This is a genomic window from Streptomyces sp. NPDC003247 (genome assembly GCF_042888135.1).
In the GTDB taxonomy this organism is placed as follows: domain Bacteria; phylum Actinomycetota; class Actinomycetes; order Streptomycetales; family Streptomycetaceae; genus Streptomyces.
Map to the genome: position 1 here is coordinate 104,198 of NZ_JBIAPF010000013.1, position 56,622 is coordinate 160,819.

The window sequence follows — 56,622 nt, forward strand, 5'->3', positions numbered from 1 at the left end:
GGGCCCGGGGCGGGGGGGGGGGCCGGGGGCCGGGGCCCGGGGGGGGGGGGGGGGGGGTTGGGGGGGGGGGGGGGGGGGGGGGGGGGGGGGGGGGGGGGGTTTCTTCGCCCCCGCCGCCCCTTCCCGTCCCGTCCCCAGGGGGCTCCGCCCCCTGGAACCCCCGATCGGCCCTGAACGGGCCTCGTCCTCAAACGCCGGACGGGCTGGGGTGATGCCCCGGACGCGTGGAGCCGGCGCCGAGGAGCCCCCGTGGCTCTTCGGCGCCGGCTCTCCCGTCGCGGCGGCGGGGGCCTAGTCGGTCGCGATCGCGTTCAGGACGTTCATGCGGCCTGCCCGGAAGGCGGGGATCAGGGCCGCGAAGAGGCCCACGAAGGCCGAGGCGACGAACACGCCGGTGATCGTCGGCCAGGGGATGTCGAGGACGGTCAGGCCCTCCAGGGCGAGGAGTTGCTGGGCGGTGGCGCCCCAGCCCATGCCCAGGCCGAGGCCGAGGAGGGCACCGAAGAGGGCGATGACGACCGACTCCATGCGGATCATCCTGCGCAGCTGCCGCCTCGACAGGCCGATCGCCCGCATCAGACCGATCTCCCGGGTGCGTTCCACCACCGACAGGGCCAGGGTGTTCACCACTCCGAGGACGGCCACGATGATCGCCAGGGCCAGCAGGCCGTAGATCAGGTTCAGCATCTGGCCGATCTGGTCCTTCAGCGCCTCCTTGTAGTCGGTCTGGTCGCGGACGGTGTACTGCGGGTAGTCGTGCAGCGCGGACTTCAGGGACGCGTACGCAGCGTCCTGGCGCCCTTCCTCCGCCGTGGCGAAGACCAGCGCGTCGAGCGGCATCCGGTCGGCGGGGACGTACTCGGCGACCGTCGCGACGGAGGCGTACATGGCGCCCTTGTCGATGACGACCTCGTCGCTGGTGATCGCGCGGACCGTCAGCGTCGCCGTCGTCCCGTCCTCGAAGTCGACCTTCACGGGGGAGCCGAGCGTCAGGCCGTGTTCCTCGGCGAAGCCCTCGAAGACGGACATCGAGTCGGGCCGGTAGGCGTCGGCGAGGTCGCCGGCCACCGTCTCGGTGCGCACGTCCTGTGCGTAGGACGGGTCCGCGGCGTTGATCGTCTGTCCCTTGGACGTCCTGCCGTCGGGGGTGGTCAGATCGGCGTCGAGGAGCTTGTACTCGGTGACCCGCTCCAGGCCCGGCGTGGACTTCACGGCCCGGACCGCCTGCGGGGTGATCAGCTGGCCGCTGTCGCTCTGCACGATGAAGTCGGTGCCGACGGACTTGTCGAGCTGGTCGGTGGCCGAGGCGACCATGGAGGAGCCGACCACCGACAGGCAGGCGACCAGTGCGAGACCGATCATCAGGGCGGCGCCGGTGGCGCCGGTGCGGCGCGGGTTGCGCAGGGCGTTGCGTTCCGCCATCCGGCCGACGGGGCCGAAGGCGCGCAGCAGGACGGCTCCCAGGACGCGGACCACGCCACCGGCGAGCAGCGGGCCGATCACCACGAAGCCGATCAGGGTCAGCACCACGCCCAGCCCCAGCCAGAGGGAGCCCTCGCCCGCCTTTTCGGCAGCGGTGGCCAGGTACAGGCCGTAGACACCGGCGCCGGTGAGCAGCACGCCGAGGACGGCGCGTACGACGCCGGCCTTGGCGTCGGCCGGGGCGCCCGCGTCGCGCAGGGCGGCCATCGGGGAGACCTTGCCGGCGCGGCGGGCGGGCAGGTAGGCGGCGAGGACGGTGACGACCACACCGAGGACCATGCCGATCACCGGGGTCGTCCAGGCCACCGTCAGGTCGTCGGTGGACAGGTTCATGCCGGTCATGCCCATGAGCTTCATCAGGCCGACGGCGATGCCGACGCCCGCGCCGACGCCGAGGACCGAGCCGACGACTCCGAGCAGCAGCGCCTCGGCGAGCACCGAGCGGTTGACCTGCCGGCGGCTGGAGCCGATGGCCCGCATCAGGCCGATCTCGCGGGTGCGCTGCGCGACCAGCATCGAGAAGGTGTTGATGATCAGGAAGATGCCGACGAGGAAGGCGATCCCGGCGAAGCCGAGCATCGCGTACTTCATCACGTTCAGGAAGTCGCCGACGTTCTGCTGGTTGGCGTCGGCAACCTCCTCGGCGGTCTGCACCTTGTAGGCGCCGCCGAGGGCGGCCGTGACGTTCTTCTTCAGCTGCGCGTCGCTCACCCCGGCCGCGGCCGTGACGTTGATGTTCGTGTAGACGTCCGACGCGCCGACCAGGGTCTTCTGCGCGGTCTCGGTGTCCAGGTAGAACATCGCCGCGCCGGGGTTGGTGACCTGGAAGGCGGCGATGCCGGAGATGTGCGCGGTGTGCGTGCCGACCGCGCTGATCACGGCGATCTCGTCGCCGAGCTTCAGGCCGTGCTTATCGGCGGTGTCCGCGTCGACCATGATCTGGTCGGCCGTCGTGGGCGCCGCGCCGTCGGTGATCTCCATGGTGCGGGCGTCGTTGCCGTTCCAGCTGCCGACGATGGTGGGGCCGCCGCTGGTGGGCGACAGGCTGTCCTTGCCAGCGTCGACGACGGTCACGGAGGTCGAGAAGACGGTCCCCTCCGCGGACTTCACGCCCTCGGCCGCGCGGACCTCGCCGAGCACGCCGGACGGTACGACCGGCGGCCTGCCGTTGCCGGAGGTGGTCTCACCGGTGTCCGAGGCGTTCTTCGCGCTGACCGTGACGTCGGAGGAGGTGGCCGCGAACAGCTTGTCGAAGGTGGTGTTCATCGTGTCGGTGAAGACCAGCGTCCCGCAGACGAAGGCCACCGACAGCAGGACCGCCACGGCCGACAGGGCCATGCGTCCCTTGTGCGCGAGGAAGTTGCGCATCGACGTCTTCAGGACGGTCATGAGGTACGCCCCCGCGCGTCGAAGTCCTTCATGCGGTCCAGGACCTGGTCGGCGGTCGGCTGGTGCATCTCGTCGACGATCCGGCCGTCGGCCAGGTACAGCACGCGGTCGGCGTACGAGGCCGCCACCGGGTCGTGGGTGACCATCACGATGGTCTGGCCCAGCTCGTCGACGGAGCGGCGCAGGAAGCCCAGGACCTCGGCGCCCGCGCGCGAGTCGAGGTTCCCGGTGGGCTCGTCACCGAAGATGATCTCGGGGCGGGCGGCGAGGGCGCGCGCCACGGCCACACGCTGCTGCTGGCCGCCGGAGAGCTGGGTGGGGCGGTGCTTGAGCCGGCCGGCGAGCCCGACGGTCTCCACGACCCGGTCCAGCCAGGCCCGGTCGGGCTTGCGTCCGGCGATGTCCATCGGAAGGGTGATGTTCTCTATCGCGTTCAGCGTCGGCAGCAGGTTGAACGCCTGGAAGATGAAGCCGATCCGGTCCCGGCGCAGCCGGGTGAGCTTCTTGTCCTTCAGGCCGGTGATCTCGGTCTCGTCCAGGTAGATCTGACCTGCCGTCACGGTGTCGAGTCCGGCGAGGCAGTGCATCAGCGTGGACTTGCCGGACCCCGAGGGGCCCATGATCGCGGTGAAGCGGCCGCGGGCGATGTCCACGTCGACGTGGTCCAGTGCGACGACCCGGGTCTCCCCGGAGCCGTACGCCTTGACGACCTGCCGCGCCCGCGCGGCAACGGCCGTACGCTCTCCAGTACCCCCGTGCCTGGGAATGGTCACAGCCGATGTCACGGTATGTCTCCTATGTCGGTCATGTTTCGGGATGCACCGGTGCCTTGGCCGTACGGTCCTGCCGGTGCGGTCCTGCCGGTGCGGCCCCGCTGGTGGGTCCTGCCGGTGCGGCCCCACTGACGGGTCCTGCCGGTGCGGTTCTGCTGATGCGGTCCTGCTGGGTACGTCACTGAGTCTGTCGGTGCGGACGGGCCCGGCGCGCTGGTGCTCGGGCCCGTCTTCCCGGGGGGTTAACCCCACCCCGACAGCTGAGGACGGCCGCCCCCGCGGCGTGAGACCAGGTTAGGGACGGGCAGTGCCTCTTCTCGTCCTCCGGCGGAACGACCGCTCCCCGAGCCCTTGTACGGAGGTACCCCTAGGGGGACTCCACCGCCGGACGGACTCCCCCTCCGGGTCGGCTCCCCCCTTCGGGCCCACCCGAGGTTCCACCCTCCCGCCGCGTCAGGGTCAAGTGGGAAGCTGTGGCGGACGGATGGCTGCAAGGGACACGGACGTCCGGCGGGGGCCCGCGCGCCACGGCCGGGTCCCGACGGGACGCACAGGGAGGGCATTTCCGGTGGGCGACACGAGACCCGCGACACGGCACACGGCCCAGGGCACGGCCACCGGACGACGAGGAGCGGTCGTCGCCGCGCTCATGCTCTCCATGGCGCTCGCCGCCCTCGACTCGACCGTCGTCTCCACGGCGGTCCCGCAGATCGTCGGCGACCTCGGCGGGTTCTCCGTCTTCTCCTGGCTGTTCTCCGGCTATCTGCTCGCCGTCACGGTCACGCTGCCCGTCTACGGCAAGCTCTCCGACACCTTCGGCCGCAAGCCGGTCCTGGTGGCCGGCACCGTACTGTTCCTGCTGGGCTCACTGCTGTGCGCGCTCGCCTGGAACATGGGCGCGCTGATCGCGTTCCGTGTCGTGCAGGGTCTGGGCGGCGGAGCGCTCCAGGGCACCGTGCAGACGCTCGCCGCCGACCTGTACCCGCTGGAGGAACGCCCGAAGATCCAGTCCAAGCTGTCGACGGTGTGGGCGGTGTCCGCGGTCGCCGGGCCGGGTGTGGGCGGTCTGCTGGCGGCGTACGCCGACTGGCGATGGATCTTCCTGGTCAACCTGCCCGTCGGCGCGGTGGCCTTGTGGCTGATCGTGCGTCACCTCCACGAGCCCCGACGGGAGTCCCCCGCACGCGCGCGTGCCGACGCAGGTCCGGAAGGGACGTCTCGCGCGCGTGCCGACGCCGGTCCGGAAGGAACGTCTCGCACGCGTGCCGACGCCGGTTCAGGAGGGACGCCTCGCGCGCGTGCCGACGTCGACTGGGCGGGCGCGCTGACGGTGTTCGCGTGCGGGGGCGTGCTGCTGACCGCGCTGGTGCAGGGCGGGGTGGCCTGGCCGTGGCTGTCGGCGCCGTCCCTCGCCCTGTTCGCCGCGGGCCTCGCCCTGGCCGGGCTCGTCGTGGTCGTCGAACGCCGTGCCGCGCAGCCGATCATCCCCGGCTGGGTCTGGCGCCGCCGTACGATCGCGGCGGTCAACCTCGCGCTGGGCGCGCTGGGTCTGCTGATGGTGGCGCCCACGGTGTTCCTGCCGACGTACGCCCAGTCGGTGCTGGAGCTGGATCCGGTGTCCGCCGGGTTCGTGCTGTCGGTGTGGACGCTGAGCTGGCCGGTGTCGGCCGCGCTGAGCCAGCACGTGTACCGGCGCATCGGCTTCCGCGACACCGCCCTGCTCGGCATCGGCGCGGCCGCGCTGGTGCTGCTGGCGTTCCCCTTCCTGCCGTATCCGGGCGAGGCCTGGCAGCCGACGGTGCTGATGCTGCTGCTGGGCGCCGCGCTGGGCCTGTTCCAGCTGCCGTTGATCGTCGGGGTGCAGTCGACGGTCGGCTGGTCGGAGCGGGGCACGACGACGGCGTCGGTGCTGTTCTGCCGCCAGACGGGCCAGACGGTCGGCGCGGCCGTGTTCGGCGCCGTCGCCAACGGCGTCCTGGCGACCCGTCTGGGCGGCGCGGGCGACCTGGACTCCGTCACGGGCGCCCTGGCCTCCGGACCGGCGCAGGAAGCCACCCGGCGCGCCGTCGCGGACGCCGTGCACGCCGTCTACCTGGGCGCCTCCTGCGCCGCCGCGCTCGCCTTCGCCGTCCTGCTGCTGGTGGCACCGCGCCGCTTCCCGGTGCTCACCCATCAGGGCGACTGAGAGCGCACGGGCGGCACGGACGCGCGGGCCGGGGAGCGGCGGCGCGGGCCGGGGAGCGGCGGCGCGGGCCGGGGAGCGGCGGCGCGGGTAGGGGGAGCGGCGGCGCGGGCCGGGGAGCGGCGGCGCGGGCCGGGGAGCGGCGGCGCGGGCGGGGCAGCACCCCAGCTCAGTAACGGTGGGACACAGCAAGCGCATACCGACCGCTCAGTTTGCCGAAACCCTCGCACAGACGCGTACTCCCGGGTAACGTGCGTGCCCCCTCACCTCCCTGCGGTCCGCCGCCGCCCCGGACCCGAGCCACGCAAGGAGACACGGGATGACCCACGACGCATCCCCGCCGCCTCACCTGACGTACCCCTGGCAGCCACCACCGCCCGCCCCCGAACCCGCCCGCCGGCCCCCCGTCCGCCACACACCGCTCGGCCACCACAGCGACCTGCGGAAACTGCGCACCGCCTACCGCCGGCAGCGGCGTATCGCCACCCTCACCGCGCTCGGCTACTTCGTCCCCTTCCTCTTCCTGTCCGCCTTCGCGCCCTCCCTGACGACCACCAGGGTCGCCGGCCTCCCCGCCGGTCTGCTGCTCGCCCTCCTCCAGCTCCCCGTCACCTGGCTGGCGATCGCCGTGTACGAGCACACCGCCCGCCGCCGCGTCGACCCGCTCGCCGACCGCATCCGCAAGCAGTCCGAGCTCGACGCCAAGCGCGCGGCCCGGCACGAGAGGGCGACAGGATGACCCGGGGCGACGGGGTCCGGTCCGCCGCCGGCACCTTCGCCGAACTCGGCGGCGACACCCAGGCCATGTCCCTCGTGGCGTTCACCGCGGTCGTCACCGTCACGCTGCTGCTGTGCGTGCTGACGGGCCCCGACCGGGACGACCTCGACGAGTTCTACACCGGCTACCGCTCCCTGTCCCCCCTGCGCAACGGCCTGGCCGTCGCCGGCGACTACATCTCCGCCGCCACCGTCCTCGGCACCGGCGGCGTGATCGCCCTGTACGGCTACGACGGCGTCGTCCTCGCACTGAGCACGGCCCTGTCGCTGATGCTGCTGATGTTCCTGCTCGCCGAACCCCTGCGCAACGCGGGCCGGTTCACCATGGGGGACGCCCTCGCCCGGCGCCTGCCGGGCCGCGCGGTACGCATCACGGCGTGCGCGGTGACGATCGTCGCGCTCCTGCCGATGATGCTGGTGCAGCTCGCGGGCACCGGCCAGCTCCTCGCGTTCCTCCTCGGCTTCTCCGGCGACTCGCTGAAGACGGCCTGCATGATCGTCATGGGCGTGCTGATGATCAGCTACGCGGCGATCGGCGGGATGAAGGGCACCGCCCTCATCCAGATCATGAAGATCGTCATGCTGCTCGGCTCCGGCGCCGTAGTCGCCGTCCTGGTCCTGCACCGCTTCGACTGGAACCCCGGCGCCCTCGTCGACGCGGCCGCCGCGGGCAGCGGGATCGGCGACGCGTTCCTCCGCTCGGGCCCGCAGTTCTCCTCCGGCCCGCAGCCCGGCCTCGACATGATCAGCTCCCAGCTCGCGGTGGTGCTCGGCGGCGCGTGCCTGCCGCACGTCACCATGCGCATGTACACCGCCTCCTCCGCGCGCCAGGTGCGCCGCTCGATGTCCTGGGCGGTGTCCGGCGTGGCCCTGTTCGTGCTGGTCATCACGGTCGTCGGGTTCGGTGCGACGGCCCTGGTGGGCCGCGCGGCGATCGCCCAGGCGGACCCGCAGGGCAACACCGCCTATCTGCTGGGCTCCCGGGCCGCCTTCGGACAGGCGCCGTCCACGGCGGAAACACTGCTGTTCACCACCGTGACCACGGCGATCTTCCTCACCGTCCTCGCCTCGGTCGCCGGCATGATCCTCGCCTGCGCCAACTCCCTCGCCCACGACGTCCTCGCGGCACGCGCGCGGGAGACGTCCCCGCGCCGCGAGATGCTGCTGGCCCGCCTGTCCGCCCTGGCCGTCGGCGGCCCGACGATCCTGCTGGCCGCCCAGGTCCAGCACCGCAGTCTGCAACCGCTGGTCACCCTGTCGTTCTGCCTCGGCGCCTCGGCCCTGGCCCCCGCCCTGGTCTACAGCCTCTTCTGGCGCCGCTACACCCGGACGGGCCTGCTGAGCACCCTCATCGGGGGCACCCTGTCGGTCCTGCTGATCATGCCCGGCACCAACCTGGTCTCCGGCTCCCCGGCCGCCGCCTTCCCGGACGCCGACTTCAACTGGTTCCCGTTCACCACCACCGGCCTCGTCACCATCCCCCTCGGCTTCGCCCTCGGCTGGCTGGGGACGGTCGCCTCGGGCCGCCGCAAGGCGGAGGAGCAGCGGCGCCGGTACGAGGCGGTGGAGGGGTGGATCCTGGCGGGGGCGGTGCGGAGGGAGGGCTGAGGGGAGAGCGAGCCGGGAGCCGGACCTGAGCCGAAAGCCGAAAGCCGGAGGCCGGGAAGCGAAAGCCGGGAACCGGGAACCGGAGGCCAGGAACCGAAAGCCGGGAACCGGGAGCCGGAAGCCAGGAACCGGGAGCCGGGAACCGGAAACCGGAATCCAGGAGGGAGCGGCCCGGCTACTCGACCACGCGCCCCGTGAGCGCGCTCAGGTTGTTGCGCACCGAGTCCATGTGCGCCTGCACGTGGTCCCACCGCTCGCCGTGCTCGCGCAGCACCCGTTCCGTCTCGCGCGCGATGCGGTCCTTGCGCACACGCGCCTCGGCGAGGATCTCGGCGGCACGCACGCGTGCCTCCTCCTGGCGCCGCCGGGACGCCTCCTCCGCCTCGGCGAACTCCCGCTCCGCCTCGGCCAGGGCCTCCTCGGCCCGGGCCACCGACCGGGCGTGCTGCGCGTCGAAGGCGGCGGCCCGTTCGGCCTCCTCACGCTCCAGCGCCTCCAGCCGCTCGGCGTGCGCCAACTTCGGCTCGACGAGCAGACCCGCGGTGCGCTGCCGCACATCGCGCAGCCCCGTGAGCGCCTCGCCACGGAACTCCTTCACCTTCTTCCGGGCGGCGACCCGGATGCCGTGCGCCTCGGCGCGCGCGGCGATCAGCCGCAGACGGGCCTGCTCCTTGGCCTCCGTGCGGAGCTCCTCCGCCTCCTCCCGCGCCGAGCTGCGCACGGCAGCGGCGCGCGCCTCGGCCTGCGCGACCTGCTCGGCGGTTTCACGCCGGGCCTGTTCCCGCACGCCCGACGCCTCCTCCTGCACGAGCTGGAAGAGGCGCCGGGCGCGCTCCCCGAGGCTGTCGTACGTCTGCGGCGCGAGCTGCGGCACGGTCTCGCGCAGCCGCTCGACCTCCACCGTCATCTCCTTGACGAGGACGGTGAGCCGGGCGACCCGCTCCCAGGCGGCATCGCGTTCGGCGGAGAGCGCGGCGGTGTACGTGTCGACCTCTTTGGGCCGGTAGCCGCGCCCGAGAACAGTCACGAACCCGGGCGTTGACACTTTGGCGCTGCTCATCCTGTAGCCCCTCTCCACCAAAAAGACGCGAAATGATGATTTCCCGCATATCTTGATGTATCGGACTTAAGTGTTCATAACGCGACACTCCGGGCGCGGGCTACGGGCGGCACCGGACGCGAAAGGGCCGGGCCCGGTCGTACGACCGGGCCCGGCCCTCCTCCTGCACACGTCAGCGGGGCGTACGCCTCACAGCAGCCCGTCCCACATCTGCTCCAGCAGCACCGACCACCAGCTCTCCGGCGAACCGAGCGCCGCCGGGTCCAGCGCGGCCAGCTGGGCCTGGAAGTCGACGGTCCAACGGCCCGCCTGCTCCTGGTTCAGACCGAACCGCAGCCGCCACATCCGCCCGAGCAGCGCGAGGCAGCGCGCGAACTCCGGCAGCCCCGTGTTCACGAACTGCGGCGGCACCGGCGCCCCGCCCGGCCCCGCCTCCACCGGCACGGCGACGATGTTCGCCGTCCCGTACTGCACACAGATCGCCTTGCCGAAGTCACTGCCCATGACGAGGTACGAACCCGCGTCCGACGCGGGCTGCACCCCCCGCTCCGCCGCCAGCTCCGCCAGCGTCGGCACCGGCCGCCCCGGCTGGGCCTGCGCCCAGAAGAACGGACCCATGTCCAACGGCAGCCCCGCCACCACCAGCGTGTGCGCCACGACCGGCGGCACCCCCTGCCGGGACACCGCCGCCTGCTCGAACCGGAACAGCCCCGGCCCGAACGCCGCCCCCAGCTCCTGCGCCACCGCCTCCGGCGGAATCGGCGGCGCCGGCTGCACCGGCGGCAACGGCGCCCGCACCGGCGCGGGGCGCGCGGGACCGTCGGCCACCTGGTGCAGCTCGCCCTGATGGGCCAGCAACTGCTGCATCCCCTGCTGCCGGCTCGCGTGATCCGCCCCGTAGGGGGCGATGCTCGTGATGCGCGCCTGCGGCCACTGTTCCCGGATCATCCGCGCGCAGTACGCCCCCGGCAGCTCACAGGACTCCAGCTCGGTGTGCAGCTCCAGCACCTGGTCCGGCGGCACGTTCATCGACCGCAGCTCGTGGAAGATCTGCCACTCCGGGTGCGGCGTCCCCGGCGCCGAACGCCGGATCAGCTGCTGCTCCGACCCGTCCTGCGCGCGGTAGCGCAGCACGGCCTGGTAACCGGGGCCGACCGTCGGCTGCCCCTGCTGCGGATACCCGTACGCCGCCGGCTGCCCCGGCACCGGCACACCCGGCGGAGGCATCGCGCCGGGCGGAGGCACGGCACCCGGAGGCGGCACGGCACCCGGAGGCATCGGCTGCGGGGCGCCCGGAGGCATCCCAGGGGCGCCCGGCGCACCCGGAACGCCGGGGGCGAACGGAGCAGGCGGCGGCGGGGGCACGCCCGGCCCGCCCGACGGGGGCGCGGCCAACATCGTCTCCGCATGGTGAACGGCACCCCGCGCGCCCCCCGAGGAGCCGGGCCCACCCGGGGCAGCAGGCATACCGGGGACGCCCGCAGCACCCTGGACGCCAGGCGCGTGCGGTCCGCCCGGAGTCCCCGGTGCACCCGGAGCGCCGGGAGCCCCCGGTGCACCAGGAGCGCCCGGGGGCTGCGCGACCCCACCCGGACCCATCCGACCGGGATCGGCCAGCATCGTGGCGGCATGGTGGACACCGACCGGCGGCGTGCCGCCGGGAGCGTTCGGCGGAGTCGGCGGGGCCGGCGGGCCGGACTGTCCCGGCCCACCGGGCGGGTTGGGCGGGTTGGGCGGACCGGGCGGGTTGGACCCGCCCGGGGCACCCGGAACACCCGGTCCCCCCGGCCCGTCGGGGCCGAGTTCCGACATGAGCTGCGTCGGCACATAGCCGCCCGCCGGAGCACCAGGCACACCAGGCACACCCGGCACACCAGCGCCGGAGGAGGGCGGAGAAGGAGGCGGGGGCGGCGTGGCGCCCGGCCGCGCACCCGGCGTCCCCGGCACTCCCGGCGGGGGCGGCGGGGTCGCCCCACCACCACGCCCACGGCGCGGAGGCGCCGCCTTGCTGGTCGCGGCGTCGGCGATGTCACCGGCGTGCGGCGCCAGCGGCCGCGGCGGGGCGCCCGCGGCACCCGGAGCGCCCGGTGCACCCGGAGCGCCGGGCCCCTGCGGCGCACCCGGAGCCTGCGGGTAGCCGTACGACTGCGCACCCGGTGGAGGCGTGCCCTGCGCACCACCCGGAGGCGGAGTCCCGGGACTTCCCGGAGGCGGAGTCGGGGGAACCCCCGGAGCACCGGGCCCCTGCGGATAGCCGTACGACTGCGCACCGGACGGAGGCGGGGGAGGCGGCGGAGTGCCACCCGGCACACCACCACTCGGCGTACCCGCGCCAGGCACAGGCGCAGGCGGCGTGGGGGGCGCGCCCGGCGCGCCCTGCGCACCACCCGGCGCGTTCGGATTGCCGAGCGCCGGCGCCACCGCCGTCGGCGGGAGCTGGCTGCCGCCGGAGATCAGCGCCGTCTTGGCGTCGGGCTGGGACGAGGGCGGCCGCACCTCGTCGTCGGAACCGCTCAACGGCGGCGCGAAGACCGTCGCGGGAAGGGGAACGGAACGGTCGTCCCCCGCATCGGCGTTGGTGTCCGTACCCGTCCAGGGCGTGGCCCCGACCGGCACGGCGGGCGCCCCCGGAACAGAAGGCACCGACACACCAGCACCCGAACCGACACCAGCCCCCGAGCCCGAGCCCGAGCTCACCCCGGCACCAGCACCGGCCCCCGCATCCACAGGCACCCCGGCCTGCGTCTGAGGCAGCGCCGGATCAGGCGTCACGGCCCCACCGGCTCCACCAGCTCCACCGGACCCACCGGACCCACCGACCCCCTGCCCCTCCGCAGCCCCCTGCCCCCGCCCCTGCCCCTGCTCCCGCTCCCGCTCCCCGATCCCCAGCCGGTCCGCCGCCTCCTGCAACCACTCCGGCGGCGACAACAGGAACGACGTCTGATTCAGGTCCACCCGAGCCGCCGGCGCCGGCACCGCGTCGGCGACCTCACCCTCCGGACGCCCGTACTCCTCCTCGTACCGCCGGATCACCTCGCCCACCGGCAGCGACGGCCACAACGAGACCTCACCGCTGTCCCGGGCCAGCACCAACCGCTGCCCACCCCCGTCCGACCGCGGCCCGTCCGCACGGTCCTCGGCCCACACCACGAACCCGAGCCCGAACTCCCGCACCCGCACCTCACGGTGCTGGTACGCCGGAACGTCCCCGTTGACCCACTCTTCCCCGCGCTCCTGCGCCTGCGCGAACGTCACCATCGCCGAATCACTCCCCCGCGCCCACGGACGACACCGGCACGACCCGCGCGAACCCACCGTCCACCATCAGGTTCGCCACCGTCTCCAACTCCGGCGGCCGACCCGCCAGACGCGACAGGAACACGTCGAAATCCTCACCGCACGGCAGCAACAACCGCTCCACCCGCTCCGCCGGCGACCACGCCGGATCCACGTCCCGCGCGTCGTCGTACGCGCAGAACCACACCGAACCGACCCGCTCGCCCTTCACCTTCACGGCCAGCAGACCACCCTGCACGAACCCGACACCCAGATAGTCCTTCGTCAGATGGTCCCGCAGGCACTTGTTCACATACACCAGGTCGTTGACCGCCGCCTCGTCCCGCACCGTGAAGAACGGCTGGTCCACCAGCAGCCCCAACTCCGCGTCCAGCGCCACCCCCACCGGCGCACACCCACCCGCCGCCTTCAGGAACGACCGGTAAGCACCCGGCAGCCGGTACCCCAGATCCTCCTCCACCCCCTGCACCTGCGACTCCGACACCGCCACACCCGACTTCGGCAGCCCGAAATGCGCCGGACGCGTCTCCTGCAACGGACGCGTCCCCCGCTTCCCCTGATCCACCACCGCCGTCGCCACACCACCGTGATGCCGCAACAACGCCTTCACCTCGACCGGCACCAGCTCAAGACGCCGCGAACCCACCACGTGATGCCACGTCCAGCCGTGCGGCGTCGCCACACTCGCCACCGTGTCCCACAACTCGTGCCCCGACGCCGCCAGCGCCGCGTTCGCCGACACATAGTCCGTCAGCCGCAACTCATCGACCCCGAACCCCTCCGGAGGCTCCGCGATCTCCGCCGCCGCCCGCGCGTACGAGGAGAAGTCGGGGTAACCCCGCTCATCGACCCGTACCCCCCTCGGGTGACGCGCGGCACGCACCGGATCCGGGAAATGCACGACCTGCCCCGCATAAGCCGCGTTCGGCGGCACGGCGTGTCCCCCGGCCTGGCGGCTGGGCGGTGCCCCCAGCCCGAGCCGACCTGTCGTCATCGCGGTTGCCCCCTGCGGCACTCGGTACGGACCACAGCGACCGGTTCCGCTTCCGGTACCGGCCACCGCATCCCGTATTGCGGCTGTCTCCAACGGTCTCCCCGCGCGTCAACCGCGCGCCGGGCGGTGCCGACAGCCTATGCGGTACGACGACACCGGTCACCGGCCCTCCACTTCCGTGACCAGCCGTCACCCCGCCGTGACAGCCCGCCCCCGCACGGGCGTGTCGCACCGCCCCAGCTTCCACACACGCCACGCCATTTGGCACCCTGTGTCCTCCGGGGGGATGCAAGGGAGGGGAAAGACGATCATGAACGCCACACAAACGGGACCGCACACCAGCCACTCCGGCGACCCCCGCATCGGCTGGAGCCACGACGAGACCCCCCACGCCCCCACCCTCCGCCACCGCCGCGACGGCATACTCCCCGCCATCGCCGCCGCCCTCTCCGTCCGCGGCGCCACCCTCACCGGCACCGCCGCCCGAGGCGACCACCCCCCGGCACTCCACCCCCTCGTCCAGGACTTCCTCGACACCCTCACCAGCAGCCAACGCGACCGCTTCACCGGCCGCTGCGCCGAGGCACTCCTCATCTCCCGCCACATCACCGCCGCCGACTCCGCCCGCAGCAAACGCGCGGCCCGCAGACCCATGACCAACGGCGAAGCCCGCAAAACACTCAAACACGCCAAACTCACCGCACGACGCATCCGCGAGGACGGCGACCCCCTCCACGGCAGCTTCGCCACCCCCTGCCGCGCCTGCACCGCCCTCAGCGCCCACTTCGGCGTACGCATCATCGACCCCACCGCAGCCGACGCCTGACCCCCACCCCACACACCCACACACCCCACACACCCCCATCACGGCGGCCCCCACGACCCCGACCCCAACCCCGACCCACGACAGGCCCATGCACCCCGACCGCACCTCCACCACCCGCTTCCCCGTCCCCGTCGACGCAGCCCTCCGCACCGCCGGCTGGCAACCCGGACGCTGGGACATCAAACAAGCCGAGATCTGGGCCGACACCCTCCGCGACCACGCCTCCCCCGCCGGCCACCGCCACGCCGTCTTCCCCGCCGCCGTCGAAGCCTGGGCCGAATTCGGCGGCCTCCACATCACCCCCACCGGCCCCGGCCGCCAGATCGCCCCCGTCAACCTCGACCTCGACCCCCTCCACGGCCTCCACCTCGCCCGCACCCTCGGCGACCTCGGCCGCGCCCTCCACACCGACATCAGCCCCCTCGGCACCGAAACCGACAGCCAGGCCCTCCTCGCCATCGACGCCCAAGGCCGCGTCTACGCCCTCGACCACACCGGCGACTGGTACCTCGGCCCCGACATCGACCAAGCCCTCGGCACCCTCGTCTCCGGCATCGAACCCGTCCGCCTCACCGCCGGCTGACCACCCCACCCCGCCGCTCCACGCCGCTCCACGCCGCTCCACGCTGCTCTACGCCGCCGGAATCACCGCCGACACCCGAAAACCCCCCGCCTCCGTCGGCCCCGACACGAACACCCCACCCAACCCCACCACCCGCTCCCTCATCCCCACCAACCCGTTCCCCCCCGACGGCAACCCCGCCGACGACGCCGACCCCACCTCCGACGGCGGCTCGTTCTCCACCTGCATCGCGATCTCCGCCACCCGATGCGCCAACCTCACATGCGTCTTCGCCCCCGCCGCATGCTTGTGCACATTCGTCAACGCCTCCTGCACCACCCGGAACGCCGTCTGCTCCACCTCCGGCGCATACGCCCGCACCTCACCCTCCACCGACAACTCCACCACCATCCCCGCAGCCGCCGACTGCCCCACCAACTCCTCCAACTCCGACAGACACGGCCCCTCACCCTCCTCCCCACCCCGCGACACCACCGGCGCCACCACCGCCACCGGCGCCGCCACCCGCCGCACCCCCTCACCGCTGCGCAACACCCCCAGCATCTCCCGCAACTCCGTCAACGCCTGCCGCCCCATGTCCCCCACCAACGCGGCATTGCGCACCGCCTTCTCCGGATCCTTCCGCGCCACCGCCTGCAACGCCGCCGCATGCACCACCATCAGGCTCACCCGGTGCGCCACCACGTCATGCATCTCCCGAGCGATCCGCGTCCGCTCCTCACTCCGCGCCCACTCGGCCCGCTCCTCCGCCCGCTCGGCCAGCAGCTGCAACTCCCGCTCCAGGCTGTCCGCCCGCTCCCGCAGACTCTCCATCAGCCGCCGCCGCGCCCCCACGTACAACCCCAGCAGCACCGGCGGCGCCGTCAGCCCCAACGACGTCGTGATCGAGGCGAACGGCACGAACCAGTCCCCCAGATCCAGATCCCCCCGCACCATGTCCTGCCGCACCCGCACGAACGTCACGATCAACGTCCCCACCAGCTGCATCCCCGCCAGCGACCCGATGATCCGCCGCGGCAGCTCCGACGCGGCCAGCGTGTACAGCCCCACGATCCCCATCAGGAAGCCCATCTGGGCAGGGGTGATCGCGATCGCCACCAGCACCACCGCGATGGGCCACTGCCTGCGCACCAGCAACACGGACCCCGCGAGCAGCCCGAAGACCACCCCCGCCGCCACCGGGATCCCCGCGTCCCGCGCGAACGGAATCCCCTCCACCGCACACTCCGCGGCCGACACCGCCGCGAGACCGCAGTCGAACACCGCACTACGGCGCCTGGCCCACCACCACGGCCCTCCCCGAGCCGCCGTGCCCTCTTCCCCCGTCGTGGTCATGCCCCCAGCCTACGGGCGCCGGCCCCGGCTTTTCCGGCGACTTTCCACGACCGGCCCACACCACGCCCCACAACCGAACAACCCCGAAACCCACCGGTATCCCTCGAACTGCTGAACCACGACCGTTCGACCCCGGAACCCTCCATTCCGCCCGGACGGTATGCCCATGGCACATTTCAGCGGCAAGTACGCGGACTTCGAGGGGCTACGGGAACGGGCGGTCGCCCTGCGACGGGCCGGGCTCAGCCGACGGCAGATCCGCGACCGACTCCACGTCGACAACAACGACATCCTCAACCGGCTCCTGGAGGGCGAGCCGGCCCCCGAGTGGACGAAGCGGCCGAACGCGAAGGACGACCTCCGCGACAGGGCGAGGGAGCTACGACTCCAGGGCTGGACGTACGACCAGATCCAGGTGGAGCTGGGCTGCTCGAAGAGCTCGATCTCGCTGTGGGTCAGGGATCTACCGAAGCCCGAGCGGCGGGACTCAGCGGAACAAGCAAGGCTCGCGTCTCGAATGAGGTGGGAACATGAGCTAGCGGTGCGCGACGAGCAGCGACGTCGCACCAAGGCAATCGCAGCGGAGCAGATCGGCGCGATGTCGGATCGCGACTTGTTCATGGCCGGTGTCGCCCTCTACTGGGCCGAGGGAGCTAAGGACAAACCGTATGCGCGGCGGGAGAATGTGCAGTTCGTCAACAGCGACCCCGGTGTTATCCGGATCTACCTGGCCTGGCTGAACCTGCTGGGCGTGGAGCGTGAACGCCTACGCTGGCGAGTGATGATCCACATGACAGCTGACGTCGAAGGCGCCAATCGCTACTGGGCCGACCTCGTCGGTGTGGACGTCTCCATGTTCCAGCCGACGACCATCAAGAAGCACAATCCCAAGACCGTCCGCAAAAACGTGGGCGAGCACTACCGGGGATGTCTCGTGATCAGTGTCCTGCAGGGGGCCGAACTGTACCGCCGCATCGAGGGGTGGTGGTCAGGGATGGTGGTGGCAGCCAACCAGCGAACCCCGTAGGCTGACCCCGGCATTCCCGGGTTGCTCTGTCGGTAGGGGCGACTGGACTTTGAATCCAGGTAAGACGCAGGTTCGACTCCTGCCCCGGGAGCCGGTACGTGGGCCCTGACAGCAACGTCAGGGCCCACTCACATGTCCCCCAAGAAACGCCCCGGTATCCTTCGGATGTCTCCACCCCTACACAGCCGAAGGGCAACTCCGTGAGCGCCATTCGCCCGGCAGCCGTCGTCGTTCTCGCAGCGGGTGAGGGCACCCGCATGAAGTCGGCCACACCCAAGGTCCTGCACGAGATCTGTGGCCGTAGCCTCGTGGGTCATGTGCTGGCGGCCGCCCGTGAGTTGAAGCCGGAGAACCTGGTCGTCGTGGTCGGGCACGCGCGGGAGCAGGTCACCGAGCACCTCACCGGGATCGACCCCAAGGTGCGGACCGCGATCCAGGCGGAGCAGCACGGTACGGGGCACGCCGTCCGGATGGGGCTGGAGCAGCTCGGCGGGAGCGTCGAGGGGACGGTCGTGGTCGTCTGCGGTGACACTCCGCTGCTGACGGGTGCGACGCTGGCGGAGCTGGCGGCGACGCACGAGGCGGACGGCAATGCCGTGACGGTGCTGACGGCGGAGGTGCCGGACGCGACGGGGTACGGGCGGATCGTGCGGGACGAGGTGTCCGGTGCGGTGACCGCGATCGTGGAGCACAAGGACGCGACCGCGGTGCAGCGGGCGATCCGTGAGATCAATTCGGGTGTGTTCGCGTTCGACGGTGTGCTGCTGGCGGAGGCGCTGAAGCAGGTGCGGACGGACAACAGTCAGGGTGAGGAGTACCTGACGGACGTGCTGTCGATTCTGCGTGAGGCGGGTCATCGGGTGGGTGCGTCGCTGGCGGGTGATCACCGTGAGATCGCGGGGATCAACAACCGGGTGCAGTTGGCGGAGGCGCGGCGGGCTCTCAACGACCGTCTGTTGACGGCGGCGATGTTGGCCGGTGTGACGGTGGTGGATCCGGCGTCGACGTGGGTGGATGTGACGGTGACGTTCGAGCAGGACGCGGTGGTGCATCCGGGGACGCAGTTGCTGGGGTCGACGCATGTCGGTGAGGGTGCCGAGGTGGGTCCGAACAGTCGTTTGAAGGACACGTCGGTGGGTGCCGGGGCGCGGGTGGACAACACGGTGGCCGATGGTGCGCGGGTGGGGGCGCAGGCGTCGGTGGGTCCGTACGCGTATCTGCGTCCGGGGACGCGTCTGGGGTTGAAGGCGAAGGTGGGGACGTACGTCGAGACGAAGAACGCGTCGATCGGTGAGGGGACGAAGGTTCCGCACCTGTCGTACGTCGGTGACGCGACGATCGGTGAGTACACGAACATCGGTGCGGCGAGTGTGTTCGTGAATTATGACGGGCAGGACAAGCACCACACGACGGTGGGGTCGCACTGCCGTACGGGTTCGGACAACATGTTTGTGGCTCCTGTCACGGTCGGGGACGGCGCGTACACCGCTGCGGGGTCCGTGATCACGAAGGATGTGCCGCCCGGTTCGCTGGCTGTGGCCCGTGGTCAGCAGCGGAATATCGAGGGTTGGGTGGCTCGTAAGCGTCCGGGCAGTGCGGCGGCGAAGGCGGCCGAGGCGGTGTCCGGGCAGGGTGGTGGCGAGGACTGAGGGGAAACGGTCGCGCCGATCTCGGCGTACCGTGATAGGTGCAACCCGCACCCCACCAGCCGAGACGGCCGCGTCGCGCCCAGTGGCGAGGTCTCTCGACAGCCGGCTGAGAAACCTCTGAGGAGACTGTGCTGTGACCGGGATCAAGACGACCGGCGAGAAGAAGTTGATGTTCTTCTCCGGCCGCGCCCACCCCGAGCTTGCCGAGGAGGTCGCCCACCAGCTGGGTGTCGGGGTCGTCCCGACGAAGGCCTTCGATTTCGCCAATGGTGAGATCTACGTTCGTTATCAGGAGTCCGCTCGTGGTGCGGACTGTTTCCTGATCCAGAGCCACACGGCTCCGATCAATAAGTGGATCATGGAACAGTTGATCATGATCGACGCCCTGAAGCGTGCGTCGGCGCGTTCGATCACGGTGATCGTGCCGTTCTACGGTTATGCGCGGCAGGACAAGAAGCACCGTGGTCGTGAGCCGATCTCGGCGCGTCTGGTCGCGGACATGATGAAGACGGCGGGTGCGGACCGGATCCTCACCGTCGATCTGCACACGGACCAGATCCAGGGCTTCTTCGACGGTCCGGTGGATCACCTGTTCGCGCTGCCGCTGCTGGCGGACTACGTGGGCAGCAAGGTGGACAAGACGAAGCTGACGGTGGTCTCGCCGGACGCCGGCCGTGTGCGGGTGGCGGACCGCTGGTGCGACCGTCTGGGGGCGCCGCTGGCGATCGTGCACAAGCGGCGTGACAAGGACGTGGCGAACCAGGTGACGGTCCACGAGGTCGTGGGCGAGGTCAAGGGTCGTGTGTGTGTCCTGGTGGACGACATGATCGACACGGGTGGCACGATCTGTGCGGCCGCGGACGCGTTGTTCGCGCACGGTGCGGAGGACGTGATCGTGACGGCGACGCACGGTGTGCTGTCGGGTCCGGCGGCCGATCGTCTGAAGAACTCGAAGGTGAGTGAGTTCGTGTTCACGAACACGCTGCCGACGCCGGGTGAGCTGGAGCTGGACAAGATCACGGTGCTGTCGATCGCGCCGACGATCGCGAGTGCGGTGCGTGAGGTGTTCGAGGACGGTTCGGTGACGAGCCTGTTCGACGAGCAGTGAGCTGCCGAACGTTGCGCATGATCGATTCTGCTGACGGTTCCCGCTGATCGCTGGACCGATGGATCGATGGATCGATCGACTGATCGGTTGACCGACTGATCGATGGATCGATTTCTCTGCGGCCTTCCGCGCCGAGTAGACTGTTCCAGTTGCTCGGCGAGGGAGGCCGTACGTCGTCTTCGGACGGTGGTACGGCGGTCCGTTATCGACGCGCTCTTCGTAGCAGGCCGTTCGTGGCCGGGTGACCACGTCCGTTCCTGACTTCTACGAGGAGTGATCCATATGTCCGAGGTGAAGCTCGCCGCCGAGACGCGCACCGAGTTCGGCAAGGGTGCCGCGCGTCGTATCCGCCGCGACAACAAGGTCCCCGGTGTTCTCTACGGTCACGGCTCCCAGCCGCTGCACCTGACGCTGCCGGGCCACGACCTGCTGCTGGCGCTGCGTACGCCGAACGTCCTGATCTCCCTGGACATCGACGGCAAGTCCAACGAGCTGGCGATCCCGAAGGCCGTGCAGCGCGACCCGCTGAAGGGCTTCCTGGAGCACGTCGACCTGCTGCTGGTCAAGCGGGGCGAGAAGGTCACGGTCGAGATCCCGGTCCAGACCGAGGGTGAGCTGGCCGCGGGCGGCAACCTGCTCGAGCACGTGCTGAACGCGCTGCCGGTCGAGGCCGAGGCCACGCACATCCCGGAGGCCGTCACCGTGTCCGTGGAGGGTCTGGCGGCCGGTGCCTCGGTCCACGCCAAGGACATCAAGCTGCCGAACGGTGTGACGCTGGCGGTCGACGAGGACGCGGTCGTCCTCCAGGTGCTGGCCGCGCAGGCCGAGGAGGCCGCGGAGGGCGAGGCGGCCGAGGGCGCCGAGGTCGCCGAGGCCTGATCCTCACCTTCGTCGTTCTTTCGTCAGCCGCTGTTCCTGTGCGTCGTGTACGGGGGCAGCGGCTGGCGCGTATCAAGGAGACATGGACGTGACGAGCGACCCCAACGCCCCCTGGCTGATCGTGGGGCTGGGCAATCCGGGGCCGGAGTACGCGATGAACCGGCACAACGTGGGGTTCATGGTGGCCGATCTGCTGGCCGAGCGGGTCGGGGGGAGGTTCAAGCGGGCGAGCAAGGCGCAGGCGCAGGTCGTCGAGGGGCGGATCGGTCCGCCGGGGCCGGCGAACCGGCGGGTGATCCTGGCGAAGCCGATGTCGTACATGAATCTCTCCGGTGGTCCGGTGAACGCGCTGCGGGACTTCTACAAGGTGCCGGTGGCGAACGTGGTGGCGGTCCATGACGAGCTGGACATCGACTACGGGACGCTGCGGCTGAAGCTGGGGGGCGGGGACAACGGGCACAACGGTCTGAAGTCGATGACGAAGGCGTTCGGTGCGGACTACCACCGGGTGCGGTTCGGGATCGGGCGGCCGCCGGGGCGGATGCAGGTGGCGGATTTCGTGCTGAAGGACTTCGCGTCGGCGGAGCGCAAGGAGCTGGACTGGTTCGTGGACCGGGCGGCGGACGCGGTGGAGTGTCTGGTGATCGAGGGGTTGGAGCGGGCGCAGGGCACGTACAACTCCTGAGGCGATCCTGGAGGCCGGTTCGTACGGCGGAGGTTGACGGGCCGTTCAGGCATGGCCAATGATCCTCGCCATGCCTGTCACAGCCGCATCGTCCCGTCGGGCGCGGTCGCGCCGGGGCTCGTCGTCCAAGGGCCGGGCGCCGTCCCGTAAGGGCCCGGGGTCCGCCCGTACGGCGTCCCGTCCGGCGTCCCGTCCGGTCTCGCGTCCTGCTTCGCTCGTCGCGCTGCGGTTCGGCCGGCTGGCGGCGATGGGTGCGGTCGCGGTGCTGATTCTGGTCGCGGGGGTGTGGGGGTCGTGGGGGACGGCGCAGTACGTGATGCTGACGAAGGGGCGGGAGCAGGGCACGATCGTGGTGGCCCGGTGTGGTGAGGAGTCGTGTTCGGGGCCGTACACGCCGTTGTCGGCGGGGTCGACGGCGCGGGCGCGGGTGGTGATCGAGAAGTCGGTGGCCGTGCGGAAGGGCCGGACGTACACGGTGGTGATCAAGCCGGACGGTGACGAGGTGGTGCGGTCGGGTCCGGCGGGGGTGCTGTACGCGTGGGTGCCGCTGGGGGGTGCGCTGCTGCTGGCGTCGGTGGTGGTGGCGGGCGGGCTGGGGCGTTCGCGGGTGGGGTGGGTGCTGGCGGGGTCGGGGGTGGCGTTGTTGTCGGCGGCGTTCCTGACGGTCTGAGCGCGCGGCGGGCGCGGGGGCGTCCGGGGTGTGGGCATCCGGGGTGTGGGGGGTGCGGGTGCGGCGAAGGGCGCCTCCGGGGTCGTACGGCCTCGGGGGCGCCCTTCGTGCGGGTGGTGCGGGTCAGCCGGTGTTGCGCAGGCCGGCGGCGACGCCGTTGACGGTGAGGAGGAGGGCGCGGGCGAGGAGGGGGTCGGGTTCCTCGCCGGCGGTGGCGGCGTCGCGCTGGCGCTTGAGCAGGGCGACCTGGAGGTAGGAGATGGGGTCGAGGTAGGCGTCGCGGATGGCGAAGGTCTGCTGGAGGACGGGCTGGGCGTCCAGCAGTTCCTGTTCGCCGGTGATCTTCATGACCTCGGCGACGGTGAGCTCGTGTTCGGCCTGGATGGTGTCGAAGACGTGCTTGAGCTCGTCGGGGACGAGGGTGTCGACGTAGTGGCGGGCGATGCGCAGGTCGGTCTTGGCGAGGGTCATCTCGACGTTGGAGATGAAGTTGCGGAAGAAGTGCCACTGTTCGTGCATCTCGTCGAGCACGGTGTCCAGGCCGGCCTCGCGCAGGGCCTTGAGGCCGGAGCCGACGCCGAACCAGCCGGGGACGATCTGCCGTGACTGGGTCCAGCCGAAGACCCAGGGGATGGCGCGCAGGCCGTCGAGCGAGACGCCGGAGCCGGGGCGGCGGGAGGGCCGGGAGCCCAGGTGCAGGTCGGCGAGCTGGTCCACCGGCGTCGACGCGAGGAAGTACGTCGGCAGGTCCGGGTCCTCGACGAGCCTGCGGTAGGCGGCGTGGGCGGCGTCGCTGGCGACGTCCATGGCGGCGTCCCAGCGGGCGAGGGCCTCGTCGGACTGGCGGGGGGCGGTGTGCAGGGCGGAGGCCTGGAGGGTGGCCGCGACGGTCAGTTCCAGGTTTTCCCTGGCCAGGGACGGAATGAGGTACTTGTCGGAGATGACCTCGCCCTGTTCGGTGACCTTGATCTCGCCTTCGAGGGTGCCCCAGGGCTGGGCGAGGATGGCGTCGTGGGAGGGGCCGCCGCCGCGGCCGACGGTGCCGCCGCGGCCGTGGAAGAGGCGGAGGCGGACGCCGTAGCGGTGGGCGACGTCGCGCAGGCGGCGCTGGGCGCGGTGGATCTCCCACTGGCTGGTGGTGATGCCGCCGAACTTGGAGGAGTCGGAGTAGCCGAGCATGACCTCCTGGACGTCGCCGCGCAGCGCCACGAGGCGGCGGTACGACGGGTCGGAGAGCATGTCCTCCAGGATGGTGTCGGCGGCCTTGAGTTCGTCGGTGGTCTCCAGGAGCGGGACGATGCCGATCTTGGCCCAGCCGGCGTGCAGGTCGATCAGGCCGGCCTCGCGGGCGAGGACGGCGGCGGCGAAGACGTCGTCGGCGCCCTGGCACATGGAGATGATGTAGGACTCGATGACCTCGGGTCCGAAGACCTCCAGGGCGCGCTTGACGGTGAGGAAGACGCCGAGGGTCTTCTCGCCGGCGGCGTCGACGGGGGCCGGGGTGCCGGCCAGCGGGCGCCGGGAGCGGAGTTCCTTGGCGAGGAGCTTGGTGCGGTATTCGCGGGGCATGTCCGCGTACCGCCAGGATTCTTCGCCGAGGCGGTCGAAGAGCTGGCCGAGGGCGTGGTGGTGGGCGTCGGCGTGTTCGCGGACGTCCATCGTGGCGAGCTGGAGGCCGAAGGCGGCGAGGGTGCGGATGGTGCGGTTCATGCGGCCGTCGGCGAAGAGGGCGCCGCGGTGCTCGCGCAGGGAGCTCTGGACGAGGGTGAGGTCCGCGAGGAGTTCGCTGGTGCCGAGGTAGTCGTGGCCGGGCTCGTGGGGGGTGCCGGTGGCGAGGCGCTGCTTGGTGTTCTCGAGCTTCTGCCGGATGCAGGTGGCCTTGAGGCGGTAGGGCTCTTCGGCGTTGAGGCGCTTGTAGCGGGGGCTGATCTCGGGCAGGCGTTCGAGGTCGGCCTTCAGTGACTCCAGGAGTTCCTCCGTCGCGCCGGTGTAGCGGATGGAGTTGGAGAGGAAGCCGCGGAGTTCGTCGATCATCTCCAGGGCGTCGTTGATGCCGTGTTCGTGCTGGAGGATGAGGACGTCCCAGGTGACCTGGGGGGTGACGTTGGGGTTGCCGTCGCGGTCGCCGCCGATCCAGGTGCCGAACGTCAGCGGGCGGGTGTCGTCCGGGAGGGTGACGCCGACGCGTTCGAGTTCGGCGGTGAGGTCCTCCAGGACGTCGCCGACGGCGCCCGCGTGGAGTTCGTCGAGGTAGTAGATGGCGTTGCGGGCCTCGTCGGCGGGTTCGGGGCGGACGACGCGCAGTTCGTCGGTCTGCCAGACGAGGTCGATGTTCTCGGCCAGCCGGGTGTCGTGGCGGCGGCGGTCGGATTCGATGACCGGGGTCTCCAGGAGCGCGGCGATGCGCCGGAGCTTGTTGAGCACCGACCGGCGGGCGGCCTCGGTGGGGTGGGCCGTGAAGACGGGGCGGACGTTGAGGTGGCGGACCGTCTCGCGGATGTGCTCGGGGTCGGCGTCCTTGAGGCGGTCGGCGGTGCGGGCGAGCAGGCCGCCCTCGGCGGCGCGCTTGGCGCGCAGTTCGCGGCCGCGGTGGACCTGTTCGGTGACGTTGGCCAGGTGGAAGTAGGTGGAGAAGGCGCGGACCAGCTTGGCCGCGGTCTCCAGTTCGGTGCCGCGCAGCAGCTCGGCGGCGGCCTCGCCGTCCTCTCGGGTGAGGCGGCGGACCTTCTCTACCAGCTCGAGGAGCTCGGGGCCCTCCTGCCGTACGAGGGTCTCGCCGAGGAGGTCACCCAGTCGGCGGATGTCGGCGCGCAGCTCGGTGCTGGTCGTCGTCTGGTCGTCGGCACTGCTCACAGGTGCGGCTCCTTGCAGTGTTGAAGCTCGTCTGGGAGGAACCCGTCGGGCTGGGCCGGGCGGCGTTGCCGCTTACGGTCCGGCCTTCGGGGAAGAAAGTCAGAGCGGACCGCGCTGTCCGACCGTGTCCAAGGATAGGTGTCCGTGCGGACGCGCAGGCTGGCGGGCTCGTGCCGCCGGGTTGCGCACTGCGATACTTACGATGCCGTAGGTTACGGAACCGTAGGAAGTTCGGCGCGGTTGCCGTCCCGGCTTCTGCCTCACCGTCCACGACCCCACAGGGGACGCGCATGACCACAACCTCCGACGTGATCGAAGACCCTTCCACGACGCCCGGCGGCTCCTCGGCGCTCTCCGCCACGCTGGGTGGCGAGCAGAAGCGTTCGATCGAGCAGATCACGCTGCTGCTCTTCATCACCGTCCCGTTCCTGGCCCTGCTGGCGGCGGTGCCGCTGGCGTGGGGGTGGGGGGTGAGCTGGCTGGACCTCGGTCTGCTGGTCTTCTTCTACTTCCTTGGATGCCACGGCATCACGATCGGCTTCCACCGGTATTTCACGCACGGCTCCTTCAAGGCCAGGCGGCCCCTGCGGATCGCGTTGGCGATCATGGGGTCGATGGCGGTGGAGGGTCCGCTGGTGCGGTGGGTGGCCGACCACCGCAAGCACCACAGGTTCTCCGACGCGGAGGGCGACCCGCATTCGCCGTGGCGGTTCGGGGAGACGGTGCCGGCGCTGATGAAGGGCCTGTGGTGGGCGCACATCGGCTGGATGTTCGACGAGGAGCAGACCCCGCAGGACAAGTACGCGCCGGATCTGATCAAGGACGGGGCGATCCGGGCGATCTCCCGCCAGTTCGTGCTGTGGACGGCCGTGTCGCTGTCGCTGCCGGCGCTGATCGGCGGGCTGGTGACGATGTCCTGGTGGGGTGCGTTCACCGGGTTCTTCTGGGGTTCGCTGGTGCGGGTGGCGCTGCTGCACCACGTGACGTGGTCGATCAACTCGATCTGTCACGCGGTGGGCAAGCGGCCGTTCCGGTCGCGCGACCGGTCGGGCAACGTGTGGTGGCTGGCGGTCCTGTCGTGCGGTGAGTCCTGGCACAACCTGCACCACGCCGATCCGACGTCGGCGCGGCACGGGGTGGAGCGCTGGCAGGTGGACTCGTCGGCGCGGTTCATCCGCTGGTTCGAGGCGCTCGGCTGGGCGTACGACGTGCGCTGGCCGTCACGCTCGCGTATCGATTCCCGCCGGAACACGGGCGGGGGCGGCTCCCGGCGCCGGAAGGCGGCCGCCGACGCGGCATGATGGACGGCGTGGCGACCGACTCCAGCAGTACCCCGAGCAATGAGAAGCCGCGGCGAGCGCGTCGCACCCGGATGACCGGTGCCGAGCGCCGCCAGCAGTTGCTGGAGATCGGTCGCACCCTCTTCGCGGCGAAGGGTTTCGAGGGCACGTCGGTGGAGGAGATCGCGGCGAAGGCCGGGGTGTCCAAGCCGGTGGTGTACGAGCACTTCGGCGGCAAGGAGGGCCTGTACGCGGTGGTCGTGGACCGCGAGATGCGGCGGCTGCTGGACATGGTGACCGGCTCCCTGACCGCCGGCCACCCGCGTGAGCTGTGCGAGCAGGCGGCCTTCGCGCTCCTGGACTACATCGAGGAGTACACGGACGGTTTCCGCATCCTGGTCCGGGACTCCCCGATCCCCCAGTCCACGGGTTCCTTCGCCTCCCTGATCTCGGACATCGCCACGCAGGTGGAGGACATCCTGGGCCGCGAGTTCAAGAGCCGCGGCTTCGACCCGAAGCTGGCGCCGCTGTACGCGCAGGCGCTGGTGGGGATGGTGGCCCTGACCGGCCAGTGGTGGCTGGACGTGCGCCGCCCGAAGAAGGCGGAGGTCGCGGCGCACCTGGTGAACCTGGCGTGGCACGGACTGGACGGCCTGGAGCAGAAGCCTCGGCTGATAGGGCATCGCAAGAGCTGACACGCGGGAGCTGACACGTGTGAGGGGCCCCGTCCGGTGGACGGGGCCCCTCACGCAGGTGCGGCTCACGTTCGCAGCCGCTGTCGCCGCGGATCAGTGCTTGAAGACGTCCTTCGCCTTCTCCTTGGACTGGCGGGCGTCGCCCTTCGCCTGCTCGGCGCGGCCCTCGGCCTCCATCCGCTCGTTGCCCACGGCACGGCCGACCGTTTCCTTGGCCTTGCCCTTGGCCTGTTCCATCTTCGCCTTGGACTTCTGCTCGCCTGCCACTGTCCATCACTCCCAGTCAGGTCTGCGGTCTGTCTCATCACCGCGGGTGACCCGCGGACCGGGGTTCAAACACCGGGCGGGGACATGGGGGACAGAGAGGGGATCAGGCCGCTTTGCGGGCGACGGCGAACAGGCGGCGGAAGGGCAGGACCGTGCCGTAGGGGTGGCGGGGGTAGGCCTTGCGCAGCAGGTCGCGGTAGTCGGTGACGAAGGCGTCGCGGGCGTCGGGGTCGTCGGTGAGGGCGTCGAGGGCGGGGCGCAGGCCGGTGCCCTTGGCCCAGTCGAGGACGGGGTCCTCGCCGGTCAGGACGTGGTGGTACGTCGTCGTCCAGACGTCGGTGGCGCAGCCGAGGCGGGCGAGCCGGTCGAGGTAGACGTCGGGGGCGTGGACGGAGTCCGCGGGGCGCAGGGCGGGGCCGACGCGGGCTTTCCAGCGGGGGGAGGTGCCGAGTTCACGCATGAGGGCGTGCAGGGGCGCGTCGAGGTTGTGGGGGACCTGGAAGGCGAAGGTGCCGCCGGGGGCGAGGCCGTCGAGCCAGGCGGGGAAGGCGTCGAGGTGGCCGGGGACCCATTGGAGGGCCGCGTTGGAGACGATCAGGTCGTACGTCTCGGCCGGTGTCCAGGTGGTGAGGTCGGCGTGGGCGAAGTCGAGGCGTGCGCCCGCGTGCGTCCGGGCGCGGTCGAGCATGCGGGGGGAGTTGTCGTAGCCGGTGACGCGGGCGGTGGACCAGCGGTCGGCGAGGACGGCGGTGAGGTGTCCGGGGCCGCAGCCGAGGTCGGCGATGCGGGGCGGGTCGCCGGGCAGGTCGGGGACGCGGGCGAGGAGGTCGGTGAAGGGGCGGGCGCGGTGGCCGGCGTGGCGCAGGTACTGGGCGGGGTCCCAGGAGGGGTTGGGGGTCATGTCCGTCACTTTCCCCCGCCGTTCGTCTCGATATCAAGATACTCGACACCAAGAGACTTCATGTCGACACAACCACTACACTGATCGTCATGGAGGACGAGGTCGATCGACTGGTCGCAGCGTGGCGCCGGGAGCGCCCGGACCTCGACGTGGAACCGCTGGAAGTGCTCAGCCGGGTGAGCAGGCTGGCCCGGCATCTGGACCGGGCACGCCGTCTGGCGTTCTCCGAGCACCAGTTGGAGCCGTGGGAGTTCGACGTGCTGACGGCCCTCCGCCGCGCGGGGGCGCCGTATCAGCTGTCGCCGGGGCAGCTGCTGACGCAGACGCTGGTCACGTCGGGCACGATGACGAACCGCATCGACCGCCTGGCGAAGAAGGGCCTGGTCGAGCGGCTGCCCGATCCGAGCGACCGGCGCGGTGTGCTGGTGCGTCTCACGGACGACGGCAAGGACCGCGCCGACCAGGCGCTGTCCGGGCTCCTCGACCAGGAGCGGGCGATCCTGGCCGAGCTGTCCCACGCCCAGCGCGGTGAACTGGCCGGGCTGCTGCGCCAGCTGACCGCCCCGTTCGACAACATCCCCGGCTGAGGGCCCGACGCGCGGATCACACCGGAGACGGCCCCCGGGGCTCGCGTGAGATGTCCGGGGACCGACCGGGGGCTCGCGCGAGGTTCCGGGGAACGACCGGGGGCTCGCGCGAGGTGACCGGAGACCGACTCGGCGGCTCGCGGGAGACGGCCGGGCAACTGGTCCGGCGGCTCGCGTGAGACGACCGGGGTCCGATCCGGCGGCTCGCGTGAGACGACCGGACAAAGTTCCTACGGCTGTGGCGAGGTGACCGGGGACGGGCCGACAGCTGGTCCCCGGTCCGAGCCGATCAGGCGCTGTTGGTCTCCTCCTGCCGGATCCGCCCGGCCGGTCCCAGGTCCACGGGGCCGACTCCCGCCCGGCGGGCGAGGGCGACGGCGGCCAGGGTGGAGTGCACGCCCAGTTTGCCGAGGACGTTCTGCATATGGGTGCGGACGGTGTGCGGGGAGAGGAACAGCCGCTCGGCGACGGCCTTCCGCCCCAGGCCCGCGACCATGCAGCGCAGCACCTCCCGCTCGCGCGGGGTGAGGGACTCCACGAGCCGCTCGCTCTCGGTGCGGTGCTTGCGGGCGGCGGTCAGCTCCTTGAGCACGCCGGTGAGCAGGGCGGGCGGCAGGTGCGTCTCCTCGCGCAGCACCCCGCGGATGACGGTGAGCAGCCGTGACAGCGAGCAGTCCTTCGCGACCCAGCCGGACGCCCCGGCCTGGAGGGCGAGGGCGGCGCGCCGCGGGTCGTCCTTCTCGGCGAGGACGACGACCCGGACGTGCGGCTGGGCGCCGCGGACCCCCGCGACGAGCGTGATCCCGTCGACGAGCCCGTCCTCCCCCACCTCCTGCACGGGCACCGCGGAGCGTACGCCCGGCAGGTGGCCGCCCAGATCGGCGTCGACGAGCAGCACGTCGTAGCGGCGTCCCTCGGCGGCCGCGCGCTCCAGGCTGCGCAGGGCCGCCGGGCCGCTGCCGGCCGCGGAGACGTCGACGTCGGGCTCGGCGGCCAGGGCGGCGGCGAGCGACTCGGCGAAGATACGGTGGTCGTCGACGACCAGAACACGGATGCGAACCACGAAACCCCCTTCCCCAGGCTCCTTCACGGAGCAGGGGATACCCAAGGTCCGGAGAACGACGACCGGCGCGGGCACGACGCCCGCGGGGTGGTGCGATGGCACGGCCGCCGCCGTGCAGACATCGATACCCCCACCGCGGGCGCCGTACCCGACTGTCTCGCCCCCTGATCAGCACCGGCCCCCACCGGTGCTGCTCACAGCGTAGGGCTGTGGGCGACGAGCGGAAGGCAATTCACAGAACTGGCCGTCCTGCGCGTTTATGGTGTGCCGCATGTTTCGTCTTGAGACAGAAGTCGACAGGGCTCGGCGCGATCTTCTCCGTTCGCGGCTCCGCGACACCAACACGGTGGCCTCCCCTGTCCTGCGCGCCCTGCGCGGCACTCCCGCCGAGCGGGAGGTCCCCCTCCACGTCTGGGCGTCGGACCGGTCCGGCGAGCTGGCCGGCGGGCTCGTCGGCCACACCTGGACCACCTGGCTGCACGTCACCTACCTCTGGGTCGACGTACGCCACCGCGGCACGGGCCTGGGCACCCGCCTGCTCACGGAGGCCGAACGCGTCGCCCGGGACCAGCGGGGCTGCCGCCGGGCACGGCTGGAGACCTGGGACTTCCAGGCCCCGGAGTTCTACCGGCGGCGGGGCTACGAGGTGGTGTGCGTGATCGAGGACTATCCGCCGGGGCACACGGAGTTGACGCTGACGAAGCGGCTGGGGTGAACCGGCCTAACACAGGTTGCCATGGCAAACTTCACTGCCGTCGGACATCGAACGTCCAGGTGACGGGGGAAATACCGTATGGCATGGGACGAATGGGAAGAGCTGAAGTCGCAGACGGGCAGCGGTGACGCGACGCATATGCGTCTCAACCAGTACCCCGCCGATTCGGGTGGCGGTACGGCCGGGGGCCAGGGCGACCTCGTCGCGTACCAGGACGACCTCGGCGCGGTCGGGCACGAGGCGTTCGTCCTCCACGGCCGGCTGCACGACGACGTGGACATCGCCGGGGCCGGCGCCGACGGCAAGGGCGACGGGTCGACCACCCAGGCGGCGAGCGCCCTGAAGAGCAGCAACTTCGTGATGGGTGCCGCGCTGGCGACGACCGTGGAGGTCTGGACGACCCAGGTGAAGTCGGTGCTGACGGCCTGCGCGCACATCTCCAACCACCTCGACTACAGCAAGAAGCTGCACGCCCAGAACGACACGACCATCGCGGCCGATCTCTCGGGCATGTCCGTGTCCCGTCTCAACGAGTACTTCAAGTAACGGGGGGCTGACATGGCTCTGGCTTACACGGACCTGAAGACGGTCGATCTCGGCAAACTCGGGACCGCCGTGTCGGACTGGAAGAACGCCGTCGACAAGCTGACGACCCTGGAGGAGGACGCCAGGAAGGGCCTCCAGGCCAAGTCGGACACCGCGCGCTGGGCCGGGGCCAACGCCACGGTGACACGCGGCTTCGTCACGAAGACCGTCAAGGAGTTCGCGGACCTCCTGTCGGAGGCGGACAGCATCTACCAGGTGCTCGACGACGCCCACCGGGAACTGGTGGCGCTCCAGAAGAAGGTGAACTCCCTGGAGGACGAGGCGGGCAAGAAGGGTTTCACCGTCCACGACAACGGCGACTGCACGGTCTCGGTCTCCCTGTACATCCCGCCGGGGACCCCGCCCGAGAAGGAGGACGACCCGGCGGCGCGCCAGGAGTACGCGGACGAAATCAGTACGAGTCTCGGCCGCGCGAACGACATCGACCAGTCGGTGAAGCTGGCGCTCAAGCGCAGCCACGGCGACGATCCGTACAACGCCGGCCACGCCTCGTACGAGTCGCTGAACGACGCCCAGGTCGACCGTGCGCTGGAGCTCGCCAAGAAGGGCGAGGACATGACGAACACCGAGCTCGCCGAGCTGAACCGGCTGGTGAAGTTCAACGGCCAGGACAAGGACGGCGAGTTCGCGACCGAGTTCTACAAGGGACTCGGCGGCCCGGAGAAGGCGCTGGAGTTCTACGGGACCATGGCCCTGGACGGCACCGCGGGCAACGACAAGGCCCGGCTCGCGCTGACCAAGGACTTCCAGCAGAGCATGGGCATGGCCCTGGCCACGGCCACCGACCCGGACAACGCGACGCACCTGCCGTCCAGTTGGGGCGACCAGTTCCGCAAGCTGGGCGCCGAGCGGCTGGACATACCGCGGGCCGGTCTGAACCAGCCGTACGGCTATCAGGTGCTCGGCGGACTCCTGCGCTACGGCGACTACGACACCCGGTTCATCAAGCCCATCGCCGAGCACATCGTCCAGCTCCACCACACGCAGCCCAACCTCTTCACGCTGGCCAAGCCCGCCACCGGAGGCATCGACCTCGACTACGGCTACAACCCGTCGGGCAAGGTGGGCGCCGGATACGATCCGCTGACCAGCGTCCTGGAGGCGCTGGGGCACAGCCCGGAGGCGTCCAAGGCGTTCTTCTCCGACGAGGACCCGGACGTCTACCGCACCGACGGCACGGTCGACAAGGACGCCACCCTCGGCTACACGTACTTCGACGAGCTGACCGACAAGAAGTTCCAGTGGCCGGCCGACAGCCTCGGCGCCGTGAGCAAGCCCCACGGGGTGGACGCGCTCGGGCACGCCCTGGAGTCGGCGACCCTCGGGCACGCGTGGGACGACGTCAACCCGACGCTGCACCGGGACGCCGACTCGGCCCGGATCATGGAGCAGGTGGTCAGCACCTACGGCACCGACCCCGAGCTCACGAAGCAGCAGGAGATCCTGTCGGACAGCCTGGGCCGCATGGGCTCCGGGTACATCGACGACATCAGCTGGGGCCTGGACAAGAACCGGTCGGACAGCCTGTACGCGCCCCAGGGCGACGCGGACGACCACGCCCAGTTCGGCCGCGACGACACCCGCGGCTTCCTGAGCATCATCGGCGAGTACCCCGACGCCTACGCCGATGTCTCCGCCGCGGACAAGATCTACACCAGCAGCATGCTGGAGGCGCAGGTCGGCGCCGACGGTTCGATCAACGAGGGGCATGCGCGGGAAGCCGTCCGCACCGGTGCCGAGATCCAGGGAATGCTGGACCAGTCCCGGGCCGACCAGGTGGAGGCGGAGGGCCTCAAGGCGGACAAGGAGTACAACGAGGCCCTGGAGAAGCGCAACGGCTGGGTGGAGTTCGGCACCGGTGCCGCGGTGGCGGCGGGCGTCGCCCTGCTGCCCGAGGTGGCGGCGGTCGGCCTGGTCGCCACGGCCGTCCCGATCGTGATGGACACCGGGCAGGGAGCCCTGGAGCAGACCATCGGCGACGTCGTCGGGGACTGGACGGAGTCGAACCAGAAGGACAGCGGCGACGACATCCAGGAGCAGCGCCAGGCGATCTACCGGGCGGGTGAGGCGAACGCCGAGGTCCCCATGGACCACTTCGTCCAGCAGCACCGCATCGACCGGACCGGGGACTTCGGTCAGGACCTGGAGGAGGCGTGGCTGAGCGGTTACGGCACGGGAACGGACCGCGAGAACCAGCAGGGCTACCGGCCCCAGACGGACGACTGAGCGGAACGGCGTGGACACGATGCTCAAGCAGAAGCCGGCGCTGACCGCCGCACTCACGGTGTGCGTGCTGGGCGCCGCGCTGACCGGATGCGGCGGCGGCGAACCGACGGACGGGGCCACCGGCGCGACGGCGTCCGCCACGGCGGCGTCCGGGACGTTGTGCGGTGCCGCTCTCACCGAGACCGCGCGCGATTCCCTGCGCGGCCTCGTGGGAACGGACAGCTACAGAACCCTGGGATCCGATGACGGGCCGCAGGAGGTGGCGGACGCTCTCGTGGCGGACGCCACGGCGGGCGGCACCTCCACGGAGGACCACGAACTCTGCCTCGCCTACGACGCGTCGGACGACTCGTCCAGCGGCACCTCGGTCGCCTACGGCCTGGTCGACGCGGAGCCGGAGAACCCCGCCTCCGTCTTCACCCGGTACCGGCTGGGATCGGCGACGGCACTGGCGAGGGCGATGAACGCCGTGGTGTTCCTCAAGTGCTCCAGCGGCCTCTTCAAGGACGGCGACGGCAAGGAGCACCTGATCCAGGGCGAACTCGTCAACCGGAGCACCTCGCTCGAGGACACCGAGGAGACCCGCCGGGAGAACCTCACCGTCCTGCACGCGGCATCCCTCGCCGTGGCCCGCGCACTCGGCTGCGCCGACACCGCCGGCCTGCCGGCCGCGTTCACGGTGACGCGCCAGGACGCCTGACCGCGCTCACGGCCCCGGAGGGGCGGGCGGCGGTTCCCCGGGCGGGGGCGGGAACGGCGGCCGCGGCGGAACCCGCGGCCCGGTTCCGCCCACCGCGGGCGGTGGCGGAGGCGGACCGTCGGGCACCTGGAACCGCGGCCGGGGCGGGGGCGGGGGGCCTGCCGGGGGCGGAGGCGGCGGAGGTGGGGGCGGCGCCTCGACGAACTGCGGCGTCATCGGGCCACCGGCGCGCAACCGCTGAATGGTCCGCTCGGCGCGGCGGCGGGCCAGAGGGGCGTCGTCGCGCTGGTAGACGAGATGCCAGCCGAACCTTCCACGGTCGACGGTGGAGAGCAGCCGGTATCCGAGCTGATGGCCGATCTGCTCGATCCGGCGCATCTGCGAAGCGTCGTCGTAGCGGCCGATCTGCAGTTCGACACGGCCACGGCCGTCGAACCGCCTGACGATCTCCTCGTCCCTCACGGTGCCAGCCCTCCTCAGTTGTCCTCGTAGCGGGGCAGTTCTGCGGAGAAGTCGCGCGAGTCCTCGCATCGGGCCAGTTCGTAGGCTCGCTTGGTGAGCTGGTAGGCGAAGTCGGTCAGGGCTTGACTCAGCTTGACGCCGTCGATCGTGGTTTCCCCGATCACATCGACATCAGCTACCAGGGAATAGCCTTGTGAGGCGCTGTCTTCCTCCGTTCCCGTCACCGTGCAAGGGACGTACACGGAAGCGGAGGCATCGTCGTCCTCCACCTGTGCCAGGGCCAGGACGCCGTTCTGCGAAACCCTCACAACGCGCTGGTCCCCGCTACCACCGTAATGATCTTCCCAGGCACTTTCCGACGCCTGCTGCAACTCAACCATTCCCGACAGAATCGAGTCACCGCTCGAGACGCTGCAAGCGAAAGAGAAGTTGCGCCCCACCCCGCCTTGATCCGCCCATTCATCTGCCGATGGCGAATTCGGCAGCGCCCGCATCACAACGCTTCGCTGCACAGCACCGTCGCACACCTCGCCCGGGAGCAGATAGAGCCCCTTCACGGAAAACAGGAAGACGCCGCCCCCTATGAGCCCCAGGATGGCCAAGCCAATGGAGAAGCCTTTCACGGCCTGGAGGGTGGCAACTCGCTCCGGCGTCCCTTTAATCATACTTCTTCTTGGCCCGATCCAAGTAGTAATCACTGTCTTTCCACCCATCATTGACGGCGTCTCGCACAGTGTTTTTCGTTGCCTGCGTCGGCAGGTCCACGTCGTTCCGCTCCATGGCGTCTTCGACGGACCACTGCGTCTGCTGATTGACCGAATCGCGCATCGCGAACAGATCTTGACTGGAGTAGTACAGCGCCTGATCCTCGGCCCCTTCCAGCTTCTGGCCATCGAGCAGACGGTCAACGGCAGCTCCTGCGACAGCTCCGACCATCCCACCGCCGACAGCTCCCATTGCCGCCCCTCCGTACGCTTCGGGAACTCTGATGAAGGTCGATCCGACGGCGATCCAAGTCTTGGCGAAATCACCCTTCGCCTTCAGCGCATCGTTGAACTGAGTCTCACCGTCGACGGCGTCACCGACTTCAGAGTTCGCCGCAGAGTGCCCGACGATCCCCTGGATGATTCCCGCATTCCTGCCGATGTCGGAAATCAGCTGTTCATGATCTCCGTCGAACAAGGAGGGGTCCGAGAGGTGCGCCTCAAGGAGGTTGCCGGTATAGATACTTTCGCCATAGATGATCCCAGCTCTGCCCTCAGGATCTGCAGACGTCGCCGAAATGAATCGAGTGACGTCCGATACGTTCAACCCCTCAGGGTCATCGCCGTCCGCAAGGAATATCGCTCCGGAATCTGGCCCCGCAAACGCTCGGCTGATCTCCGGCATGTAAGAGGCCGCCATGTTTCCGAAACTCTCTCCCAGCCCCCGGTCCACCAGGTCCGCACCGTCGCCGGGCTGAGCCACCGCATTCATGACATTGGCCATGATCTCCACTTGCGCCGTGCTGTGTGGCGGGGCTGGAGAGGTTGAGTCACCGACGGCGACGCCGGTGACGGCGGCTTCAAGGGCATGTCCGAGTGCGGCCCCCCGGTCGGTGTACCTGGTCGTGCCCAGCATGTGGTCCAGGTCCGACTTGGACGCGAAGGCGTTCGTCGCAGCCTCGGGGTTGTGGGAGAGACCTTCGAACAGGCCCTCCAGCGGGTCCCGGCCGTTGCCGTCGCCGAAGACCAGGTCCAGGGCGTCGTAGCCCTTCACCCACAGCGCGTCGGTGTTCGACTCCCCCGCGCCCTTGTCGGCCTTGAACAGCTTGGACCGGTAGTCGTCGAGGAACTCGGTGTCGTACTGGCCCTGGCGCATCAGGCTGCTGATGACCTGGGAGCCCAGGGCTCCGACGGGGTTCATCGAGTCGGCCGCGCGGAAGTTGGTGTTGCGTTCCGCGATGAGGTCCTTCTTCCAGTCCTGCATGGCGTCGGAGTCCGAGAAGGAGGCCGTGGCCAGGGTCAGGCTCAGGTTCTTCTGGAGGCTCTTCATCGTGTCCAGCTCGGAGCCCCTGGCGCCGGCGTGGGCGGAGGTCATCTCGGTCCAGAACTGGAGCGTCCCCTTGGGGCCCAGCTTCGTCGCGAACTGTTCCGCGAAGAGGGAGTCGCCGCTGTACTTCTCCATCGTGCGGTTGAAGTCGGCGATGTCGTCGAGGGACATGTCGGCCGGGTTCCTGGCCGCCTTGGCCAGCTTCTCCGCTGCGGCGACGGCCTCGGCCGCGGAGTCCCGGTCGGCGTAGGACGCGTCGGCGAAGCCGTACTTGGCCTGGTCGACGAGGAGCCTCAGGACCTTCGCCGCGCTGTTGTCGCTCTGCGTGGCCTTGGTCAGGATGCCCTTGATCTCGTCGCGGAAGGATTCGACCGTCTTCTGGTCCGTCGCGCCGGTCTTTCCGCTGGGGTCGGAGGCATAGTCGGGCCGGGTGTTCCCGGTGACGGTGAAGGTTCCCTCGCCGGTGTCGATCACGGTGAGGTTCTGCTGCGCGGCCCGGCTGATGGCGTCGTTCAGCTGGGTGCGGTACTCGATGAGCTCACCGCGGGTGTCGCTGAGGATCTTGGTGATGGAGTCGGCCTGGGTGTGCGCATCGGCGAACTCGGCCGCGGTCTTGGCGATGAACTCACGGCTGACGGTGGCGTTGACCCCCGCCCACTTGGCCTTGTCGGCCTTGGCCTTGAGGTTGTCCTCAGCGTCCTTCTGGAGGTCGGCGAGCTTCTTCGTCATCTGCTCCCAGTCGGTGACCGCTTCGCCGAGCTTGGCGAAGTTGCCGTGGCGCAGTGCGTCGAGGTCCATCGGCGTCAGTGTCCCTTCCTGTCGTCGAAGCCCTCGTCGAGCGTGGAGATGCTGCTGACCGCGCCGTAGATGTACGAGTCGTCGGCGGCGTGCTGGTTCTTGGTGAAGCGCAGATGGTTGGAGATGTGGGCGCAGGCGTCCAGCAGGGTCTTGGACTGTTCGCTCCAGCGCTCCGTCACGTGCTCCAGCGCGGCGCCGAGGGCGAATCCCTCGCCCTTGAGTCCGCCCGCGGCGGCCGAGGAGGCCACCCGCGCGTGTCCGCTGTAGGTCGTGAAGTCGTCGAACAGGTCGTGGGCCGCCTTGCCCACCGCCGCCAGGTCCTTCTGGCTGGCCACGAGGTCGCCCTGGGTGCCGTCCCCGCCCTGGTCGGCCGGGTACTGGTTGAGTTGCATCCGCGTGCCGTGCTCCTCGGCCGCCGAGCTCTTGAGCTCTTCCCATTCGGCCCATGCCATGCGTGGCCCTCCCCCGTGTCCGCTGTAAGCCACTGACCGGATCGCCGGGCCGTTGCGCATGAGCGAACGCAACGGCGTGGTGATCACCCGTACATTATCGGGCCACCTCGTCAAGTCCCCGGTAGTCACGAGCACTTCGCAGAATGACGACACCGGCCCCGCACGCATCGTTCGCGTGCGGGGCCGGGGCGGGACGTGGCCGGTGGGGGCCGGGGCGAGGCCGGTGGGGTCGGGGTCAGTTCAGGCGGCGGGCGCCTGCCGCAGGGACCGCCTCGAAGACGCGGGGGGCCGTGTGGCCGGCCGCGGCGAAGGCTTCCTGGACGGCCTTGGTGAGCGTGTCGACGTCGGTGGCCTCGGCGAGGACGATGGCCGAGCCGCCGAAGCCGCCGCCGGTCATGCGGGCGCCGAGGGCGCCGGTGGCGAGGGCGGTGTCGACGACGAGGTCGAGTTCGGGACAGGAGATGCGGAAGTCGTCGCGGAGGGAGGCGTGGCCCTCGGTGAGGACCGGGCCGATCGCGCGGGGGTCGCCCGACTCCAGGAGGGAGACGACCCGCTCGACGCGCTCGTCCTCCGTCACCACGTGGCGGACCAGGCGGCGGACCTCCTCCTCGTCCCCGAGGCGGGCCAGGGCCTCGTCCAGGCCGGCGTAGGGGATGTCCCGGAGGGCGTCGACGCCGAGGAGGGCGGCGCCCTTCTCGCAGCCGGCGCGGCGCTTGCCGTACTCGCCGTCGCTGTGGGCGTGCTTGACCTGGGTGTCGACGACGAGCAGCCGCAGCCCCAGGGCGGCCAGGTCGAGGGGGATCTGCTTCTGGGAGAGGTCGCGGGTGTCGAGGAACAGGGCGTGGCCGGCCTCGCAGCAGGCGGACGCGGTCTGGTCCATGATCCCGGTGGGCGCGCCGACGTAGACGTTCTCGGCGCGCTGGCACAGGCGGGCGAGCTGCCAGCGCTGGAGGCCGAGGTCGTACAGGTCGTTGAGGGCCAGGGCGACGACGACCTCCAGGGCCGCCGACGAGGACAGGCCCGCGCCGGAGGGGACCGTCGAGGTGAGGTGGACGTCGGCGCCGGTGACGGGGTGGCCGGCCTCGCGCAGGGCCCAGACCACGCCCGCCGGGTACGCCGTCCAGTTCCGGTCGGACTCGGGGGTGAGGTCGTCGAGCACCAGCTCGACGACGCCGCCGTCGACGTCCGCCGAGTGCAGGCGCAGCCGGCCGTCGTCGCGGCGGGAGACCGCGGCGGTCGCGGTGTGCGGCAGCGCGAAGGGCATCACGAAGCCGTCGTTGTAGTCGGTGTGCTCGCCGATGAGGTTGACGCGGCCGGGCGCCGACCAGACACCCTCGGGCTCGGTCCCGTACAGCGCGGCGAAGCCGTCCCGCACGTCCTGCGTCTGCTGTGCCCCCACTACTGCTCCCTTGCGGTCTTCTGCGTGAACTCCCACGCGTCGGCGACGATACCCGCGAGGTCCGCGCGGGACGGGTTCCAGCCGAGGCGCTCGCGGGCGGTGGCCGCCGAGGCGACCAGGACCGCCGGGTCGCCGCCGCGGCGCGGGGCCACGACCTCGGGGATCGGGTGGCCGGTGACCGTGCGGACGGTCTCGATGACCTCGCGGACGGAGAAGCCGTTGCCGTTGCCGAGGTTGCAGATGAGGTGCTCGCCGGGGGTGGCCGCGTCGACGGCGAGCAGATGGGCCTCGGCGAGGTCGGCGACGTGGATGTAGTCGCGGATGCAGGTGCCGTCGGGGGTCGGGTAGTCGTCGCCGAAGACGGAGATGGCCTCGCGGCGGCCCTGCGCGACCTGGAGGACCAGGGGGATGAGGTGCGACTCGGGGTCGTGGCGCTCGCCGTACGATCCGTAGGCGCCGGCCACGTTGAAGTAGCGCAGCGAGACGGCGCCGAGCCCGTGGGCGGCGGCCTCGCCGGTGATCATGTGGTCGACGGCGAGCTTGGAGGCGCCGTAGGGGGAGGTCGGCGCGGTGGGGTCGGTCTCGGTGATCGGGGTGCTGACGGGCTCGCCGTAGGTGGCGGCCGTCGACGAGAACACCAGCTTGCGCACGCCCGCCTCGCGCATGGCGCCGAGGAGGGCCATGGTGCCGCCGACGTTGTTGTCCCAGTACTTCTCCGGCTTCACGACCGACTCGCCGACCTGCGAGAACGCGGCGAAGTGGAGGACGGCGTCGAAGGAGGGGTCGAGCCACTTGGCGGCGTCGCGGATGTCGCCCTCGACGAAGGAGGCACCGGCCGGGACGCCCGCGCGGAAGCCGGTGGACAGGTTGTCGAGGACGACGACCTCGTGCCCCGCCTCCAGCAGGTGCTGGGCGACCACGCTGCCGACGTATCCCGCGCCGCCCGTGACCAAGTACTTGCCGCTCATGAACTCGCTACCTCTCGCAGTCGCTCGGCCGCGCGCTCCGGCGGCACGTCGTTGATGAACACGTTCATGCCGGATTCGGAACCCGCGAGGAACTTCAGCTTGCCGGAGGTGCGGCGGATGGTGAAAAGCTCGAGGTGCAGCGCGAAGTCGTCGCGGTTGACGCCGTCGAACTCCTCCAGCTGGCCGAACGGCGCCTGGTGCCAGGCGGCGATGTACGGCGTCGGAGGCTCACCCTCGCCGAAGATCCGGTCGAAGCGCTTCAAGAGTTCCAGGTAGACCTTGGGGAACTCTGTGCGCGCCGCCTCGTCGAGGCCGAGCAGGTCGGGGACGCGGCGCTTGGGGTAGAGGTGCACCTCGTACGGCCAGTGCGCGGCGTACGGCACGAAGGCCACCCAGTGTTCACCCTCCAGGACGACCCGCTCGTCGGCGAGCTCCCGCTCCAGGACGGCGTCGAACAGGTTGTCCCCGCCGGTGGCGTCCTTGTGGGCGGCCACCTGGCGCAGCATCAGGGCGGTGCGGGGCGTGGTGAAGGGGTAGGCGTAGATCTGCCCGTGAGGGTGACCCAGCGTGACGCCGATCTCGGCGCCGCGGTTCTCGAAGCAGAAGATTTGTTCCACGGAGGGCAGATGCGACAGCTCGGACGTCCGGTCCGTCCACGCGTCGAGCACCAGCCGTGCCTGCTCCTCGGTGAGGTCGGCGAAGGACGCGTTGTGGTCGGAGGTGAAGCAGACGACCTCGCAGCGCCCGGAGTCACCGGCCAGGGAGGGGAAACGATTCTCGAAGACGACCACGTCGTACGTGGAGTCCGGGATCTCGCTGAGCCGCCCGCCCTGGGAGGGGCACAGGGGGCACTCGTCGGCCGGCGGGTGATAGGTGCGCCCCTGCCGGTGCGAGGCGATCGCCACCGAGTCGCCGAGGAGCGGGTCCCGGCGTACCTCCGAAGTGGTGACCGTGCGCTCCAGCGGGCGGCGGTCCACCGCGTCGCGCACCGAGTCGTCCCGCAGGTCGTAGTAGATGAGCTCACGACCGTCGGCCAAGCGGGTCGAGGTCTTCTTCACCGCGACTCTCCATCCCTGCCGCAAGCAGCAGTACCGAGCAAAGCATCAAACAGAACCAAACACATAAAACCATAAACCCCCACGCGCGTCACCACCACAACCAAACAGAGACCCCAAGCGAAGTGAGCAGCGCATGCGAACCCCCACGTACCTCGCGGCCGAGCTACGGCTTCCGACCAACTGGCTCGACTACACGATCCTCGGCATCTACTTCGTGGTCGTCCTGGGCATCGGCTTCGCCGCCCGCCGCTCGGTGAAGACCAGCCTCGACTTCTTCCTCTCCGGCCGCTCCCTGCCCGCGTGGATCACGGGCCTCGCCTTCGTCTCGGCGAACCTGGCGGCGACGGAGATCCTCGGCATGGCGGCGAACAGCGCGCAGTACGGCGCGTACACCGTCCACTGGTACTGGATCGGCGCCATCCCGGCCATGGTGTTCCTGGGCCTGGTGATGATGCCGTTCTACTACGGCTCGAAGGTCCGTTCGGTGCCCGAGTTCCTGCTGCTGCGCTTCGACCGGGGGGCGCACCTGCTGAGTTCGCTTCTGTTCGCCTTCGCCGCGGTCCTGATCTCGGGTGTGAACCTGTACGCGCTCGCGATCGTCGTGGAGGCGCTGCTGGGCTGGCCGCAGTGGGTGGCGATCGTGGTCGCGGGCTTCTTCGTCCTGGCGTACATCACGCTGGGCGGCCTGTCCTCGGCGATCTACAACGAGGTGCTCCAGTTCTTCGTGATCCTGGCGGCCCTGATCCCGCTGTCGGTGCTGGGCCTGAAGAGGGTGGGCGGCTGGGACGGCCTGTCGGAGTCGCTGACGAAGGCCCACGGCGACAACTTCGTCACCGCCTGGGGCGGCACCGGCATCGGCAGTGACAACCCGCTGGGCGCGAACTGGCTGACGATCGTGCTGGGCCTCGGCTTCGTACTGTCGTTCGGCTACTGGACGACGAACTTCGCCGAGGTGCAGCGCGCGCTGTCCGCCCGCAACCTCTCGGCGGCCCAGCGCACCCCGCTGATCGCCGCGTTCCCGAAGATCTTCATCGTCTTCCTGGTGATGATCCCGGGCCTGGTGGCGGCGGTCCTGGTCCCGTCGATCGGCACGGCCGACTCGGACCTCCAGTACAACGACGCGATCCCGTACCTGATGGAGCAGCTGCTGCCGAACGGCGTGCTCGGCATCGCCGTGACGGGTCTGCTGGCGGCGTTCATGGCGGGCATGGCGGCGAACGTGTCGTCCTTCAACACCGTCTTCACCACCGACATCTGGGCGAAGTACGTGGTGATCGGCCGGGAGGACGGCTACTACGTGCGCTTCGGCCGGCTGATCACGGCGATCGGCGTGGTGGCGTCGATCGGCACGGCGTTCCTGGCGTCGTCGTTCTCGAACATCATGAGCTACCTCCAGACGCTGTTCTCCTTCTTCAACGTGCCGATGTTCGTCGTCTTCATCGTCGGCATGTTCTGGAAGCGGGCGTCGATGAAATCCGGCTTCTGGGGGCTGCTGGCGGGCACCACGGCAGCGATGGTCAACTACTTCGTCTTCTACAAGCAGGGCGTCATCGCCATCCCCACCGACCAGGGCGCGAACTTCGTCTCGGCGATCGCCGGGTTCGTGGCGGGCGCGGTGGTCATGTTCGTGGTGTCCCTGTTCACCGCCCCCAAGCCGGAGGAGGAGCTCCAGGGCCTGGTCTACGGCACCGTCTCCCCCGGCATGGCCGAGCCGCCCGCGCCGGGTGACGAGGCCTGGTACCGCAAACCGGCCCTGCTGGGCTGGGGCGCGATCGTCCTGGCCGCCGCCTGCTACATCCCGTTCTCGCTCTGAGCCCGCACGCGACGCCGATCGCGGGAGGATGGAGAGACCATGTCCGAGCATTTCGAACCCGACGAGCACGACGAGCACGCGGCGGCGGCCGAGCGGCTGCGGCACGCGGGCTACTCCGACGCGGACGTCCAGCGCGAGGTCATCGAGCTGGAGGAGAAGTCCGCGACCGCGGCCCGCATCTTCGACCTGCGCCGCATCATCGGCGGCCTGTTCGTCGTCTACGGCGTGATCGTCACGATCGTGGGCCTGACGGACGACGACGCGGCGATCGCCAAGGCCCAGGGCATCAACATCAACCTGTGGACGGGCCTGGGCATGCTGCTGCTGGGCCTGTTCTTCCTGGCCTGGCTGAAGCTGCGTCCGGCGTCCCATCCGACGCCGTCGCTGCCGCCGGAGGCGGTATCGCGGGAGGGTGAGCCGCCGCGGGGCGCATAGCAGGGCGCCGGGGCGTGTACGGGGCCTGGGTGCGTACGGGGCCTGGGAGCGCGTACGGGGTCGGATCCGCCGGGTGTGTGCGGCGGATCCGACCCCGTCGTCGTACGGCTGTCCCGTCCGTCGCGAAGGACCGCAACGGGGGACAGCCCCGGGATCCGTGGTGCCGGATCCCGGGGCTGTCCTGGAACTCAGTGCTTAGAGCAGGTCCAGCAGGCTGTCCTGGCCGTTGGCGTTCAGGTTGCCGCTGGTGGAGTTGTCGCCGATGCTGCAGGACTGCTGAACGGTCGGCTTGTTCGAGCTGTAGCCGAGGATGTTGACGTTCACGTTGTTCAGCGCGTTCACGAGGCCGCTCGAGTGGGCGGAGTTGTCCACCTCGGCGTAGTTGACGCACTGCTTGGTGGCGCCGTCCGACTTCGTGTCCTTCGTGTCCTTCGAGTCCGAGCGGTAGCCGCTGTCCGTCGTGCGGTGACCGTCGGCGGCGGAGGCAACGCCCGCTCCGACCATGGTGAGGCTGCCGATCATGGCGGCCGCGAGAGCAGCCTTGCCAATCTTGCGCATTTCATCCCTTTCTTCGACTGAGTGATCCGTATCGTCCCGTAACAAGGCGTTACAGGGCGTTACGAATATGCACCGTATGTTACGATTGCACCTTTTGCACCTCACCACGCCGACTCATTCCCGGCAACCACGAGCACACCGTCCGGGGAGACCCGCACGCGGGCGATCCGAGGGGCGCGAAGGAAGCGGGCGCAGCGCGAGGGGGCGCCCCCGCACAACCCTCCGCGATTACTTTGACCTGCGGTGATGACCGAGGGAGGCGGATCGGACGGAGTCTCCGGCAGCGCCGGCGCCGACGGCAGAATCGAACCTCCGCTCGACCGCCCGTCCGCCGCCGAAGGTGTGAAGCGGCGGAGGGCCATCCGGGAAGTGGGCGGGGCGCGTCGCCGGGTCGCCGGGTCGCCGGGTCGCCGGGGAGAACGAAGGGCGGGCGAGGCGGTGGGCCGGCGGCCGTGGGCGGCCAGGCCGGAGAGGGGGCCGCAGGCGGCGGCAGCCGTGGGCACGGGGACCGCGCAGGGCGAAGGCCCGGGTGATGCGGGAGGCCGTAGGCGGCGAGGGCGGGGGGAGGGGAGCGGTCGGCTCGGCGCCGCCTACGGGGTGAGCGTGGGGGCAGGTGTGGCGTGGGTCAGGCGGCGGGCCCTTCGCCGAACAGCTCCCTCGCGTCGGCGACCCGGTAGGAGCGGTCGAGCCAGGTACCCAGCTCGTCGACATCGGTGGAGGACAGGACGCGCTCCCTGACGGAGTCGGGGACATCGATCTGCCGCCACTGGAGGTTGCGCAGGATGATCTCGGCCCGCTCATGGGCCCGACCCTCCTCGCGCCCCTCTTCGCGGCCCTCCTCGCGCCCCTGCTCGCGGACTTCCTCAGCGAGCGGGTGCCGCCAGAAGTACTGCACCGTCGTCATGAAATCCCTCCACATCTGCCGGGCCTGCGGGTCTGTCAGGCACGAGTCGACGAACTGTACGAAGACCGCGGCGCTGTCCGCGTCGAGGGTCTTCAGAGCGGCCACCAGTGATTCCAGTATGCCCACGGCCTTCGGCCCGCGACCGTGTGTCATCGCCGAGAGCACCGCGAGGGCCGGATCCCGTACTGCCTCCGTCTCGTCCGCGACCACCGGGACGTTCTCCGGGCCCAGGACGAACGGCCACACCACCATCGACGGCCGTTCCGGCACCCCGACGTGGATCGGTTCCGCCGCCCAGCGGGCCGTGGAGGCGTTCTGCGTGACCACGATGAGCACCGGCTCACAGCGGTACTTCTCCCGCAGGTACCCCAGGTAATACGGCCAGCTGCCGCGCTTCCTCTCGTCCGGCTTGCCCTGCGACTCGACGACCAGGAGAAAGGTCCCCTGGTCCGTCTCGGCCCGCAGCAGCGTGTCGACGCGGCGTTCGACCGGTTCGACCTCGGTGAGGTCGACGTTCATGGCGGCGAAGTCGCGCGGCTCGGGGAAGGGAATGCGGAGTACCTGTTGCAGGGCACGAGTGAGCAGCGCGGGGTCCTTCTGGAAGATGCGGTGCATGGCCTCGTGCGACGAGCCGACCATCGGCTCTCCTTTCTGTCCGACGTGATCAACGAGCTACGCGGTGACGAGGTCACACCACACGTACTTGCCGCGCCGCCCACGGCGGGACAGCGGCTGCCAGCCCCAGACGTCCGCGCAGGCCCGGACCAGGGCCAGGCCCCGGCCGTCCTCGGCGTCGTCGGCGAGGTCGTCGAGCTTCGCGGGCGGGTCCGGGGGTTCGGGGTCGGCGTCCCAGACCCCGACGCGCAGGACACCGTCGGCGTAGCGGACCCGGAGGGCGGCGGGGCCACTGGTGTGCCGCACGGCGTTGGCGAGCAACTCGCTCGCGATCAGCTCGGCGGTGTCGGTGAGGTGGGCGAGGCCATGGAGGGCGAGGATCAGGCGCAGGGTGCGGCGGGAGACGGGGACGGCTCTGGGGTCGTTGGGGATGTAGAGGGAGTACTCCCAGGGGGCGGAGGTGGTGGCGGTTTCGGGCATGCGGCAGCTCCGTTCGTAAGGGGGTGAGGGAGGAACGAGGGCGCGGTGGCATTGCCGCAACCGTCATGGCAGGACGGAGCGGTGCGCTTCCGCAGAGTGTTTTTCGCGTCACTGACGGTAGGGCAATAATTTATGCCTCTGCAAGCCGTTGTCGTAGTCTGACACCCGAACGAGGCACGGATCCACGGACGTTGGGAGCTGCATGGCAGCGCGGAGCCATCCCACTGCTCGGCAGGTGCGCCTTGGCGCGGAGCTGCGCAAACTACGTGAGGCGGCAGGCCTGAAAGCTCGCGAAGCGGCGGCGTTCCTGAACTCGACCTCGGCCCAGATGAGTCAGGTGGAGGCAGGGATTGCAGCCGTCAGCGCGGAGCGCATCCGCCGCCTCGCGGCTCATTACGCCTGCACGGACAGGGCCTTGATCGAGGCGCTCGCCGACATGGCGGGCGATCGGACGCGCGGCTGGTGGGACGAGTACAGAGGGGTGCTCCCGCAAGTAAATCTGGACGTTGCGGAAGCGGAGCACCATGCGACCTTCCTGAAGGAGATCGTCATCCACCGCGTCCCCGGACTCCTCCAGACCCCCGACTATGCCCGAGCCGTGTTCAGGTACATGCGTCCGGAGTTGCCCGACAATGAGCTTGATCCACGGGTCGAGTACCGGATGAGGAGACGCTCGGCCATCGAAGGGGAAGCGCCCACCCCGTACGAGACGATCATCCACGAGGTGGCTCTGCGCATCCGGGTGTCTGACCGCCAGGGCTCACTCGCACAACTCCGTTGGATCCTGGATCAGATCGAACAGGGTCACGTCACCATCCGCGTCATCCCCACCGATCAGGACGGCTTCGCAGGCGCCGGGGCCTCGATGGTGTACGCGGGCGGTCCGGTACCCCGACTGGACACCGGACTCCGGGACGCTCCTACCGGCATCGTCTTCATCGACGCCGAAGCACAGCTGGAACGGCTCCGAACGCTCTTTCGTAAAGTGGAGGAAGCATCGCTTGACCCGGTGGCGTCACGGGACTTCATCCACCGCTTGACGAAGGAGCTGTGAGGCAGCCCATGAACCGCACCCTGCGCTGGCAGAAGTCGACGTTCTCCGACGGCGGCGAGGGGGACACCTGCGTCGAACTCGCCGCCTCCCCCGACGTGATCCACCTCCGCGAGAGCGACACCCCCACCACGCACCTCACCACCACCCCCACCGCCTTGGCACACCTCCTGAACGGCATACGCACGGACAGGGCCAGTCATCCAGTCCAGGCGGGCTGATTCAGCTGTCGTAAGACGGCCCTGTCGAAGCCCCGCCCCCCGTTCGGCGAAGGAGCAGTGAGACAGCCCATGAACGGCACCCTGCGCTGGCAGAAGTCGACGTTTTCCGGCGGCGCCGAAGGCAACGCCTGCGTCGAACTCGCCGCCTCCCCCGACGTGATCCACCTCCGCGAGAGCGACACCCCCACCACGCACCTCACCACCACCCCCACCGCCTTGGCACACCTCCTGAACGGCATACGCACGGACGCCGCCCGTCGCCCGGTCGAGTCGGGAGGAGGCGGCCGGCCGGGTCAGGACGTGGTTCCGCCCTCGTTCGGGCGGTCGAGTTCGGCCACGAGGAGTTCCAGCAGGCCGGGGCAGTGCTTCTCGATGTCCGTCCTGCGCAGCCTCAGTGTGCTTCCGTTGCCGTGATCGCGCTGTACCACCAAACCCGCTTCCCGCAGAACCCGGAAGTGGTACGTACGCGTGGCCTTCTTCACCGGCAGGTCGAACGATCCGCAGGCGCGCTCCCGGTCTTCGGGATCGGTCGCGAGTTCGGCGATCATCCTCCGCCGGGAGTCGTCCGCGAGCGCGGCGAACACTCTGCCAAGGTCCACGATCCTCCTTCAGGTACGACTTGAATCGTACCTCGACGCATGGCTAACCTCCCAGGTATGAACATCGTCATACCTGAGGGAAGCGGTCCCGTCGGCCTCTATGGATTCGCCCGGCCCCGCCCGGAACGCGCCGAGGAACTGGAGCGCCTGCTGCTCTCGTTCGTCGAGCCGACCCGTGCCGAGCCGGGCGCCTGGCAGTACCAGGTGCACCGTGATGCCTCCGACCCCACCACGCTGGTCTTCTACGAGCTGTGGCGTTCCGCGGACGATCTACGCGATCACCTTGCCCAGCCCGACCTCGTCCGGTTCCAGGAGACGCGCATGGACTACCTGCGCGAGGACCTGGAGATCCACTGGCTGACTCCTCTCACGGCAGACGTGACGCCCGCGCACGCGTGACGTCCCCGCCGCGGGGGCGGGGGTTGACGACACCCGCCCCCCCGCCGGGGGGGGGGGGGGGTGGGGGGGGGGGGCCCCGCGGGGCCCCCCGCCCGGGGGGGGCGCCCCGGCCGCCCCCCCCCCCCCGGCGCCCCCCCCGCCCCCCCCCCCCCCCCCCCCCCGCCCCGCGGGGGGGGCCCGCCCCCCCCCCCCCCCCCCCCCGCGGCCGTGTGGTGGGTGCTGTGCGGGAGGGGGCCCGCGCGGTCCAGCAGGCCTGTGCGGGCCGCCAGGGCCGCCGCCTCCAGCCGGGAGCCGACGCCCAGTTTCATCAGGACGCGCTGGACGTGGGTGCGGGCGGTGGAGGGGGCGATGCCCATGCCGGCGGCGATCAGACGGGTGTCCTCGCCGTCGGCGACCCGGACGAGGACCTCCACCTCGCGCGGGGTGAGCATCTGGAGCAGGCGCTGGCCCTCGTCGTCGGGCTGGGCGGCCGGGTTCAGCAGTTCGCCGAAGGCGCCCTGGAGGAGTTGGGGGGCGACGGCCGCCTCACCCGCCCGCGCCTTCATGATGGCCCGCTCCACGCCCTCGATGCGCTCGTCGTGCCGGACGTATCCCGAGGCGCCGGCCGCGAAGGCCGCCGCGATGCCGCGCGGGCTGGGGACCGGGCCCAGCACCAGGACGGCGACCTGGGGCCGGTCCCGCTTGATGCGGACGACCGGGTCGAAGATCCCCGGCTCGGCCGGGGTCGCCGTCCCCAGCAGGCACACCTCCGGTGCGCGGGCGATCACCAGGTCCGCCGCGCCCGCGGCGGGCGCGGCGGCGGCGAGCACCCGGTGCCCGCGCAGTTTCAGCGCCGAGGCCAGCGCCTCGGCGAGCAGTCGGTGGTCGTCGACCACCATGAGTCGCACTCCCATCGAGCAACCCCCCAGTCCCCCCTCGGATGCCCACACGGACGGTCAGGCACGGCCGGTCACGAGCACGTGCGCGCGCCGCGGCACACGTGCAGACAGACAAAAGGTGCCCCCCGGCACCTCGTCCTTCATGCCCCCGGAAGCTACACGCTTGTTCGACGTCGCGCTCCCCCTACCGGCGAGAAGTGCCCCGGATCGCCGAAATTCCTCTCATTCGAGGGTGTTGAGCGGTACGTGCACGGCCCCGTCCCTGAGCAGGGACGGGGCCGTGGGCGGTGCCGGTGCGATGATCAGCCGATCAGCCGTCGGTGCCGTACGCCAGCGCCAGGTACTCCTCCTCGCCGGAGGAGGAGTCGTCCGCGTACACGTTGGACATGTACAGGCGCCCCTGGGAGTAGATGAACTCCGTGTACTCGGGCAGCATGCCGGCCTCGGCCTCCCGCTCGGCCTCCGTCGACGGGTTCTGCATCAGCTTCGTCTGCTTGAACGAACCGCCGTCGATGCTGATGACCTGCCCGCCCTCGTCGTACGGCTGCCGCTTGTACGCGATGAGGTCGGTGCCGTCCATGCGGAGCGGGAACAGCTCGTAGTCGTCGCCGGCGTCGGCGCGCTGGCCGGTCTGCTTGCCGGTGGTCAGGTCGAAGGCGATGATCTCGTTGGTCTGGCTGTAGTCGCCGGAGCCGTCGTGCTCCTCGGTCGGCAGGTACAGCCGGTTGGTGCCGACCGCGACGCCCGTGCAGTGCTCGATCCTGGTGATGCCGTCGCAGCGGGCGGCGAACTGGTCGCCGGGGGCGGAGATGCGGGTGATCAGCTTGCCGGTCTTGTTGTCGACGGAGAAGAAGTCCGAGATGCCGCTGCCGTCCTGGGCGCTTTCGTTGACGTCGGCGGCGATGACCAGCGGGTCGGTGGAGACGACGCTCGCGTACTCGATGCCGGTCGACATCTTGTACTCGGAGAGCACCTTCCCGGAGGTCGGGTCGATGGTCTGGATGTGCAGCGTCCGCGCGTCGTAGTCACCGCACTTGCGGACCGCGACCAGCTTGGGGCCACCGCCGTAGCCGGCGTCGTAGCAGGTGTCGGCCGTCTTGGGGGCCCACAGGGCCTTGCCGGTGTCGATGTCGAAGGCCGCGCCGCCCTCGGTCGCGCCGAGCGCCACCGTGTGCGCGCTGACCGTGACGTTGTCGAACGTGACCGGGTAGTCGCCGGACAGGACCGTCTTCGTCCACAGCTGCTTGCCCGCGGCGAGATCGATCGCCGCGACCTGCGTGCAGCCGGCCGAGGAGTCCTTGGCGGGCATCTTCGGCTGGAAGACAACCGCCGTCCTGTCGTCCTCGGTGGCGTACTTGCTGGCCTCGCACACCGGGCCGGGCAGCTTGATCGTCCACAGCTTGGTGCCCTTGTCCGGGTCGTAGCCGACGATCTCGGCGACGCCCGACTTCACGTACGCCTTGTCGGTCAGCCAGGAGCCGGACACGACGACGCTGTCGTCCTCGGCGACCGTGGGCGACGGGACCTTGAAGAGGAGCTGGGAGTCGGGGTCGGAGGGCGCCTTCTCGGTGCCACCCTCGGACGTGCCTCCGGTGCCGCCCTTGTCGTCGCCGCCGGTCGTGCCGCCGGAGCTCGCGGTGTCGTCCTTCTTGCCGCTGTCCCCCGAGTTCGCGTACCAGACGCCGCCGCCGATGATCAGCGTGATCGCGACGACCGCGGCGACGATGATGGCCAGCTGGGCGTTGATCTTCCCGCCACCGCCCGGCTGCGGATGCATCGGCATCGTGGGCGGCTGACCGGCGTAGCCGCCCGGGTAGCCCGGCTGACCCGGCTGGCCCGGCTGTGCGTAGCCCGCCTGCGGGTGCATGGGGACGGTGGGCTGACCGGGGTAGCCGTAGCCGGGCTGCTGGCCGTAGGCCACCTGCTGGCCGTACGGGTTCGGCTGGCCCTGCGGAGCCGGCTGGGCCGGGTAGCCGTAGCCCGGGCCGGTGGGGGGCTGGGGCGGTCCGGCGGGCGGGGCCGTCTGCGGGTAGCCGTAACCCGGACCGGTGGGAGGCTGAGGCGGTCCGGCGGGCGGGGCCGTCTGCGGATAGCCGTAACCCGGGCCCGTCGGCGGCTGGGGCGGGGTCGGGGGCTGGGGCTGAGGTGCCTGCGGCGCCTGGGCGTTCGGCGGGGCCGGGGAGGCCGGAGGGACCTGGGCGGCCATGGCGGCCTGGTGGGGCATCGGGCCGCCCGGCGCCTTGTCGAGCTGCGGGCCCCCGGGCGGGGCCGGGGGCGCCGGCGGCGGGGCCTGCGGTGCGCCGAAACCGGGCGGCGGGGCGTCCTGCGGAGCCGCCGACGGCGGCTGCGGGGACTGCTGCGGCTGCCGCGGGGGCTGGTCCTGGGGGGTGCCCTGCGGGGGCTGGTTCGGCGGCGGGGGCGGCGGCTGGGTCATGGTGTGGGTACCTCGGGAGAACGCTCGGGACGACGGGGCGCGGGACACGGAGCACGGGGCCCGCGACGGCGGCCGACGGGAGGACGGGGGAAGGGGGCGCGGGACGGGGAGTCAGCCTTACTTGCCGTAGGCGAGCATCAGCTTCTCCTTCGTGTCGTCACTGCCCGTCAGCCGGGTGGTGGAGAGGTAGAACCGCCCGTCGACCCAGGCGACGTCCCGCTGGGAGAAGCCGTCCTCGAGGTCGATCGTGCTCTCGGGCATCTGGAGCAGCGTCGTCGGTGTGTGCGCGGAGCCGGCCGTCGGGATCGACACGACCCGCCCGGCCGCGTCCCACGACGGCTGGACGTAGGCGACGAGGTTGCCGCCCTCGACCTGCACCGGCAGCATCGACTCGTCCAGCGGGGACTTCACCCGCCACTTCTCCTTGCCGGTGGCGAGGTCGATGGCGACGATCTCGTTGGCGCCGCTGGTCGCTTCCGTCGGCAGGTAGAGGGTGTTCGCGTCGGCCGCCGTGCCCTCGCAGCCGGTCAGGTCGCGCTGGAGGATGGACCAGCCGCAGTCCGGCTGGAAGTCCTCGTCGAAGGTGACCTGCGACCGGAACGTGCCGTCCGCCTTGAGCGCCGCGATGTTCCAGGCGTTCTCGTCCGAGTTGGTGCTGTAGACGACCAGCGGGTCGACGGAGTACGTCCGCTCCACCTGCCAGCCCTTGTCGAAGGCCTGGGTCCACTTGACCTTGCCGGTCGCCGGGTCCAGTTCCTGCATCTCGTCGTGCTCATTGGTGCCGGACGCGTCGCAGGACGCCACCGAGATCAGCTTGGTGCCGCCCGCGAAGGCGGTGGGGAAGCAGGCGTCGCCGTACTTCTTCTTCTCCCACGTCGGCTTCCCGGTGCGCACGTCGTACGCCTGGCCGGACTGGGAGCGGCCCACCATCAGGGTGTTGCCGGTGAGGGACAGTTCGATGGTGAGGGCGCTGTCGAACAGGTCGCCGTCCTCGACGACGGCCGTCCAGCCCTTGGCGCCGGTGGTGAGGTCGATCTGCTGGAGCTGGTTGCACTTGGCGCGGTCGCTGGTGCCGCTCATGTAGGCCACGACGACCTTGTCGTCGGCCGTCTTCTGCGGGGTGACCGCGCAGATCTGCTGGGGGAACGTGACCGTGTCCCAGGTGGGCCTGCCGTCACCGACGTTGTAGGCGACGACCTCCTTGTAGGCGGCCTTCACCGCCGACTTGGAGGTGATCCACATGCCCGGGGCGTCGGCACCGTCGGAGGGCGCGTCGGGCGCCTCCTTGTACCAGAGCACCTCGGCCTCGCCGGACTTGCGGTCGGCGTTGAAGTCCTGTGTGTCCTCGCCGCCGTCGCCGCTGCCGTCGCCGGGGTTGACCGGGGCGCCGCTCGCCGTGGCCTTGCCGTCGTCGCTCTGCTGGGCGACCGGCTTCTTGTCCTCGTCGTCGCCACCGCTCGTGACCGCGAACACCGTCCCGCCGATCACCAGCAGCGCCGCGACCGCCGCGCCGACGACCAGGGCGGGCCTGCCCTTGAAGGGACCGCGCGGGCCGGACGGCGGGGTGCCGGGGCCGGGGGCGCCGGGGAACTGGGCCCCGGGGAACTGGGTTCCGGGGAACTGGGTTCCGGGCGGGGGCGGGTAGCCGTAGCCGGGCTGCTGTCCGTAGGGCGCGGCGGGCTGCCCGTAGGGACCCTGCTGCGAGGGCTGTCCGTACGGGCCGGGCTGCGGGGGCTGCCCGTAGGGGCCGGGCTGTGACGGCTGTCCGTACGGGCCCGGTGCGGGCGGGGGCGCGGCCGGGGCGCCGTAGGGGCCGGGCTGCGGATAGCCGTACCCCGGCTGCGGGCCCTGCGGCGGCTGGGGCGGCGGTTGCTGCGGTGCTCCGAAACCGCCCGGCTGCGGCGGCTGGTCGGGCGGCTGAGTCATCAGCGTGTTCCCCCTCGTTCACTGATTTTTAGCCACGCCCTGAGGTTCGTATCGGACCCAGAGTCGTTCTCAAAAAGTTCTCAGACGGCTCTTTCTATCACCCGGCACCGACAGCGCAGGGGCCCGTATCGGCGCCTGTTCCCAAGGGAGCACCGGCCCGTGATGCCGTCGTTATGCGCCTTCACGCCCCCTTCACGCGGCGCACGCGCTGCCCTCGCGCGCGGGGATGGGGGAACGGGCGAGGGCGCACGAGGGAGGTGATCGCGCCGGGAACAGGGGCGCGCAAGGGAACGGTTCACGCCGGGGCGAGGGCGCCCAGGTGAGCGATTCGTGCCAGGGGAGCGCGAGGGGGGCGGGTCGGGGTGCGGGTCGGGGTGCGGGTCGAGGTGCGGGCGGCCGCAGGCGCACACGGCCTCCGGTGCGGGCGGCCGCCGGTGCGGGCGGCCGCCCGTGGCCGTTACGCGTCCTCGGCCAGCTCCAGCCAGCGCAGCTCCAGTTCCTCGCGTTCGCCCGCCAGCTCCCGCAGCTGGGCGTCGAGTTCGGCGACCTTCGCGAAGTCGGTGGCGTTGTCGGCGATCTGGGAGTGGAGCTTGGTCTCCTTCTCGGAGATCTTGTCCAACTGCCGCTCGATCTTCTGGAGTTCCTTCTTGGCGGCGCGCTGGTCGGCGGCGCTCTTCTCGGCGGCGGGCTTCTGGGCGCCGGCCGGGACGGGGGCCGCGGCGGCGGCCGCCTCCTCCATGCGGTGGCGCCGTTCCAGGTACTCGTCGATGCCGCGCGGCAGCATCCGCAGGGTGGCGTCGCCGAGGAGGGCGAAGACGCGGTCCGTGGTGCGCTCGACGAAGAACCGGTCGTGGGAGATGACGATCATCGAGCCGGGCCAGCCGTCGAGGACGTCCTCGAGCTGGGTGAGGGTCTCGATGTCGAGGTCGTTGGTGGGCTCGTCGAGGAAGAGGACGTTGGGCTCGTCCATCAGCAGGCGCAGCAGCTGGAGACGGCGGCGCTCACCGCCGGACAGGTCGCCGACCGGCGTCCACTGCTTCTCCTTGCCGAAGCCGAACGTCTCGCACAGCTGCCCGGCGGTCATCTCGCGCCCCTTGCCGAGGTCGACGCGCTCGCGGACCCGCTGGACGGCCTCCAGGACCCGCCAGGTCGGGTCGAGTTCGGCGACCTCCTGGGAGAGGTAGGCGAGCTTGACGGTCCGGCCGACGGCGATCCGCCCGCCGGCCGGCTGGGCCTCGCCCTCGGTCCGCGCCGCCTCGGCCATCGCCCGCAGCAGCGAGGTCTTCCCGGCGCCGTTGACGCCGACGAGGCCGATGCGGTCGCCGGGGCCGAGGTGCCAGGTGACGTGCTTCAGCAGCACCTTGGGTCCCGCCTGGACGGTGACGTCCTCCAGGTCGAAGACGGTCCTGCCGAGCCGGGAGGACGCGAACTTCATCAGCTCGCTGCTGTCCCGGGGCGGCGGCACGTCCGCGATCAGCTCGTTGGCGGCCTCGACGCGGAAGCGGGGCTTGGAGGTGCGGGCGGGGGCGCCGCGGCGCAGCCAGGCGAGCTCCTTGCGGACGAGGTTCTGCCGCTTGGTCTCCTCCGTCGCCGCGATCCGTTCGCGCTCCGCGCGGGCGAAGACGTAGTCGGAGTAGCCGCCCTCGTACTCGTGGACGACGCCGCGCTGGACGTCCCACATGCGGGTGCAGACCTGGTCGAGGAACCAGCGGTCGTGCGTGACGCAGACGAGCGCGGACCGGCGCTCGCGCAGGTGCTGCGCGAGCCAGGCGATGCCCTCGACGTCGAGGTGGTTGGTGGGCTCGTCGAGGACGATCAGGTCCTGTTCCTCGATGAGCAGCTTGGCGAGCGCGATACGGCGGCGCTCACCGCCGGAGAGGGGTCCGATGACGGTGTCGAGGCCCTGGGGGAAGCCGGGCAGGTCCAGGCCGCCGAAGAGGCCGGTGAGCACGTCCCTGATCTTGGCGTTGCCGGCCCACTCGTGGTCGGCGAGGTCCCGGATGACCTCGTGCCGGACGGTGGCCGCCGGGTCGAGGGAGTCGTGCTGGGTCAGCACGCCGAGCCGCAGGCCGCCGGAGTGGGTGACGCGCCCGGTGTCGGCCTCCTCCAGCTTGGCGAGCATCCGGATCAGGGTGGTCTTGCCGTCGCCGTTGCGGCCCACCACGCCGATGCGGTCCCCTTCGGAGACGCCGAGGGAGACGCCGTCGAGCAGGGCACGGGTGCCGTACACCTTGCTGACGTTCTCGACATTGACCAGATTGACGGCCATTTCTCTCCTGCCCGGGGGGATCGTCAGCCTCCCAGCGTAATGCGCGCCGGTCGGTGGCCGGTCCCCGGCGGGTCGGGGTCGGGGGTCAGGGGCGCGGGTCGGGAACGCGGGTCAGTGCCGCTCGCGCAGGACCGTCGCGCCGGGCGCCGGTCCCGTCGCCGTGCGCACGGTCCGGCAGGTCCCGGAGGTGCGCAGCGCCTCGGCGACGGCCGCCGCGGCGGCGGTGTCGCGGACGAGGAACGCGGTGGTCGGGCCCGAGCCGGAGACGAGCGCGGCGAGCGCGCCCGCCGCGCGCCCGGCGGCGAGGGTGCCGGCGAGCTCGGGGAAGAGCGAGAGGGCGGCGGGCTGGAGGTCGTTGGAGACGGCGGCGGCGAGCGCGTCGGGGTCGCCCTCGGCGAGGGCATCGAGGACGTCCGGCGAGGCGACGGGTTCGGGGATGTCGCGGCCCGCGGCGAGCCGGTCGAACTCCCGGAACACGGCCGGCGTCGACAGCCCCCGCGGGGCCAGCGCGAACACCCAGTGGAAGGTGCCGCCGGTGTCCAGGGCGGTGAGCTTCTCGCCGCGCCCGGTGCCGAGGGCGGCGCCGCCGACCAGGCTGAAGGGGACGTCGCTGCCGAGTCCGGCGCAGATGTCGAGGAGTTCGTCGCGGGTCGCG

At 70.9% G+C, this 56,622-nt stretch carries 48 protein-coding genes, 1 tRNA gene and 2 pseudogenes (1 of these 51 running past the window's edge); 25 read left to right on the forward strand and 26 right to left on the reverse strand.

Annotated features, from left to right (window positions below):
- Positions 1-291: 291 nt before the first annotated feature.
- Both ACFYWQ_RS34840 and ACFYWQ_RS34845 read right to left on the reverse strand, forming a co-directional pair.
- On the reverse strand, positions 292-2,871 hold the full coding sequence (locus ACFYWQ_RS34840; protein WP_389522197.1) for an ABC transporter permease: 2,580 nt from the start codon (positions 2,869-2,871) through the stop codon (positions 292-294).
- Positions 2,868-3,656 (reverse strand): ABC transporter ATP-binding protein, encoded by a 789-nt coding sequence (locus ACFYWQ_RS34845; RefSeq protein WP_389522199.1) that lies wholly within the window; start codon positions 3,654-3,656, stop codon positions 2,868-2,870. Before ACFYWQ_RS34845 ends, ACFYWQ_RS34840 begins: the two co-directional genes overlap by 4 nt.
- Positions 3,657-4,212: 556 nt before the next feature.
- Between ACFYWQ_RS34845 and ACFYWQ_RS34850 the strand changes: the two genes are divergently transcribed.
- From ACFYWQ_RS34850 to ACFYWQ_RS34860, 3 genes are all read left to right on the forward strand, one after another.
- A complete protein-coding gene (locus ACFYWQ_RS34850) occupies positions 4,213-5,829 on the forward strand; it encodes an MFS transporter (RefSeq protein WP_389522200.1) in 1,617 nt (538 codons plus the stop codon).
- A 316-nt stretch (positions 5,830-6,145) separates the two neighbouring features.
- Positions 6,146-6,565, forward strand: coding sequence for a DUF485 domain-containing protein (locus ACFYWQ_RS34855; protein ID WP_389522202.1), 420 nt, complete (start codon positions 6,146-6,148; stop codon positions 6,563-6,565).
- Entirely contained in the window at positions 6,562-8,211 is a 1,650-nt protein-coding gene (locus ACFYWQ_RS34860) for a cation acetate symporter (protein ID WP_389522204.1), read from the forward strand. Before ACFYWQ_RS34855 ends, ACFYWQ_RS34860 begins: the two co-directional genes overlap by 4 nt.
- Positions 8,212-8,386: 175 nt before the next feature.
- Here ACFYWQ_RS34860 and ACFYWQ_RS34865 read toward each other — a convergent pair whose 3' ends face one another.
- The 3 genes from ACFYWQ_RS34865 to ACFYWQ_RS34875 all read right to left on the reverse strand — a co-directional run bounded on the left by ACFYWQ_RS34865 (position 8,387) and on the right by ACFYWQ_RS34875 (position 13,562).
- The gene (locus ACFYWQ_RS34865; protein WP_389522206.1) at positions 8,387-9,271 is read right to left on the reverse strand and encodes a cellulose-binding protein; all 885 of its coding nucleotides are present in this window, start codon (positions 9,269-9,271) and stop codon (positions 8,387-8,389) included.
- Between the two features lie 189 nt (positions 9,272-9,460).
- Complete coding sequence (locus ACFYWQ_RS34870; protein WP_389522207.1) at positions 9,461-12,529, reverse strand: SUKH-4 family immunity protein; 3,069 nt, start codon at positions 12,527-12,529, stop codon at positions 9,461-9,463.
- A gap of 7 nt (positions 12,530-12,536) precedes the next feature.
- A complete protein-coding gene (locus ACFYWQ_RS34875; RefSeq protein ID WP_389522209.1) occupies positions 12,537-13,562 on the reverse strand; it encodes an SMI1/KNR4 family protein in 1,026 nt (341 codons plus the stop codon).
- Between the two features lie 310 nt (positions 13,563-13,872).
- Here ACFYWQ_RS34875 and ACFYWQ_RS34880 point away from each other — a divergent pair, with 310 nt between their 5' ends.
- Both ACFYWQ_RS34880 and ACFYWQ_RS34885 read left to right on the forward strand, forming a co-directional pair.
- Positions 13,873-14,388, forward strand: coding sequence for a YwqJ-related putative deaminase (locus ACFYWQ_RS34880; RefSeq protein WP_389522211.1), 516 nt, complete (start codon positions 13,873-13,875; stop codon positions 14,386-14,388).
- A gap of 88 nt (positions 14,389-14,476) precedes the next feature.
- The gene (locus ACFYWQ_RS34885) at positions 14,477-14,971 is read left to right on the forward strand and encodes an SUKH-3 domain-containing protein (protein ID WP_389522212.1); all 495 of its coding nucleotides are present in this window, start codon (positions 14,477-14,479) and stop codon (positions 14,969-14,971) included.
- A 48-nt stretch (positions 14,972-15,019) separates the two neighbouring features.
- Here ACFYWQ_RS34885 and ACFYWQ_RS34890 read toward each other — a convergent pair whose 3' ends face one another.
- A complete protein-coding gene (locus ACFYWQ_RS34890; protein WP_389522214.1) occupies positions 15,020-16,306 on the reverse strand; it encodes a sensor histidine kinase in 1,287 nt (428 codons plus the stop codon).
- Positions 16,307-16,472: 166 nt separating this feature from the next.
- On the opposite strand from ACFYWQ_RS34890, the gene ACFYWQ_RS34895 reads away from it, so the two are divergent.
- The 7 genes from ACFYWQ_RS34895 to ACFYWQ_RS34925 all read left to right on the forward strand — a co-directional run bounded on the left by ACFYWQ_RS34895 (position 16,473) and on the right by ACFYWQ_RS34925 (position 22,324).
- Positions 16,473-17,333 (forward strand): hypothetical protein, encoded by an 861-nt coding sequence (locus tag ACFYWQ_RS34895; RefSeq protein ID WP_389522216.1) that lies wholly within the window; start codon positions 16,473-16,475, stop codon positions 17,331-17,333.
- Between the two features lie 14 nt (positions 17,334-17,347).
- Positions 17,348-17,424: transfer RNA gene (locus tag ACFYWQ_RS34900), tRNA-Gln, on the forward strand.
- 109 nt (positions 17,425-17,533) lie between these two features.
- Positions 17,534-18,982 carry a bifunctional UDP-N-acetylglucosamine diphosphorylase/glucosamine-1-phosphate N-acetyltransferase GlmU gene (glmU, locus tag ACFYWQ_RS34905; RefSeq protein ID WP_389522218.1) on the forward strand — a complete coding sequence of 483 codons (1,449 nt, stop codon included), beginning with the start codon at positions 17,534-17,536 and terminating at the stop codon, positions 18,980-18,982.
- Between the two features lie 133 nt (positions 18,983-19,115).
- Complete coding sequence (locus ACFYWQ_RS34910; protein ID WP_389522219.1) at positions 19,116-20,090, forward strand: ribose-phosphate diphosphokinase; 975 nt, start codon at positions 19,116-19,118, stop codon at positions 20,088-20,090.
- Between the two features lie 282 nt (positions 20,091-20,372).
- Positions 20,373-20,969 carry a 50S ribosomal protein L25/general stress protein Ctc gene (locus ACFYWQ_RS34915; RefSeq protein ID WP_389522221.1) on the forward strand — a complete coding sequence of 199 codons (597 nt, stop codon included), beginning with the start codon at positions 20,373-20,375 and terminating at the stop codon, positions 20,967-20,969.
- An 82-nt stretch (positions 20,970-21,051) separates the two neighbouring features.
- Positions 21,052-21,654 (forward strand): aminoacyl-tRNA hydrolase, encoded by a 603-nt coding sequence (gene pth / locus ACFYWQ_RS34920; RefSeq protein WP_389522222.1) that lies wholly within the window; start codon positions 21,052-21,054, stop codon positions 21,652-21,654.
- 70 nt (positions 21,655-21,724) lie between these two features.
- Entirely contained in the window at positions 21,725-22,324 is a 600-nt protein-coding gene (locus tag ACFYWQ_RS34925; RefSeq protein ID WP_389522224.1) for a hypothetical protein, read from the forward strand.
- Positions 22,325-22,447: 123 nt separating this feature from the next.
- On the opposite strand, the gene ppc is transcribed toward ACFYWQ_RS34925, so the two are convergent.
- Positions 22,448-25,177 (reverse strand): phosphoenolpyruvate carboxylase, encoded by a 2,730-nt coding sequence (gene ppc, locus ACFYWQ_RS34930; protein WP_389522226.1) that lies wholly within the window; start codon positions 25,175-25,177, stop codon positions 22,448-22,450.
- A 290-nt stretch (positions 25,178-25,467) separates the two neighbouring features.
- On the opposite strand from ppc, the gene ACFYWQ_RS34935 reads away from it, so the two are divergent.
- Both ACFYWQ_RS34935 and ACFYWQ_RS34940 read left to right on the forward strand, forming a co-directional pair.
- Entirely contained in the window at positions 25,468-26,478 is a 1,011-nt protein-coding gene (locus tag ACFYWQ_RS34935) for an acyl-CoA desaturase (protein ID WP_389522227.1), read from the forward strand.
- Positions 26,475-27,152: a TetR family transcriptional regulator gene (locus tag ACFYWQ_RS34940; RefSeq protein ID WP_389522229.1), complete on the forward strand. Its 678-nt coding sequence runs from the start codon at positions 26,475-26,477 to the stop codon at positions 27,150-27,152. Before ACFYWQ_RS34935 ends, ACFYWQ_RS34940 begins: the two co-directional genes overlap by 4 nt.
- Positions 27,153-27,245: 93 nt before the next feature.
- Here ACFYWQ_RS34940 and ACFYWQ_RS34945 read toward each other — a convergent pair whose 3' ends face one another.
- Together ACFYWQ_RS34945 and ACFYWQ_RS34950 are read right to left on the reverse strand one after the other, a co-directional pair.
- The gene (locus ACFYWQ_RS34945; RefSeq protein WP_389522231.1) at positions 27,246-27,419 is read right to left on the reverse strand and encodes a CsbD family protein; all 174 of its coding nucleotides are present in this window, start codon (positions 27,417-27,419) and stop codon (positions 27,246-27,248) included.
- A 103-nt stretch (positions 27,420-27,522) separates the two neighbouring features.
- Positions 27,523-28,320 (reverse strand): trans-aconitate 2-methyltransferase, encoded by a 798-nt coding sequence (locus ACFYWQ_RS34950; RefSeq protein WP_389522233.1) that lies wholly within the window; start codon positions 28,318-28,320, stop codon positions 27,523-27,525.
- Positions 28,321-28,409: 89 nt separating this feature from the next.
- Here ACFYWQ_RS34950 and ACFYWQ_RS34955 point away from each other — a divergent pair, with 89 nt between their 5' ends.
- The gene (locus ACFYWQ_RS34955) at positions 28,410-28,907 is read left to right on the forward strand and encodes a MarR family winged helix-turn-helix transcriptional regulator (protein WP_389522235.1); all 498 of its coding nucleotides are present in this window, start codon (positions 28,410-28,412) and stop codon (positions 28,905-28,907) included.
- 289 nt (positions 28,908-29,196) lie between these two features.
- Here ACFYWQ_RS34955 and ACFYWQ_RS34960 read toward each other — a convergent pair whose 3' ends face one another.
- A complete protein-coding gene (locus ACFYWQ_RS34960; protein WP_389522237.1) occupies positions 29,197-29,970 on the reverse strand; it encodes a LuxR C-terminal-related transcriptional regulator in 774 nt (257 codons plus the stop codon).
- Between the two features lie 259 nt (positions 29,971-30,229).
- Between ACFYWQ_RS34960 and ACFYWQ_RS34965 the strand changes: the two genes are divergently transcribed.
- From ACFYWQ_RS34965 to ACFYWQ_RS34980, 4 genes are all read left to right on the forward strand, one after another.
- Positions 30,230-30,685 (forward strand): GNAT family N-acetyltransferase, encoded by a 456-nt coding sequence (locus ACFYWQ_RS34965; RefSeq protein WP_389522239.1) that lies wholly within the window; start codon positions 30,230-30,232, stop codon positions 30,683-30,685.
- 78 nt (positions 30,686-30,763) lie between these two features.
- Positions 30,764-31,231, forward strand: a complete 468-nt coding sequence (locus ACFYWQ_RS34970; protein WP_389522241.1) for a hypothetical protein — start codon at positions 30,764-30,766, stop codon at positions 31,229-31,231.
- Between the two features lie 12 nt (positions 31,232-31,243).
- The gene (locus ACFYWQ_RS34975) at positions 31,244-33,517 is read left to right on the forward strand and encodes a hypothetical protein (RefSeq protein WP_389522243.1); all 2,274 of its coding nucleotides are present in this window, start codon (positions 31,244-31,246) and stop codon (positions 33,515-33,517) included.
- A gap of 10 nt (positions 33,518-33,527) precedes the next feature.
- Positions 33,528-34,217, forward strand: a complete 690-nt coding sequence (locus ACFYWQ_RS34980; RefSeq protein WP_389522245.1) for a hypothetical protein — start codon at positions 33,528-33,530, stop codon at positions 34,215-34,217.
- A 6-nt stretch (positions 34,218-34,223) separates the two neighbouring features.
- On the opposite strand, the gene ACFYWQ_RS34985 is transcribed toward ACFYWQ_RS34980, so the two are convergent.
- The 7 genes from ACFYWQ_RS34985 to galT form a co-directional block, all read right to left on the reverse strand.
- Complete coding sequence (locus tag ACFYWQ_RS34985) at positions 34,224-34,679, reverse strand: hypothetical protein (protein WP_389522247.1); 456 nt, start codon at positions 34,677-34,679, stop codon at positions 34,224-34,226.
- A 14-nt stretch (positions 34,680-34,693) separates the two neighbouring features.
- Complete coding sequence (locus tag ACFYWQ_RS34990) at positions 34,694-35,302, reverse strand: hypothetical protein (protein ID WP_389522248.1); 609 nt, start codon at positions 35,300-35,302, stop codon at positions 34,694-34,696.
- 34 nt (positions 35,303-35,336) lie between these two features.
- Positions 35,337-37,508 (reverse strand): hypothetical protein, encoded by a 2,172-nt coding sequence (locus tag ACFYWQ_RS34995; RefSeq protein WP_389522250.1) that lies wholly within the window; start codon positions 37,506-37,508, stop codon positions 35,337-35,339.
- A 5-nt stretch (positions 37,509-37,513) separates the two neighbouring features.
- The gene (locus tag ACFYWQ_RS35000) at positions 37,514-37,960 is read right to left on the reverse strand and encodes a hypothetical protein (protein WP_389522252.1); all 447 of its coding nucleotides are present in this window, start codon (positions 37,958-37,960) and stop codon (positions 37,514-37,516) included.
- A gap of 235 nt (positions 37,961-38,195) precedes the next feature.
- A complete protein-coding gene (galK, locus tag ACFYWQ_RS35005; RefSeq protein WP_389522253.1) occupies positions 38,196-39,359 on the reverse strand; it encodes a galactokinase in 1,164 nt (387 codons plus the stop codon).
- Positions 39,359-40,327: a UDP-glucose 4-epimerase GalE gene (galE, locus tag ACFYWQ_RS35010; protein ID WP_389522255.1), complete on the reverse strand. Its 969-nt coding sequence runs from the start codon at positions 40,325-40,327 to the stop codon at positions 39,359-39,361. The genes galK and galE overlap by 1 nt, the downstream gene beginning before the upstream one ends.
- Positions 40,324-41,385: a galactose-1-phosphate uridylyltransferase gene (gene galT, locus ACFYWQ_RS35015; RefSeq protein ID WP_389522257.1), complete on the reverse strand. Its 1,062-nt coding sequence runs from the start codon at positions 41,383-41,385 to the stop codon at positions 40,324-40,326. Before galT ends, galE begins: the two co-directional genes overlap by 4 nt.
- A gap of 133 nt (positions 41,386-41,518) precedes the next feature.
- Between galT and ACFYWQ_RS35020 the strand changes: the two genes are divergently transcribed.
- Both ACFYWQ_RS35020 and ACFYWQ_RS35025 read left to right on the forward strand, forming a co-directional pair.
- Positions 41,519-43,198, forward strand: coding sequence for a sodium:solute symporter family protein (locus ACFYWQ_RS35020; protein WP_389522259.1), 1,680 nt, complete (start codon positions 41,519-41,521; stop codon positions 43,196-43,198).
- Between the two features lie 39 nt (positions 43,199-43,237).
- A complete protein-coding gene (locus ACFYWQ_RS35025) occupies positions 43,238-43,633 on the forward strand; it encodes a hypothetical protein (protein ID WP_389522261.1) in 396 nt (131 codons plus the stop codon).
- Positions 43,634-43,828: 195 nt separating this feature from the next.
- Here the strand turns inward: ACFYWQ_RS35025 and ACFYWQ_RS35030 are convergent, their stop codons facing one another.
- The 3 genes from ACFYWQ_RS35030 to ACFYWQ_RS35040 all read right to left on the reverse strand — a co-directional run bounded on the left by ACFYWQ_RS35030 (position 43,829) and on the right by ACFYWQ_RS35040 (position 46,190).
- Positions 43,829-44,191, reverse strand: coding sequence for a hypothetical protein (locus ACFYWQ_RS35030; protein ID WP_389522263.1), 363 nt, complete (start codon positions 44,189-44,191; stop codon positions 43,829-43,831).
- Between the two features lie 625 nt (positions 44,192-44,816).
- Entirely contained in the window at positions 44,817-45,734 is a 918-nt protein-coding gene (locus ACFYWQ_RS35035; protein WP_389522265.1) for a hypothetical protein, read from the reverse strand.
- A gap of 33 nt (positions 45,735-45,767) precedes the next feature.
- On the reverse strand, positions 45,768-46,190 hold the full coding sequence (locus ACFYWQ_RS35040) for an ATP-binding protein (RefSeq protein ID WP_389522267.1): 423 nt from the start codon (positions 46,188-46,190) through the stop codon (positions 45,768-45,770).
- 202 nt (positions 46,191-46,392) lie between these two features.
- Between ACFYWQ_RS35040 and ACFYWQ_RS35045 the strand changes: the two genes are divergently transcribed.
- The 3 genes and pseudogenes from ACFYWQ_RS35045 to ACFYWQ_RS35055 all read left to right on the forward strand — a co-directional run.
- Positions 46,393-47,244 carry a helix-turn-helix domain-containing protein gene (locus ACFYWQ_RS35045; RefSeq protein ID WP_389522269.1) on the forward strand — a complete coding sequence of 284 codons (852 nt, stop codon included), beginning with the start codon at positions 46,393-46,395 and terminating at the stop codon, positions 47,242-47,244.
- An 8-nt stretch (positions 47,245-47,252) separates the two neighbouring features.
- Entirely contained in the window at positions 47,253-47,462 is a 210-nt protein-coding gene (locus ACFYWQ_RS35050) for a DUF397 domain-containing protein (RefSeq protein WP_389522270.1), read from the forward strand.
- A gap of 69 nt (positions 47,463-47,531) precedes the next feature.
- Positions 47,532-47,693: pseudogene (locus tag ACFYWQ_RS35055) on the forward strand (DUF397 domain-containing protein); the annotation flags it as partial.
- Positions 47,694-47,755: 62 nt separating this feature from the next.
- On the opposite strand, the gene ACFYWQ_RS35060 reads toward ACFYWQ_RS35055, so the two are convergent.
- On the reverse strand, positions 47,756-48,061 hold the full coding sequence (locus tag ACFYWQ_RS35060) for an ArsR/SmtB family transcription factor (RefSeq protein WP_389522272.1): 306 nt from the start codon (positions 48,059-48,061) through the stop codon (positions 47,756-47,758).
- 57 nt (positions 48,062-48,118) lie between these two features.
- On the opposite strand from ACFYWQ_RS35060, the gene ACFYWQ_RS35065 reads away from it, so the two are divergent.
- Positions 48,119-48,460, forward strand: coding sequence for a putative quinol monooxygenase (locus ACFYWQ_RS35065; protein WP_389522273.1), 342 nt, complete (start codon positions 48,119-48,121; stop codon positions 48,458-48,460).
- A gap of 227 nt (positions 48,461-48,687) precedes the next feature.
- On the opposite strand, the pseudogene ACFYWQ_RS35070 reads toward ACFYWQ_RS35065, so the two are convergent.
- The 5 genes and pseudogenes from ACFYWQ_RS35070 to ACFYWQ_RS35090 form a co-directional block, all read right to left on the reverse strand.
- Positions 48,688-49,353: pseudogene (locus ACFYWQ_RS35070) on the reverse strand (LuxR C-terminal-related transcriptional regulator); the annotation flags it as partial.
- Positions 49,354-49,648: 295 nt separating this feature from the next.
- Entirely contained in the window at positions 49,649-51,772 is a 2,124-nt protein-coding gene (locus ACFYWQ_RS35075; protein ID WP_389522274.1) for a PQQ-binding-like beta-propeller repeat protein, read from the reverse strand.
- A 117-nt stretch (positions 51,773-51,889) separates the two neighbouring features.
- The gene (locus ACFYWQ_RS35080; RefSeq protein ID WP_389522276.1) at positions 51,890-53,698 is read right to left on the reverse strand and encodes a PQQ-binding-like beta-propeller repeat protein; all 1,809 of its coding nucleotides are present in this window, start codon (positions 53,696-53,698) and stop codon (positions 51,890-51,892) included.
- A 457-nt stretch (positions 53,699-54,155) separates the two neighbouring features.
- Complete coding sequence (locus tag ACFYWQ_RS35085; RefSeq protein WP_389522278.1) at positions 54,156-55,967, reverse strand: ABC-F family ATP-binding cassette domain-containing protein; 1,812 nt, start codon at positions 55,965-55,967, stop codon at positions 54,156-54,158.
- Positions 55,968-56,078: 111 nt separating this feature from the next.
- A protein-coding gene (locus tag ACFYWQ_RS35090; protein ID WP_389522279.1) for a 4-(cytidine 5'-diphospho)-2-C-methyl-D-erythritol kinase crosses the window boundary here: on the reverse strand, positions 56,079-56,622 show its 3' portion. It continues 362 nt past the right edge of the window; 544 of the gene's 906 nt are visible here — the last part of the coding sequence; its start codon lies off the right edge, out of view; its stop codon occupies positions 56,079-56,081.

Excerpts from the sequence above, each read along its gene's own strand:
- ACFYWQ_RS34865 (WP_389522206.1), bottom strand. The coding sequence starts at position 9,271 with ATGAGCAGCGCCAAAGTGTCAACGCCCGGGTTCGTGACTGTTCTCGGG.
- ACFYWQ_RS35025 (WP_389522261.1), top strand. The coding sequence starts at position 43,238 with ATGTCCGAGCATTTCGAACCCGACGAGCACGACGAGCACGCGGCGGCG.
- ACFYWQ_RS35045 (WP_389522269.1), top strand. The coding sequence starts at position 46,393 with ATGGCAGCGCGGAGCCATCCCACTGCTCGGCAGGTGCGCCTTGGCGCG.
- ACFYWQ_RS34855 (WP_389522202.1), top strand. The coding sequence starts at position 6,146 with ATGACCCACGACGCATCCCCGCCGCCTCACCTGACGTACCCCTGGCAG.
- ACFYWQ_RS34935 (WP_389522227.1), top strand. The coding sequence starts at position 25,468 with ATGACCACAACCTCCGACGTGATCGAAGACCCTTCCACGACGCCCGGC.
- ACFYWQ_RS35065 (WP_389522273.1), top strand. The coding sequence starts at position 48,119 with ATGAACATCGTCATACCTGAGGGAAGCGGTCCCGTCGGCCTCTATGGA.
- ACFYWQ_RS34895 (WP_389522216.1), top strand. The coding sequence starts at position 16,473 with ATGGCACATTTCAGCGGCAAGTACGCGGACTTCGAGGGGCTACGGGAA.
- ACFYWQ_RS35040 (WP_389522267.1), bottom strand. The coding sequence starts at position 46,190 with ATGCCCGAAACCGCCACCACCTCCGCCCCCTGGGAGTACTCCCTCTAC.
- ACFYWQ_RS34925 (WP_389522224.1), top strand. The coding sequence starts at position 21,725 with ATGCCTGTCACAGCCGCATCGTCCCGTCGGGCGCGGTCGCGCCGGGGC.
- ACFYWQ_RS34950 (WP_389522233.1), bottom strand. The coding sequence starts at position 28,320 with ATGACCCCCAACCCCTCCTGGGACCCCGCCCAGTACCTGCGCCACGCC.
- galE (WP_389522255.1), bottom strand. The coding sequence starts at position 40,327 with ATGAGCGGCAAGTACTTGGTCACGGGCGGCGCGGGATACGTCGGCAGC.
- ACFYWQ_RS35075 (WP_389522274.1), bottom strand. The coding sequence starts at position 51,772 with ATGACCCAGCCGCCGCCCCCGCCGCCGAACCAGCCCCCGCAGGGCACC.
- ACFYWQ_RS34940 (WP_389522229.1), top strand. The coding sequence starts at position 26,475 with ATGATGGACGGCGTGGCGACCGACTCCAGCAGTACCCCGAGCAATGAG.
- ACFYWQ_RS34970 (WP_389522241.1), top strand. The coding sequence starts at position 30,764 with ATGGCATGGGACGAATGGGAAGAGCTGAAGTCGCAGACGGGCAGCGGT.
- ACFYWQ_RS34955 (WP_389522235.1), top strand. The coding sequence starts at position 28,410 with ATGGAGGACGAGGTCGATCGACTGGTCGCAGCGTGGCGCCGGGAGCGC.
- ACFYWQ_RS34875 (WP_389522209.1), bottom strand. The coding sequence starts at position 13,562 with ATGACGACAGGTCGGCTCGGGCTGGGGGCACCGCCCAGCCGCCAGGCC.
- ACFYWQ_RS34975 (WP_389522243.1), top strand. The coding sequence starts at position 31,244 with ATGGCTCTGGCTTACACGGACCTGAAGACGGTCGATCTCGGCAAACTC.
- ACFYWQ_RS35050 (WP_389522270.1), top strand. The coding sequence starts at position 47,253 with ATGAACCGCACCCTGCGCTGGCAGAAGTCGACGTTCTCCGACGGCGGC.
- ACFYWQ_RS35030 (WP_389522263.1), bottom strand. The coding sequence starts at position 44,191 with ATGCGCAAGATTGGCAAGGCTGCTCTCGCGGCCGCCATGATCGGCAGC.
- ACFYWQ_RS34840 (WP_389522197.1), bottom strand. The coding sequence starts at position 2,871 with ATGACCGTCCTGAAGACGTCGATGCGCAACTTCCTCGCGCACAAGGGA.
- ACFYWQ_RS34965 (WP_389522239.1), top strand. The coding sequence starts at position 30,230 with ATGGTGTGCCGCATGTTTCGTCTTGAGACAGAAGTCGACAGGGCTCGG.
- pth (WP_389522222.1), top strand. The coding sequence starts at position 21,052 with ATGGACGTGACGAGCGACCCCAACGCCCCCTGGCTGATCGTGGGGCTG.
- ACFYWQ_RS35000 (WP_389522252.1), bottom strand. The coding sequence starts at position 37,960 with ATGGCATGGGCCGAATGGGAAGAGCTCAAGAGCTCGGCGGCCGAGGAG.
- ACFYWQ_RS35035 (WP_389522265.1), bottom strand. The coding sequence starts at position 45,734 with ATGGTCGGCTCGTCGCACGAGGCCATGCACCGCATCTTCCAGAAGGAC.
- ACFYWQ_RS35080 (WP_389522276.1), bottom strand. The coding sequence starts at position 53,698 with ATGACTCAGCCGCCCGACCAGCCGCCGCAGCCGGGCGGTTTCGGAGCA.
- ACFYWQ_RS35085 (WP_389522278.1), bottom strand. The coding sequence starts at position 55,967 with ATGGCCGTCAATCTGGTCAATGTCGAGAACGTCAGCAAGGTGTACGGC.
- ACFYWQ_RS34995 (WP_389522250.1), bottom strand. The coding sequence starts at position 37,508 with ATGGACCTCGACGCACTGCGCCACGGCAACTTCGCCAAGCTCGGCGAA.
- ACFYWQ_RS35020 (WP_389522259.1), top strand. The coding sequence starts at position 41,519 with ATGCGAACCCCCACGTACCTCGCGGCCGAGCTACGGCTTCCGACCAAC.
- ACFYWQ_RS34880 (WP_389522211.1), top strand. The coding sequence starts at position 13,873 with ATGAACGCCACACAAACGGGACCGCACACCAGCCACTCCGGCGACCCC.
- ACFYWQ_RS34890 (WP_389522214.1), bottom strand. The coding sequence starts at position 16,306 with ATGACCACGACGGGGGAAGAGGGCACGGCGGCTCGGGGAGGGCCGTGG.
- ACFYWQ_RS34885 (WP_389522212.1), top strand. The coding sequence starts at position 14,477 with ATGCACCCCGACCGCACCTCCACCACCCGCTTCCCCGTCCCCGTCGAC.
- ACFYWQ_RS34870 (WP_389522207.1), bottom strand. The coding sequence starts at position 12,529 with ATGGTGACGTTCGCGCAGGCGCAGGAGCGCGGGGAAGAGTGGGTCAAC.
- ACFYWQ_RS34860 (WP_389522204.1), top strand. The coding sequence starts at position 6,562 with ATGACCCGGGGCGACGGGGTCCGGTCCGCCGCCGGCACCTTCGCCGAA.
- ACFYWQ_RS34915 (WP_389522221.1), top strand. The coding sequence starts at position 20,373 with ATGTCCGAGGTGAAGCTCGCCGCCGAGACGCGCACCGAGTTCGGCAAG.